Origin of the sequence: Nonomuraea salmonea, assembly GCF_042428605.1 — a bacterium.
GTDB lineage: Bacteria > Actinomycetota > Actinomycetes > Streptosporangiales > Streptosporangiaceae > Nonomuraea > Nonomuraea salmonea.
The window spans coordinates 56,988-112,626 of record NZ_JBHMCF010000003.1; the positions used below are offsets into that span (position 1 = coordinate 56,988).

At 70.0% G+C, this 55,639-nt stretch carries 57 protein-coding genes (2 of these 57 only partly in view); 22 read left to right on the top strand and 35 right to left on the bottom strand.

The features are described from left to right. The 5 genes from iolC to ACFFR3_RS01485 all read left to right on the top strand — a co-directional run. Positions 1 to 628 carry the 3' portion of a 5-dehydro-2-deoxygluconokinase gene (gene iolC, locus ACFFR3_RS01465; RefSeq protein ID WP_345409598.1) on the top strand. The gene continues 311 nt to the left of window position 1, outside the view, so 628 of the gene's 939 nt are visible here — the last part of the coding sequence; the start codon falls outside the window, past its left edge; its stop codon occupies positions 626 to 628. After that, the gene (locus tag ACFFR3_RS01470) at positions 625 to 1,530 is read left to right on the top strand and encodes a Cgl0159 family (beta/alpha)8-fold protein (RefSeq protein WP_379482476.1); all 906 of its coding nucleotides are present in this window, start codon (positions 625 to 627) and stop codon (positions 1,528 to 1,530) included. Before iolC ends, ACFFR3_RS01470 begins: the two co-directional genes overlap by 4 nt. Then, positions 1,527 to 2,366 carry a 5-deoxy-glucuronate isomerase gene (gene iolB / locus ACFFR3_RS01475; protein WP_364382957.1) on the top strand — a complete coding sequence of 280 codons (840 nt, stop codon included), beginning with the start codon at positions 1,527 to 1,529 and terminating at the stop codon, positions 2,364 to 2,366. Before ACFFR3_RS01470 ends, iolB begins: the two co-directional genes overlap by 4 nt. Further along, positions 2,363 to 4,210 carry a 3D-(3,5/4)-trihydroxycyclohexane-1,2-dione acylhydrolase (decyclizing) gene (gene iolD / locus ACFFR3_RS01480; protein WP_345398036.1) on the top strand — a complete coding sequence of 616 codons (1,848 nt, stop codon included), beginning with the start codon at positions 2,363 to 2,365 and terminating at the stop codon, positions 4,208 to 4,210. Before iolB ends, iolD begins: the two co-directional genes overlap by 4 nt. Before the next feature lie 63 nt (positions 4,211 to 4,273). After that, positions 4,274 to 5,494, top strand: a complete 1,221-nt coding sequence (locus tag ACFFR3_RS01485; RefSeq protein WP_379482477.1) for an AI-2E family transporter — start codon at positions 4,274 to 4,276, stop codon at positions 5,492 to 5,494. A 7-nt stretch (positions 5,495 to 5,501) separates the two neighbouring features. On the opposite strand, the gene ACFFR3_RS01490 is transcribed toward ACFFR3_RS01485, so the two are convergent. Then, positions 5,502 to 5,984 carry a GNAT family N-acetyltransferase gene (locus ACFFR3_RS01490; RefSeq protein ID WP_364382965.1) on the bottom strand — a complete coding sequence of 161 codons (483 nt, stop codon included), beginning with the start codon at positions 5,982 to 5,984 and terminating at the stop codon, positions 5,502 to 5,504. A 19-nt stretch (positions 5,985 to 6,003) separates the two neighbouring features. Between ACFFR3_RS01490 and ACFFR3_RS01495 the strand changes: the two genes are divergently transcribed. Beyond that, positions 6,004 to 6,669 (top strand): HAD family hydrolase, encoded by a 666-nt coding sequence (locus ACFFR3_RS01495; RefSeq protein ID WP_364382968.1) that lies wholly within the window; start codon positions 6,004 to 6,006, stop codon positions 6,667 to 6,669. Here ACFFR3_RS01495 and ACFFR3_RS01500 read toward each other — a convergent pair. Next, positions 6,666 to 7,214, bottom strand: coding sequence for a DivIVA domain-containing protein (locus tag ACFFR3_RS01500; protein ID WP_379482478.1), 549 nt, complete (start codon positions 7,212 to 7,214; stop codon positions 6,666 to 6,668). The genes ACFFR3_RS01495 and ACFFR3_RS01500 overlap by 4 nt on opposite strands. Before the next feature lie 88 nt (positions 7,215 to 7,302). Here ACFFR3_RS01500 and ACFFR3_RS01505 point away from each other — a divergent pair, with 88 nt between their 5' ends. Together ACFFR3_RS01505 and ACFFR3_RS01510 are read left to right on the top strand one after the other, a co-directional pair. Next, positions 7,303 to 8,025, top strand: coding sequence for an ABC transporter ATP-binding protein (locus tag ACFFR3_RS01505; protein WP_364382974.1), 723 nt, complete (start codon positions 7,303 to 7,305; stop codon positions 8,023 to 8,025). Then, positions 8,022 to 8,693, top strand: a complete 672-nt coding sequence (locus ACFFR3_RS01510) for a hypothetical protein (RefSeq protein ID WP_379482479.1) — start codon at positions 8,022 to 8,024, stop codon at positions 8,691 to 8,693. Before ACFFR3_RS01505 ends, ACFFR3_RS01510 begins: the two co-directional genes overlap by 4 nt. A gap of 146 nt (positions 8,694 to 8,839) precedes the next feature. On the opposite strand, the gene rlmN is transcribed toward ACFFR3_RS01510, so the two are convergent. Continuing rightward, complete coding sequence (rlmN, locus tag ACFFR3_RS01515; RefSeq protein ID WP_364382980.1) at positions 8,840 to 9,940, bottom strand: dual-specificity RNA methyltransferase RlmN; 1,101 nt, start codon at positions 9,938 to 9,940, stop codon at positions 8,840 to 8,842. Between the two features lie 119 nt (positions 9,941 to 10,059). On the opposite strand from rlmN, the gene ACFFR3_RS01520 reads away from it, so the two are divergent. Continuing rightward, complete coding sequence (locus tag ACFFR3_RS01520) at positions 10,060 to 11,088, top strand: suppressor of fused domain protein (RefSeq protein ID WP_364382983.1); 1,029 nt, start codon at positions 10,060 to 10,062, stop codon at positions 11,086 to 11,088. Here the strand turns inward: ACFFR3_RS01520 and ACFFR3_RS01525 are convergent. From ACFFR3_RS01525 to ACFFR3_RS01550, 6 genes are all read right to left on the bottom strand, one after another. Beyond that, positions 11,085 to 11,924, bottom strand: a complete 840-nt coding sequence (locus tag ACFFR3_RS01525) for a phosphatidate cytidylyltransferase (protein WP_345398012.1) — start codon at positions 11,922 to 11,924, stop codon at positions 11,085 to 11,087. The two genes, ACFFR3_RS01520 and ACFFR3_RS01525, sit on opposite strands and share 4 nt — an antisense overlap. 106 nt (positions 11,925 to 12,030) lie before the next feature. Continuing rightward, the gene (gene frr, locus ACFFR3_RS01530) at positions 12,031 to 12,588 is read right to left on the bottom strand and encodes a ribosome recycling factor (protein WP_355422681.1); all 558 of its coding nucleotides are present in this window, start codon (positions 12,586 to 12,588) and stop codon (positions 12,031 to 12,033) included. 43 nt (positions 12,589 to 12,631) lie between these two features. Then, the gene (gene pyrH, locus ACFFR3_RS01535) at positions 12,632 to 13,330 is read right to left on the bottom strand and encodes a UMP kinase (RefSeq protein ID WP_355422849.1); all 699 of its coding nucleotides are present in this window, start codon (positions 13,328 to 13,330) and stop codon (positions 12,632 to 12,634) included. A gap of 145 nt (positions 13,331 to 13,475) precedes the next feature. Beyond that, positions 13,476 to 14,309, bottom strand: coding sequence for a translation elongation factor Ts (gene tsf, locus ACFFR3_RS01540; protein ID WP_345398009.1), 834 nt, complete (start codon positions 14,307 to 14,309; stop codon positions 13,476 to 13,478). A gap of 878 nt (positions 14,310 to 15,187) precedes the next feature. Further along, positions 15,188 to 16,147 carry a 30S ribosomal protein S2 gene (gene rpsB / locus ACFFR3_RS01545; RefSeq protein WP_379482480.1) on the bottom strand — a complete coding sequence of 320 codons (960 nt, stop codon included), beginning with the start codon at positions 16,145 to 16,147 and terminating at the stop codon, positions 15,188 to 15,190. Between the two features lie 493 nt (positions 16,148 to 16,640). Continuing rightward, a complete protein-coding gene (locus ACFFR3_RS01550; protein WP_364382992.1) occupies positions 16,641 to 17,297 on the bottom strand; it encodes an ArsR/SmtB family transcription factor in 657 nt (218 codons plus the stop codon). A gap of 71 nt (positions 17,298 to 17,368) precedes the next feature. Here ACFFR3_RS01550 and ACFFR3_RS01555 point away from each other — a divergent pair, with 71 nt between their 5' ends. Together ACFFR3_RS01555 and ACFFR3_RS01560 are read left to right on the top strand one after the other, a co-directional pair. Beyond that, positions 17,369 to 18,691: an MFS transporter gene (locus ACFFR3_RS01555; RefSeq protein WP_379482481.1), complete on the top strand. Its 1,323-nt coding sequence runs from the start codon at positions 17,369 to 17,371 to the stop codon at positions 18,689 to 18,691. A 392-nt stretch (positions 18,692 to 19,083) separates the two neighbouring features. Next, a complete protein-coding gene (locus tag ACFFR3_RS01560) occupies positions 19,084 to 20,058 on the top strand; it encodes a M23 family metallopeptidase (RefSeq protein ID WP_379482714.1) in 975 nt (324 codons plus the stop codon). Positions 20,059 to 20,063: 5 nt separating this feature from the next. Here the strand turns inward: ACFFR3_RS01560 and ACFFR3_RS01565 are convergent, their stop codons facing one another. The 7 genes from ACFFR3_RS01565 to ACFFR3_RS01595 form a co-directional block, all read right to left on the bottom strand. Next, on the bottom strand, positions 20,064 to 20,927 hold the full coding sequence (locus tag ACFFR3_RS01565) for a tyrosine recombinase XerC (RefSeq protein ID WP_379482482.1): 864 nt from the start codon (positions 20,925 to 20,927) through the stop codon (positions 20,064 to 20,066). 829 nt (positions 20,928 to 21,756) lie between these two features. After that, positions 21,757 to 22,959: a DNA-processing protein DprA gene (gene dprA / locus ACFFR3_RS01570; RefSeq protein ID WP_379482483.1), complete on the bottom strand. Its 1,203-nt coding sequence runs from the start codon at positions 22,957 to 22,959 to the stop codon at positions 21,757 to 21,759. Between the two features lie 653 nt (positions 22,960 to 23,612). Further along, a complete protein-coding gene (locus tag ACFFR3_RS01575) occupies positions 23,613 to 25,163 on the bottom strand; it encodes a YifB family Mg chelatase-like AAA ATPase (RefSeq protein ID WP_379482484.1) in 1,551 nt (516 codons plus the stop codon). Then, a complete protein-coding gene (locus tag ACFFR3_RS01580) occupies positions 25,164 to 25,523 on the bottom strand; it encodes a YraN family protein (RefSeq protein ID WP_379482485.1) in 360 nt (119 codons plus the stop codon). Between the two features lie 261 nt (positions 25,524 to 25,784). Next, a complete protein-coding gene (locus ACFFR3_RS01585) occupies positions 25,785 to 26,525 on the bottom strand; it encodes an ABC transporter permease (RefSeq protein WP_379482486.1) in 741 nt (246 codons plus the stop codon). Then, positions 26,518 to 27,462, bottom strand: a complete 945-nt coding sequence (locus ACFFR3_RS01590) for an ABC transporter ATP-binding protein (RefSeq protein WP_345397995.1) — start codon at positions 27,460 to 27,462, stop codon at positions 26,518 to 26,520. The genes ACFFR3_RS01585 and ACFFR3_RS01590 overlap by 8 nt, the downstream gene beginning before the upstream one ends. An 82-nt stretch (positions 27,463 to 27,544) precedes the next feature. Further along, entirely contained in the window at positions 27,545 to 27,919 is a 375-nt protein-coding gene (locus tag ACFFR3_RS01595; protein ID WP_345397992.1) for a DUF6069 family protein, read from the bottom strand. 217 nt (positions 27,920 to 28,136) lie between these two features. Here ACFFR3_RS01595 and ACFFR3_RS01600 point away from each other — a divergent pair, with 217 nt between their 5' ends. Together ACFFR3_RS01600 and ACFFR3_RS01605 are read left to right on the top strand one after the other, a co-directional pair. Next, a complete protein-coding gene (locus ACFFR3_RS01600) occupies positions 28,137 to 29,264 on the top strand; it encodes a sensor histidine kinase (protein WP_364383017.1) in 1,128 nt (375 codons plus the stop codon). 129 nt (positions 29,265 to 29,393) lie between these two features. Next, positions 29,394 to 30,047, top strand: coding sequence for a response regulator (locus tag ACFFR3_RS01605; RefSeq protein ID WP_364383020.1), 654 nt, complete (start codon positions 29,394 to 29,396; stop codon positions 30,045 to 30,047). Positions 30,048 to 30,056: 9 nt separating this feature from the next. Here the strand turns inward: ACFFR3_RS01605 and ACFFR3_RS01610 are convergent, their stop codons facing one another. The 14 genes from ACFFR3_RS01610 to ACFFR3_RS01675 form a co-directional block, all read right to left on the bottom strand. Then, positions 30,057 to 30,380 carry a DUF2469 domain-containing protein gene (locus ACFFR3_RS01610; RefSeq protein WP_026215037.1) on the bottom strand — a complete coding sequence of 108 codons (324 nt, stop codon included), beginning with the start codon at positions 30,378 to 30,380 and terminating at the stop codon, positions 30,057 to 30,059. Between the two features lie 39 nt (positions 30,381 to 30,419). Beyond that, positions 30,420 to 31,088: a ribonuclease HII gene (locus tag ACFFR3_RS01615; RefSeq protein ID WP_364383023.1), complete on the bottom strand. Its 669-nt coding sequence runs from the start codon at positions 31,086 to 31,088 to the stop codon at positions 30,420 to 30,422. A 53-nt stretch (positions 31,089 to 31,141) separates the two neighbouring features. Beyond that, positions 31,142 to 31,735 carry a signal peptidase I gene (gene lepB / locus ACFFR3_RS01620; RefSeq protein WP_364383026.1) on the bottom strand — a complete coding sequence of 198 codons (594 nt, stop codon included), beginning with the start codon at positions 31,733 to 31,735 and terminating at the stop codon, positions 31,142 to 31,144. Continuing rightward, the gene (gene lepB / locus ACFFR3_RS01625; protein WP_364383029.1) at positions 31,732 to 32,589 is read right to left on the bottom strand and encodes a signal peptidase I; all 858 of its coding nucleotides are present in this window, start codon (positions 32,587 to 32,589) and stop codon (positions 31,732 to 31,734) included. The genes lepB (ACFFR3_RS01620) and lepB (ACFFR3_RS01625) overlap by 4 nt, the downstream gene beginning before the upstream one ends. A 140-nt stretch (positions 32,590 to 32,729) precedes the next feature. Then, on the bottom strand, positions 32,730 to 33,092 hold the full coding sequence (rplS, locus tag ACFFR3_RS01630; protein ID WP_345397976.1) for a 50S ribosomal protein L19: 363 nt from the start codon (positions 33,090 to 33,092) through the stop codon (positions 32,730 to 32,732). 157 nt (positions 33,093 to 33,249) lie between these two features. Continuing rightward, entirely contained in the window at positions 33,250 to 34,029 is a 780-nt protein-coding gene (gene trmD, locus ACFFR3_RS01635) for a tRNA (guanosine(37)-N1)-methyltransferase TrmD (protein ID WP_364383032.1), read from the bottom strand. Then, positions 34,029 to 34,529, bottom strand: a complete 501-nt coding sequence (gene rimM / locus ACFFR3_RS01640) for a ribosome maturation factor RimM (protein WP_364383035.1) — start codon at positions 34,527 to 34,529, stop codon at positions 34,029 to 34,031. The genes trmD and rimM overlap by 1 nt, the downstream gene beginning before the upstream one ends. A gap of 73 nt (positions 34,530 to 34,602) precedes the next feature. Next, a complete protein-coding gene (locus ACFFR3_RS01645; RefSeq protein ID WP_043634919.1) occupies positions 34,603 to 34,848 on the bottom strand; it encodes an RNA-binding protein in 246 nt (81 codons plus the stop codon). Between the two features lies 1 nt (position 34,849). Further along, a complete protein-coding gene (gene rpsP, locus ACFFR3_RS01650; protein WP_364383038.1) occupies positions 34,850 to 35,290 on the bottom strand; it encodes a 30S ribosomal protein S16 in 441 nt (146 codons plus the stop codon). A gap of 376 nt (positions 35,291 to 35,666) precedes the next feature. Further along, positions 35,667 to 37,223 carry a signal recognition particle protein gene (gene ffh / locus ACFFR3_RS01655; protein ID WP_364383041.1) on the bottom strand — a complete coding sequence of 519 codons (1,557 nt, stop codon included), beginning with the start codon at positions 37,221 to 37,223 and terminating at the stop codon, positions 35,667 to 35,669. Positions 37,224 to 37,280: 57 nt separating this feature from the next. Then, the gene (locus ACFFR3_RS01660) at positions 37,281 to 37,841 is read right to left on the bottom strand and encodes a GTP-binding protein (RefSeq protein WP_364383053.1); all 561 of its coding nucleotides are present in this window, start codon (positions 37,839 to 37,841) and stop codon (positions 37,281 to 37,283) included. 7 nt (positions 37,842 to 37,848) lie between these two features. Further along, positions 37,849 to 38,244 carry a DUF742 domain-containing protein gene (locus ACFFR3_RS01665; protein ID WP_355422622.1) on the bottom strand — a complete coding sequence of 132 codons (396 nt, stop codon included), beginning with the start codon at positions 38,242 to 38,244 and terminating at the stop codon, positions 37,849 to 37,851. Positions 38,245 to 38,249: 5 nt separating this feature from the next. After that, on the bottom strand, positions 38,250 to 38,672 hold the full coding sequence (locus tag ACFFR3_RS01670) for a roadblock/LC7 domain-containing protein (protein WP_080042345.1): 423 nt from the start codon (positions 38,670 to 38,672) through the stop codon (positions 38,250 to 38,252). A gap of 67 nt (positions 38,673 to 38,739) precedes the next feature. After that, positions 38,740 to 41,598, bottom strand: a complete 2,859-nt coding sequence (locus ACFFR3_RS01675) for a sensor histidine kinase (protein WP_364385926.1) — start codon at positions 41,596 to 41,598, stop codon at positions 38,740 to 38,742. A 401-nt stretch (positions 41,599 to 41,999) separates the two neighbouring features. Between ACFFR3_RS01675 and ACFFR3_RS01680 the strand changes: the two genes are divergently transcribed. Genes ACFFR3_RS01680 through ACFFR3_RS01695 form a run of 4 tightly spaced genes read left to right on the top strand, consistent with a single transcriptional unit; the run spans position 42,000 to position 45,693 of the window. Beyond that, on the top strand, positions 42,000 to 43,067 hold the full coding sequence (locus ACFFR3_RS01680; protein ID WP_379482487.1) for an ABC transporter substrate-binding protein: 1,068 nt from the start codon (positions 42,000 to 42,002) through the stop codon (positions 43,065 to 43,067). Continuing rightward, positions 43,064 to 43,840: an ABC transporter permease gene (locus tag ACFFR3_RS01685; protein WP_364385932.1), complete on the top strand. Its 777-nt coding sequence runs from the start codon at positions 43,064 to 43,066 to the stop codon at positions 43,838 to 43,840. Before ACFFR3_RS01680 ends, ACFFR3_RS01685 begins: the two co-directional genes overlap by 4 nt. Next, positions 43,837 to 44,634 carry an ABC transporter permease gene (locus tag ACFFR3_RS01690; RefSeq protein WP_364385935.1) on the top strand — a complete coding sequence of 266 codons (798 nt, stop codon included), beginning with the start codon at positions 43,837 to 43,839 and terminating at the stop codon, positions 44,632 to 44,634. Before ACFFR3_RS01685 ends, ACFFR3_RS01690 begins: the two co-directional genes overlap by 4 nt. Before the next feature lie 18 nt (positions 44,635 to 44,652). Next, positions 44,653 to 45,693 (top strand): methyltransferase, encoded by a 1,041-nt coding sequence (locus ACFFR3_RS01695; protein ID WP_364385938.1) that lies wholly within the window; start codon positions 44,653 to 44,655, stop codon positions 45,691 to 45,693. Positions 45,694 to 45,801: 108 nt separating this feature from the next. Here the strand turns inward: ACFFR3_RS01695 and ACFFR3_RS01700 are convergent, their stop codons facing one another. From ACFFR3_RS01700 to ACFFR3_RS01715, 4 genes are read right to left on the bottom strand one after another with little or no spacing between them, the layout of a single operon-like run. Further along, positions 45,802 to 46,389: a GTP-binding protein gene (locus ACFFR3_RS01700; protein ID WP_345397954.1), complete on the bottom strand. Its 588-nt coding sequence runs from the start codon at positions 46,387 to 46,389 to the stop codon at positions 45,802 to 45,804. After that, positions 46,370 to 46,789, bottom strand: a complete 420-nt coding sequence (locus tag ACFFR3_RS01705) for a DUF742 domain-containing protein (RefSeq protein WP_379482488.1) — start codon at positions 46,787 to 46,789, stop codon at positions 46,370 to 46,372. The genes ACFFR3_RS01700 and ACFFR3_RS01705 overlap by 20 nt, the downstream gene beginning before the upstream one ends. Continuing rightward, a complete protein-coding gene (locus ACFFR3_RS01710) occupies positions 46,789 to 47,211 on the bottom strand; it encodes a roadblock/LC7 domain-containing protein (RefSeq protein ID WP_364555720.1) in 423 nt (140 codons plus the stop codon). Before ACFFR3_RS01710 ends, ACFFR3_RS01705 begins: the two co-directional genes overlap by 1 nt. Continuing rightward, positions 47,208 to 50,093, bottom strand: coding sequence for a sensor histidine kinase (locus tag ACFFR3_RS01715; RefSeq protein WP_345397952.1), 2,886 nt, complete (start codon positions 50,091 to 50,093; stop codon positions 47,208 to 47,210). The genes ACFFR3_RS01710 and ACFFR3_RS01715 overlap by 4 nt, the downstream gene beginning before the upstream one ends. 664 nt (positions 50,094 to 50,757) lie before the next feature. On the opposite strand from ACFFR3_RS01715, the gene ACFFR3_RS01720 reads away from it, so the two are divergent. The 5 genes from ACFFR3_RS01720 to ACFFR3_RS01740 all read left to right on the top strand — a co-directional run bounded on the left by ACFFR3_RS01720 (position 50,758) and on the right by ACFFR3_RS01740 (position 55,540). Further along, positions 50,758 to 51,759, top strand: coding sequence for an ABC transporter substrate-binding protein (locus tag ACFFR3_RS01720; protein WP_364384613.1), 1,002 nt, complete (start codon positions 50,758 to 50,760; stop codon positions 51,757 to 51,759). Continuing rightward, positions 51,756 to 52,571: an ABC transporter permease gene (locus tag ACFFR3_RS01725; protein ID WP_364384611.1), complete on the top strand. Its 816-nt coding sequence runs from the start codon at positions 51,756 to 51,758 to the stop codon at positions 52,569 to 52,571. Before ACFFR3_RS01720 ends, ACFFR3_RS01725 begins: the two co-directional genes overlap by 4 nt. A gap of 11 nt (positions 52,572 to 52,582) precedes the next feature. After that, entirely contained in the window at positions 52,583 to 53,371 is a 789-nt protein-coding gene (locus ACFFR3_RS01730) for an ABC transporter permease (RefSeq protein ID WP_345397941.1), read from the top strand. 19 nt (positions 53,372 to 53,390) lie between these two features. Further along, entirely contained in the window at positions 53,391 to 54,614 is a 1,224-nt protein-coding gene (locus ACFFR3_RS01735; RefSeq protein ID WP_379482715.1) for a flavin-dependent oxidoreductase, read from the top strand. 182 nt (positions 54,615 to 54,796) lie between these two features. After that, complete coding sequence (locus ACFFR3_RS01740) at positions 54,797 to 55,540, top strand: ABC transporter ATP-binding protein (protein WP_345397938.1); 744 nt, start codon at positions 54,797 to 54,799, stop codon at positions 55,538 to 55,540. A gap of 56 nt (positions 55,541 to 55,596) precedes the next feature. Here the strand turns inward: ACFFR3_RS01740 and ACFFR3_RS01745 are convergent, their stop codons facing one another. Then, a protein-coding gene (locus ACFFR3_RS01745) for a GTP-binding protein (RefSeq protein ID WP_355421430.1) crosses the window boundary here: on the bottom strand, positions 55,597 to 55,639 show its 3' portion. It continues 536 nt past the right edge of the window; only the last 43 of its 579 coding nucleotides appear in the window; its start codon lies off the right edge, out of view; it ends in the stop codon at positions 55,597 to 55,599.

Below are 55,639 nucleotides of genomic sequence, written 5' to 3' on the forward strand. Positions count from 1 at the left end.
CTTCTACCGCGGCGAGCATCCACCTGACCTGCGCATCGAGCCGTCCATGCTCGACCTCGACGCGATCGCCCGCACCCCGCTGTTCTGGTTCTCGCTGACCGGGCTCAGCAAGGAGCCGAGCGCCGCCGCCCACGCCGCCGCGCTCGAGACGCGCACCTCCGGCTGGACCGTCTTCGACCTCGACTACCGGGCGAGCCTCTGGGAGTCGCGCGAGGCCGCCCACGAGGCCGCGCGGCGCGCGCTGCCGCACGCGAACGTGGCTGTGGGCAACCAGGAGGAGGTGGAGGTCGCGGTCGGCGTCCGCGACCCCGAGGCCGCCGCGCAGGCGCTGCTCGACGCGGGCGTACGCGTCGCGATCGTGAAGATGGGCCCCGAGGGCGTGTTCGCGCGCACCGCCGAGGAGAGCGCGCTGGTCGAGCCGATGAAGGTCGAGGTCGTCAACGGCATCGGCGCGGGAGACGCGTTCGGCGGCGCCGTCTGCCTCGGCCTGCTGCGCGGCTGGCCGCTCGAACGCACGCTGCGCTTCGCCAACGCCGCCGGCGCCTTCGTGGCCGCCCGCCTGGCCTGCGCCGACGCCATGCCCACCACGTCCGAGGTGGACGACCTGCTGAACGGGGCCCGCTCGTGAGCGACATCACGCTGCCCAAGGTGGCCGACTACGGGCGGCTCACCCACATCCGTGCCACCAGCCCCGGCGAGATCGCCGCCGCCGCGGCCCGCAGGGAGCGGCGCGGCCTGCCCGGCGAGGGCGAGCGGCTGCTCATCATCGCCGCCGACCACCCGGCGAGGGGCGCGCTCGCCGTGCGCGACCGGCCGCTCGCCATGGCCAGCCGGGTCGACCTGCTCGACCGGCTGCGCGTGGCGCTGGCCAGGCCCGGCGTGGACGGCATCCTGGCCTCCCCCGACGTCCTGGAAGACCTGCTGCTGCTCGGCGCCCTTGAGGGCAAGCTCGCCTTCGGCTCCATGAACAGGGGCGGCCTGGCGGGCTCGGCGTTCGAGCTCGACGACCGCTTCACCGGCTTCGACGCCGACTCCATCGACGCCATGCGGCTCGACGGCGGCAAGATGCTCTGCCGCATCGACCCGTCCGACCCCGCCACGGTCGCCACGCTGGAGTCGTGCGCGCGGGCGGTCAGCGACCTCGCCAGGCGGCGGCTGGTGGCGATGGTGGAGCCGTTCTGGTCAGGCCGTAACGAATCCGGCGTCGTACGCAACGACCTGTCGCCCGACGCGGTGATCAAGGCCATCAGCATCGCCCAGGCCCTCGGCGTGACCTCCGCCTACACCTGGCTGAAGATCCCCGCCGTGGCCGAGATGGAACGCGTCATGGCCGCCACCACGCTGCCCGCGCTGCTCCTCGGCGGCGACCCGCCCGACATCGACGCCGCCTACGCCGACTGGCACCGCGCCCTGAGCCTGCCCGGGGTGCGCGGCCTGGTCGTCGGGCGCGCCCTGCTCTACCCCCCGGACGACGACGTGGCAGCCGCGGTCGACGGTGCCGCGGCCCTGGTGCGAGAGGTTCGCGCATGACCTACCTTCCTCACGGCAAAGCCGCCCGCGACCCCTGGACGGTGGAGGTCACCCCGTCCTCGGCCGGCTGGACGTATTCCGGGCTGCGGGTGACGGACCTGGGCGACGCCCCGGTCACGTTCGAGACCGGCGATGAGGAGCTGCTCGTCCTGCCGCTGGCCGGCTCGTGCACGGTCGTGATCCCTGGCCAGAAGTTCGAGCTGGCCGGGCGGGCCTCCGTCTTCGACGGGCCGTCCGACTTCGCGTACGTGCCGATCGGCACCGAGGTGACGCTGACCGGCGCCGGCCGCGTCGCGCTGCCCTCGGCGCGCGCCACCCGCAGGTTCGACCCGCGCTACGTGCCCGCCTCCGAGGTGCCCGTCGAGATCAGGGGGGCCGGCCAGGCCAGCCGCCAGGTCAACAACTTCTGCGCGCCCGACGCGTTCGAGTGCGACAAGCTGATGGCCGTCGAGGTGCTCACGCCCGGCGGCAACTGGTCCTCCTATCCGCCGCACAAGCACGACACGCCCAACCCCGGCGAGGCGGTGCTGGAGGAGATCTACTACTTCGAGGTCGCCGGCGACGGCCTCGGTTACCAGCGCGTCTACTCCTCCGAGCGGGGCCACATCGACACGCTCGCCGAAGTGGCCTCGGGTGACGTGGTACTCATCCCGTACGGCTACCACGGCCCCTCCATGGCCGCACCCGGCTACGACCTCTACTATCTCAACGTCCTGGCGGGCCCCATGGAGCAGCGGTCGATGGCGTTCTGCGACGACCCGCGCCACGCCTGGATCCGCTCCTCCTGGGCGGGCCAGGACATCGACCCCAGACTGCCGTTCGGGAGGACGTCATGATCCGGTTGACCGTCGCGCAGGCCGTCGTCCGCTTCCTGGCGCAGCAGTGGAGCGAGCGTGACGGCGTCGAACGCCGGTTCTTCGGCGGCGTCGTCGGCATCTTCGGCCACGGCAACGTGGCCGGCGTCGGCCAGGCGCTCGCCACTTCTGGCGACGAGCTGCCCTACTACCTCAGCCGCAACGAGCAGGCGATGGTCCACACGGCCGCCGCCTACGCCCGCGCGAGCAACCGCCTGTCCACGCTGGTGTGCACCGCCTCGATCGGCCCCGGCGCCACCAACATGATCACCGGCGCGGCGGGCGCCACCATCAACCGGCTGCCCGTACTGCTGCTGCCCGGCGACATCTTCTCCACCCGGGTCGCCAGCCCGGTGCTGCAGGAGCTGGAGGACCAGCGGTCCTTCGACGTCTCGGTCAACGACTGCTTCAAGCCGGTCTCCCGCTTCTGGGACCGCATCAACCGGCCGGAGCAGCTGCCGTCCGCGCTGCTCGCCGCCATGCGGGTGCTCACCGACCCGGCCGAGACCGGCGCGGTCACGCTGGCGCTGCCGCAGGACGTCCAGGCCGAGGCGTACGACTGGCCGGAGGAGCTGTTCGCTCGCCGCGTCTGGCACATCCCGCGGCCCAGGCCGGAGCGCGCGGCGCTGGCGCGCGCCGCCGAGCTGCTCCGGTCGGCCGAGCGCCCGCTCATCGTGGCCGGCGGCGGCGCCATCTACGGCGAGGCCACCGGCGCCCTGCGCGCGTTCGCCGAGGCGCACGGCGTGCCGGTGGCCGAGACGCAGGCCGGCAAGGGCGCGCTGCCGTACGGGCATCCGCTCGCGGTCGGCGCGGTCGGCGCCACCGGCACCACGGCCGCCAACGCGCTGGCCCGCGAGGCCGACGTGATCATCGGGGTCGGCACCCGCTACAGCGACTTCACCACCGCCTCCCGCACGATCTTCGCGCCCGGCGCCCGCTTCGTGAACGTCAACGTCACCGGCTTCGACGCGGCCAAGCTGTCCGGGCTGCAGCTCGTCGCCGACGCCCGCGAGGGGCTGAACGACCTGTCCGAGGCGGTTGCCGGCTGGAGCACGCCCGACGGCCACCGCGAGCGCGCCGCCGAGCTCAACCGGGCCTGGGACGCCGCCGTGGACGCCGCGTACGCGGTGGAGCGCACCCCGATCTCGCAGGCCGCGCTGATCGGGGCGGTCAACGCGGCGGCCGGCGACGACGGCGTGGTGGTGTGCGCGGCCGGGTCGATGCCCGGCGACCTGCACAAGCTCTGGCGGCCCAGCGGCCCCGGCAGCTACCACGTCGAGTACGGCTACTCCTGCATGGGCTACGAGATCGCCGGCGGGCTCGGCATCAAGCGGGCCGTTCCGGAGCGCGAGGTGTTCGTGCTGGTGGGCGACGGCTCCTACCTGATGATGGCCCAGGAGCTCGTCACCGCCGTCGCCGACGGCGTCAAGCTCATCGTGGTGCTGGTCGACAACTCCGGCTTCGCCTCCATCGGGCGGCTGTCGGAGAGCGTCGGCGCCGAACGCCTCGGCACCGCCTACCAGGCAGGCGACGGCGGCCCGCTGCCCGTCGACCTCGCCGCCAACGCCGCCAGCCTCGGCGCGACCGTGCTGCGCCCCGAGTCGGTCGCCGACCTGCGCAAGGCGCTCGACACGGCCCGGTCGTCGAACGAGACCACGGTCATCTACGTGTCCACCGACCGCCTGGCCGACGACGTGCCCTCGTCCGAGGCGTGGTGGGACGTGCCCGTGGCGCAGGTCGCCACCACCGACGCCACGCGGACGGCCAAGGAGGAGTACGCGGCCGGCAAGCGCTCCCAGCACGCTCACCTGGCGCCGCCCGCCTAGCCATGGTTGCCCCCGATCGGCCTGGGGAACTCCTCTGACCAGGCACGATCGGGGGGCAAGAGGATGAGGCCGTGGCGGCTGCTCGGGTGGATCGCGGTCGTCGCGGTGGTCCTGTTCTGTCTCCATCACCTGCGTACGGTGGCGCTGTCCATCGTCATCGGGGTCTTCCTGACGGCGCTGCTGGTGCCGCCTGCCCGCTGGCTCAGGTCGCGCGGCGCCGGGCCCGCCCTGGCCACGGCCGTCGTCTTCACCGGCGGCCTGCTGGTGGCCGGTGCGCTGTTCGCGCTGCTGGTGCCGCCCACCGTGGCCAGCCTGTCGGAGCTGAGCGCGAGCGTCGGCAAGGTGCTCGACGACCTGCACCGGCTGGCGGTCCGGCTGGGGTTCGACGACCGGCAGCTGCTCGCGCAGGCGCGCGACTACCTGTCCTCGCGCAACCGGCAGATCACCACCGGGGCGCTGGCCGGGGTCAGGACGGCGGGCGAGATCGTGGTCGGCGCGGTGCTGGCCGTCATCCTGTCCGTCTACTTCGTGCACTCCGGTGACCGGCTCTTCCACTGGCTGACCGCCCTCGCACCCGCCACCGCCCGGCCCAAGCTGGCCGAGACAGGGGCGCTCATCTTCACCGTCATCGGCCGCTACATCAGGGGCGTCGCCATCGTGGGGCTGGTCGACGGGTTCTTCATCGGCGTCGCGCTGTGGATCCTCGGGGTGCCGGTGGCGCTGCCGCTGGCGGTGCTGACGTTCGCGGGGGCGTTCCTGCCGGTGGTGGGGGCGTTCGTCGCCGGGCTGCTGGCCGCCGTGGTCGCGCTCGTCGCCAAGGGGTGGCTGGTCGCGCTGATCGTGGTCGCCGTGACCGTGGCCGTGCAGCAGCTCGAAGGGCACGTGCTGGCGCCGCAGATCTACGGCAAGGCGCTCGACCTGCCCGGCGCGGTGATCCTGGTGGCGATCGCGGTGGGCAGCGTGGTGGCCGGGATCGCGGGCGCGTTCCTGGCCGCGCCGGTGACCTCGGTCATCGTCGCGCTGCTGCACCGTGCCCGCGCCGCCGAAGAACCCGGGCCTCCCGGCCAGGAACCTCCGGGCCACGGCCCGAGCGGCCACGGCCCGACCGGCCCGCCTCCGCAGCCCGCGGGCCCGCACGGAGGCCCGCACGGAGGCCCGCACGGAGGCCCGCACGGAGGCCCGCACGGCCCGCATGGCACACCCCCGCCCGGCCAGGAACCTCCGGGCCCTGGCCCCAGCGGTCAGGGGCCGGGCAGGCTGCGGCCGGTCACCGAGTGCTCGTGAGGGCCGTTCAGAGGAGGAGTTCGAGCTCCAGCTCGTGCCGGATCGGGATCCCGTCCGACTCGGCCGGGATGTCCGGCTTCAGGTCGCGCGCCCGGTCCACCGCGTTCCGGTGGAGGGCGACCAGGTCGAAGCCGTAGCGCTGGTAGAAGCGCAGCGCATGGGTGTTGTCGTTCGTGGTGATCAGGGTGAGCCTGGACAGCCCCTGCGCCACCGCCACCGCCCGTACGGCGTCGAGCAGCGCCGCCCCCACCCCCTTGCCCGGCACGACGGCATTGATGGTGATGACCTCCAGCGAGCCGCCGCGGTCGGCGTACGTGAGCACCCCCGCCACCTCGCCGTCCAGCTCGGCGACGAAGCCGGGCAGCGCGGCGGCGTCGATCAGCTCGCCGCTGCCCAGCGCCATCACGGTGGTGCCCGCCCAGCCGTCGGTGAGCACGCGGGCCACGACACGCTCGTCCTCAGCATCGATGGGACGCACGGATATCGCCATGGCCCCCATTATGTGACGTATGCGATGGGTGACATTCGACTGTTACGGCACTTTGATCGACTGGCGGCACGGCATCCGCACCGGCGCCGAGCTGGTGGCCCCGGGGCAGGGCGAGCGGCTGCTTGAGGCGTACACGCGACACGAGCCCGAGGTGCAGACCACGAAGCCGGTGCTGCGTTACCGGGACGTGCTGGCCGAGACGCTGCGCAGGGCGTGCGCCGAGGAGAAGGTGGACCTGGCCCCCGACGACGCCTCGATCCTGGGCGAGACGATCCCGTACTGGCCGCCGTTCCCCGACGTCGCGGCCGGCCTGGCGGAGCTGCGCGCGGCGGGCTGGCGGCTCGCGCTGCTCACCAACTGCGACCGCGACCTGGTGGCCGGTGCGCTGCGGCGGCTGCCGGTGCCGTTCGAGGCGGTGGTGACGGCGGAGGAGGCGGGGGCGTACAAGCCGGAGTTCGCGCACTTCGAGGTGTTCAGGAGCGCGTACGAGCCGGAGGCATGGGTGCACGTGGCCCAGAGCTACTTCCACGACCAGGTGCCCGCGCACCGGCTCGGCCTGCCGCGCGTGTGGATCAACCGGCTCGGCCATGAGCCGGAGGACCCGTCGGTGATCCAGCGTGTCCAGCCCGGCCTGCACGGCCTGCGCGCCGCCGTCGAGGCCGCGTACGACGAGGCGGCCCGCTAGGAACGCTGATCGAGGACGTCGGCGATGCCCGCGAGGAACGAGTCGACGTCCGCGATCAGATAACCGGCCCTGAACAGCACGGTCGAGAACTTCGCCGTCCGCACCTCCTTGGCCGTCACCGGGTAGTCGGTCGTGCCGCGCAGCGTGGCCACGATGCGGTCGAGGAAGGCGTCCACCTCGTCCTCGTTGTAGCCGGTGCCCATGCGGCCCGAGCGGAAGCCGACCCGTTCGACGCGGGCGGCCTGCGTCTCGAACCACTCCTCGCGCAGCATGTCGCCCGTCGGCTCGGCCATGGCGAGCCGGACGGGCCTCTTGGCCTGCGTCTCCAGCGCCACCACGAACGCCTCCAGCGCGAAGTCCACCGCGGTCTCCTGGTAGCCGCCGCGCACGGCGCGGAACGTCGCGCGGCGCACCTCGTCGGCGGTGACGGGCTCCAGGAGGTGGGAGCCCCGGCCCAAGGTCGACTCGATCCGCCCGATCAGAGCGTCGACCTCGACGGGGTCATAGCCTGAACGCATGCCCATGACGCGTGGAAAGCGGTTCAAGCCTCACTCCTCTTGAGATGTGCTGGGGTGTCTCCATTGTCGGACCTTTATCCCGGCCCTGCGACCCGACATATACGGTTACAGGATCATGCGGCTGTCCAGAGTCTCCTTCCGATATCGAAGACGTGACCCTCTCGTCATCGAAGAGGCCGACGCACGTCTCGCGCCGGGCGACGTGATCGAGCTGACCGGCGCCAACGGGGCAGGCAAGTCCACCCTGCTGCGCCTGCTCGCCGGGCTCGCGAAACCCACTTCGGGTGCGATCACCGAACGTCCGGCGGTCGTCGGCTTCGCCCCCGACCGGCTCCCCACCGGGCAGCCGTTCACGGTGACCGCGTACCTGCGGCACATGTCGCGCGTACGCGGCGGCGCCCGCTGGGAGCCCTGGGCCGAGCGCCTGAACATGGGCCACCTGCTCGACACCGCGCTCGGCGACCTGTCGAAGGGCAGCGCCCACAAGGTGGGCCTGGCGCAGGCGCTGATGGCCGAGCCGGGGCTGCTGATCCTGGACGAGCCGTTCGCCGGCCTCGACGCCGACACGCGCGCGGCGCTGCCCGCGATCGCCGCCGAGGTGGCCGGGCGGGGCGGCATCGTCATCGCCTCCGACCACCAGGGCGGGCTGCGCGACCTGCCCGGCCTGCGGCAGTGGGCCATGATGGACGGCCATCTCAAGGAGGGCACGGCCGCCCCCGCCGCCGTACGCGCCCATGCCACCGTGGAGGTCACCCTGCCCGCCGAAGAGGTTCCGGGCTTCCTGGCCAGGATGCGCGAGGACGGCTACGCGGCCCGCAGGATCGAGGAGAGCCCATGATCGCGCTGGCCGTCTACCGCGTGGCCGCGTACGTCCGCTCGCACCGGGTCTACCAGGCGCTGCTGCTCACCCTGGCCATGCAGGCGATCCTGCACGGCAGCAGGGCCCCTCGCGGCGAGGAGGCCTCCGTCCTGGCCGACGGGGCCGTGCTGCTGATCCCCGTCCTCGCCTGGACGGCCCGCAGCCTGCTCGACACCGAGCCCGACCGGCAGCGGGAGATGTCGGCCGTCCAGGTGGGCGGGCGCGGCAAGGAGGTGGCCGCGGGACTGCTGGCGGCGTTCGCGGCGTGTGCGGTGTTCGCGGCACTCTCCCTGCTCTGGGCCCTCCTGCTCGGCGTCACAGAGCGCCCCTCATCGGGCGTGCTGGCGGCGGCAGTGCTCCTGTACGGAGTGTCGGCCCTGACCGGCACCGCCCTGGGCGCCCTCACCAGCAGGGCCGTGCTCCCCTCACCGGCCGTCTCGGTCATGGCCCTGATACTCGGCTACCTGGCCATGCTCCTGCTCAGCGCCACCGCCCCGACCTGGCTCACCGTGCCGCTGATCGGCTGGATGAAGGCCGCGAACGCCGGCGACCTGGTGACCCGCCTGCCGGAGCTGGGCGCGATCTCCCTGGCCTGGTGCGCCCTCGCCCTGACCGCCTACACCTGGCTCCGCCGCACCCGCACGTAACCTCGACCTCGACCCTTCGCCCAGGCGCCACCCCGCACGGGCCCGCGCGTCGCTTTTCCCGCGCGGGCCGGTTTCTGTGCGGGCCGGTTTCTGTGCGGGCCAGGGTTCTGCGCGGGCCAGGGTTCTGTGCGGGGGCTGGGCGGGTTTTATTCGGCGGCGGCGAGCTGGCCGCAGGCGCCGTCGATCTCGCGGCCGCGCGTGTCGCGGACGGTCACCGGCACGCCGTGGAACTCCAGCCGCCGCACGAACGCCCGCTCGTCCTCCGGCCGGGAGGCCGTCCACTTGGAGCCCGGGGTCGGGTTGAGCGGGATCAGGTTGACGTGCACCAGCTTGTTCTTGACCAGCTTGCCGAGCAGGTCGGCCCGCCACTCCTGGTCGTTGACGTCCTTGATGAGGGCGTACTCGATGGAGACCCGCCGCTTGGTCCGCGCCGTGTACGCCCACGCGGCGTCGAGCACCTCGGCGACCTTCCACCGCGTGTTGATCGGCACCAGCGTGTCGCGCAGCTCGTCGTCGGGCGCGTGCAGCGACAGCGCCAGCGTGACCGGCAGCCCTTCGTCGGCGAGCTTGCCGATGGCCGGCACCAGCCCGACGGTGGAGACCGTGACGCCGCGCGCGGAGATGCCCAGCCCGTGCGGCGCGGGCTCGACCAGCCGCCGCACCGCCCCGATGACCTGCTTGTAGTTGGCCAGCGGCTCGCCCATGCCCATGAACACGACGTTGCTGACCCGCCCGGGCCCGCCGGGCACCTCGCCCGCGGCCAGTGCCCTGGCCCCCGCGACGACCTGCTCGACGATCTCGGCGGTCGACATGTTCCTGGTCAGGCCGGCCTGACCGGTGGCGCAGAACGGGCAGTTCATGCCGCAACCGGCCTGCGACGAGACGCACATGGTGACCCGGTCGGGATAGCGCATGAGCACCGACTCCACCAGCGCCCCGTCGAACAGCTTCCACAGCGTCTTACGCGTGGTGCCGCCGTCGGTGGTCTGCTCTCTGACCGGCGTCAGCAGGTCGGGCAGCAGCGTGGCCAGCCTGTCTCTCGCCGCCGCGGGCAGGTCGGTCATCGCCTGCACGTCGGTGGTGAGGCGCTCGAAGTAGTGGCGCGAGAGCTGGTCGGCGCGGAACGCCTTCTCGCCCAGCTCGGTGACCGCCGCCCGCCGGTCGGCCATCGACAGGTCGGCCAGGTGCCGGGCGGGCTTGGCCCGTCGCGGTGCGACGAAGGTGAGCTGACCAGGAGGCTGGGACACTGTGCTGCCTTTGCTTGAGGGGTTTGCGACCAGGGTAGTGAACGTTCGGATCGGAGGTGGAATTCCTGGTCACTGTGAGGCTCGCGTCCTGGTCTCCGGCCGATCTACAGTCATCTCGTATGGCGATTTTTCGGTCGGCATCTGGCGAGGGTGGCACCGAGGTCGTGCTCGCCGCCGGCAACCCGTACGGGAGCCGGACGCTCGTCGTCGAGCGGGACGAGGACTCCTCGGTAGCTTACCTGTGCTCGCCCGACGGCACGGTCCACGGGGCCGTGTGGCTGGCCAACCATCGTCCCGCACCGCTGGTCGTCGACCTGGCCCGCATCAACGCAGGCCGCCCGCCCCTCATGCCGCGGCCCAACACGCTGCACCCCGACGGCCGCCGCCCGCTGGGGCAGCTGAGCCCGCTGTGGTTCGAGGAGGGCGACGGCGTGGCGCTCTATGAGGACGACGAGCTGCTCGCGGTCATCCCCGGCTGGGCCGACATGAGCCGCGGCATGCCGGGGTACGCCCGCGACGCGGTGGGCGAGTCGCCGTTCGCCTGGGCGCTGTCGGAGGCGCTCGAAGGGCTGCGGCCCCGTATCTCGAACGCCAGATCCTACTGGCGCTGGCGGCACGGCGAGGGGTCGTGGCCGTCGTTCCAGCAGTTCGTGATGGGTCACCTCGACGGGGTGCTGGGCCCGGCGGGCCGCTACTGGGACGCCAGCGGCGAGCGGCTGCCGACCGTCGGCATCACCGAGCGGCCGCCGCACGGCGAGCGGGGCTTCACCGTGCTGTCGACGGTGGGGATGAGCTGCCAGCGCATGCCGACGGTCGAGCAGTGGATCGACCGGCCCGGCGCGTACGCCAGGGTCGAGCTGGCCGTCGCCACCCGCGACGACCCGCGCGACGCGGCGCTGCTGCTGGTGTGGTTGTGTCAATATCCGTGGCACTCGGTGACCTGGCTGGGCCACGGCCACACGGCCAAGTGGTATCACGAGCCGGAGACGTTCCCGCTGGGCCCGCAGTACTCGGGGGTGCTCATGCAGGCCAACCCACCCCATATGCCCGACATGTCAGGATTCGCATTCGGGGGCGAGGCCGTCCGCTGGCTCTGGCTCTCCCCCATCACCGTCCAGGCGATGCAGGCACACCAGCACCCGAGCTAGAAGAAGATCGTCATCAGCAGCCAGACCGGCACCAGCGTCGTCACCAGCGAGTCGAGCCGGTCCATCAACCCGCCGTGCCCCGGCAGGATCGTCCCCAGGTCCTTGATGCCGAGATCCCGCTTGATCATCGACTCGATCAGATCGCCCACGGTCGCGAGGAGCGCGCCCAGCGCCCCGATCAGCGCACCCTGCCACAGCTCGCCGCCCAGCAGCCAGGTCACCAGCCAGCCAGCGACCGCGATGCAGGCCACCAGCGAGCCCGCCAGCCCCTCCCAGGTCTTCTTGGGGCTGATCGCCGTGAGCTGGTGGCGTCCGAACAGCACGCCGGCGATGTAGCCGCCGATGTCGCTCGCCACCGTCACAGCGATGAAGATCAACACCCGGTGGCTGCCGTCGTCGGGCTTGAGCAGCAGCGCCACGAACGCGCTCAGCATCGCCGGGTAGAACAGCGTGAACACCGACGCCGACGCGTCGCGTACGTAACCGTCGGTGCCGGCGCTGAACATCCGCCAGATCAGCAGCACGAACGCGAACACCGCGAACGCCGCCAGCATCCACAGCGGCCCGCCCCAGTAGGCGCCGGCCTGCATCGCCACCAGCCCCACCAGCACCGGCGGAACGGGCACCGCGATGTCGCGGGTGGCGAACGCCCTGGTCAGCTCGACCACACCGACGCCCACGCAGCCCACCACGACCAGGAGGAACAGCTCCTTGACCGTGTAGATGGTCCCGAGGACCAGCGCGCCCAGCACCACCCCGACCGCGATAGCGGCAGGCAGGTTCCTTCCGGTACGGCTGCCGCCGCTCGAGCTGGTGCCAGCCGTACGTTCTTCCACAGACTTCTCCATATGCCACGGCCCCCGCCATCAGCGGCGAGGGCCGCAGTGCAGACCCGCTACGTGAGACGGCCCGCAGGACGCGGCCCGCCGTGCGGCGCGCCGCTCAGACCTCGAGCAGCTCGGCTTCCTTGTGCTTGAGCAGCTCGTCGATCTTGGCGACGTGCTTCTGGGTGAGGTCGTCGAGCTCCTTCTCGGCCCGCCTGACCTCATCCTCGCCCGCCTCGCCGTCCTTGATCATCTTGTCGAGGACCTCTTTGGCGGAGCGGCGGATGTTGCGCACCGACACCTTGGCGTGCTCGCCCTTGCTCCTGGCGACCTTGATGTACTCCTTGCGGCGCTCCTCCGACAGCTCGGGGAACGTCACGCGGATCACCTGGCCGTCGTCCGTGGGGTTGACGCCGAGGTCGGAGTCGCGGATGGCCTTCTCGATCGCGCCCATGGAGCTCTTGTCATAGGGCTGGATGAGGACCATGCGAGCCTCGGGCACGTGGAAGGACGCCAACTGCTGGATCGGCGTCGGCGTGCCGTAGTACTCGGCGTTGATCTTGTTGAACATCGAGGGGGTGACGCGGCCCGTACGGATGGAGGCGAAGTCCTCCTTCGCCACCGATACGGCCTTGTCCATTTTTTCCTCGGCTTCGAGGAGGGTTTCGTCGATCACAGCGGCTCCCTGTCTTCTAGCTGGCGGTGTCGGGCTCGCTCCGTCATTTGCCTGCGGGACTCACCAGCGTGCCGATTTTCTCACCGCGTACCGCGCGCAGGATGTTGCCCTCGCCCATCAGGTCGAAGACCACGATCGGCAGATCGTTGTCCTTGCACAGGCTGATCGCGGTGGCGTCCATGACCGCGAGGTCACGCAGCAGCACCTCGCCGTAGTCGAGGTGGTCGAACCGGACCGCGTCGGGGTTCTTGCGGGGATCGGAGTCGTAGATCCCGTCGACCTGCGTGCCCTTGAGCAGCGCCTCGGCGCCGATCTCCAGGGCCCGCTGGGACGCCGCGGTGTCGGTCGAGAAGTACGGCGAGCCCAGCCCCGCGCCGAAGATGACCACGCGCCCCTTCTCGAGGTGCCTGATCGCCCGGCGCGGCAGGAACGGCTCGGCCACCTGCTGCATGGTGATGGCGGTCTGCACGCGTGTCTCCACGCCCCGCCGTTCGAGGAAGTCCTGCAGGGCCAGGCAGTTGATCACGGTGCCGAGCATGCCCATGTAGTCGGCCCTGGCCCGGTCGATGCCGCCCTGCGACAGGGTGGCGCCGCGGAACATGTTGCCGCCGCCGACCACGACCGAGACCTGGACGCCCTCCTTGACCGCCTCGGCGATCGAGTCGGCCAGATGATCGACCACGACAGGGTCGATGCCCAGCGGCTCGCTGCCGGCGAACGCCTCTCCTGACAGCTTCAACATCACCCGCTTCCACCTCAGCGGGCTCTGCGGGTGTTGAGATGAGGAAGCCGCCGTCCGTGTGGATTCGTGGGCTGACTCCCGGTGGTCCTGCACGGCGGCGGCCTCCTTCATTCGGTGGATCGTTGAGCTCGCGGCTTGCCTAAGCCTAAGCCTGACCGACCTTGAAACGGACAAAGCCCAGGACCTCGACGCCGTTCTCCTCGGCGTACTTGCCCACGCTCTTCTTGTTGTCCTTCACGAAGGCCTGCTGGAGCAGCGTGAAGTCCTTGTACCAGCCGTTCACGCGACCCTCGACGATCTTGCCGATGGCGGCCTCCGGCTTGCCCTCCTCGCGGGTCATCTCCTCGAAGAGCTTGCGCTCCTTCTCGACGACCTCGGCGGGCACGGAGTCGGCCTTGAGGTAGGTCGGCGCCATCGCCGCGGCGTGCTGCGCGATGTCCTTGGCGACCTCGGCGTTCGGCTTGTCGAGCTGGACCAGCACGCCCACCGCAGGCGGCAGGGCCGGGTCGGTCTTGTGCATGTAGGAGCCGATGTAGCCGCCCTCGAGCACCTCGAAGCGGCGGATCTCGATCTTCTCGCCCAGCGCGGCGTTGGCCGTGTCGAGGTGCTCCTTGACGGTCTTACCGTCGAAGGACGACTCCAGCAGCGCCGTCACGTCGGCCGGCCGGCTCTCCAGCACGTGGGCCACGACCTGGCCCGCGAGCTCCTGGAAGCGCTCGCCCTTGGCCACGAAGTCGGTCTCGCAGTTGAGCTCGAGCAGCGCGGCGGCGGAGTCGCCGTCCTGCTTGAGCGCCACGAGGCCGTTGGACGCGGTGCGGGCCTCGCGCTTGCCCACATCCTTGGCACCCTTGAGGCGCAGCAGCTCGATGGCGCGGTCGAAGTCGCCCCCGGCCTCCTCGAGCGCCTTCTTGCAGTCCATCATGCCGGCAGCGGTGATCTCGCGAAGCCGCTTGACGTCGGCCATGTTCACGGAAGCCATTGCTCTTTTTCCTTGTGGGATTTCGTCGTCGTCATCATGGTCGGGGCGGGGGCCGGTCTGCGGCCTTCCACCCTGGTTCGTACGGCGGGCGCATGCCGTACGGTGAGCCTTCTGTCGTGCCTTACACCGAGCCACCGCCCGAAGCCACTGGCCTGAGCTGTTGCCCGAAACCGCTGCCCAGAGCCGCTGTCCGGAGCCGTTGCCCGTGGCCTCAGACCGATATCTCGGCCCTGGACCTCGCACCGTGGCCTCGGACCCCTGGGACCGAGGGCCTCGCACCCGGCTCCCACCGGGCCAGGGCCTTCGGTCGGCGTTGCCGCTGCCTCGCCCGGCATACTGCCCAGCCTCGCCTCGGCCTACCGCCTTACCGCCACCGGTCCCAAAGCCTGCACCACCGGCCCCCGGCCCAAAACCCGGAGCCCCGGCCCTTGAACCGGAACCTCGGGACGCCAGCCCCAAACCCGTCCCATCAGGGCCAGGCTCGGCGCGCCCAGCTCCCGGCCCGATCGGCAGGGACCCGAGCCCTGGAGTAGCCCACCCGGTGCGGGTGAACCGCTCCGGCGTGCCGTCCCAGCCCGGCCGTTTGCCGGACCGAGACGTACACCTTGCCCGGCTGCCGGAACCCCTGGCGGCCACGTGCGGTGCTCAGCCGTCACAGCGGCGCCTCTGGCACCTCTCGGCACCGCCACGAGCCTGCCGACCCTTCGCGGACCGTCCAGAGCGAAACCAGCCTCGGCCGGTACGCGGCAGTGCGAGCGGCTGCGACCGCCCCTGGCGGGACGACCACCGAGAACCCGTCACCGAACCGGTCCCTTCCATCAGAACATGGAAGGACCGGTCCGGGGCAGACCCTCGGAGGTCACCCCGGGGTCAAGGCGTCAGCCCTGCTGCTCGGTCTCGCCCTCGGCGGCCGGAGCGGCGGCCTCAGCCGGAGCCTCGGCAGCCTCAGCCGGAGCCTCGGCAGCCTCAGCCGGAGCCTCAGCCGGAGCCTCGGCAGCGGCGGCCGGAGCCTCGGTCTCGGCGGCAGCGGCCTCAGGAGCGGCGGCCTCACCGGCGGCCTTCTCCGTGCCCTGCTCGATGAGCTCGCGCTCCCACTCGGCCAGCGGCTCGGCGGCGGCCGGCTTCTCGTCACCGCGGGCGGCGCCGGAGCGAGCCATCAGACCGGCCGCGACACCGTCGGCGACGACCCTGGTCAGCAGGCCGACGGCGCGGATGGCGTCGTCGTTGCCCGGGATCGGGTAGTCGACCTCGTCGGGGTCGCAGTTGGTGTCGAGGATCGCGACGACAGGGATGCCAAGCTTCTTGGCCTCGCTGATCGCGATGTGCTCCTTCTTGGTGTCGACGACCCACACGGCGCTGGGCACACGGCCCATGTCACGGATGCCGCCGAGCGTACGCTCCAGCTTGTCCTTCTCGCGGCGGCGCATCAGGAGCTCCTTCTTGGTGAGCCCCGAGGCGGCGACGTTGTCGAAGTCGAGCTCCTCGAGCTCCTTCAGACGCTGCAGCCTCTTGTGCACGGTGGAGAAGTTGGTGAGCATGCCGCCCAGCCAGCGCTGGTTGACGTACGGCATGCCGACCCGCGCGGCCTGCTCGGAGATGGCCTCCTGAGCCTGCTTCTTGGTGCCGATGAACAGGATCGTGCCGCCGTGGGCGACGGTCTCCTTCACGAAGTCGTAGGCGCGGTCGATGTACGACAGCGACTTCTGAAGGTCGATGATGTAAATGCCGTTGCGCTCGGTGAAGATGAAGCGCTTCATCTTCGGGTTCCAGCGCCGAGTCTGGTGGCCGAAGTGAACGCCGCTCTCGAGCAGCTGTCGCATGGTGACGACGGGGGCCATGTGCTGGTCCTCCAGGTCTGGGCGCCCTGCGGATGGGCGCGGTTTTCGGTTGTGCCGCGGCAGCGCGTCGTCTGCCGCCCTGATGCCCCGAACCCGCTCCAGCCGGGCACCTGGCCCGGACCGATGAAGCGGTCCGCAATGGGGCATGCGAAGTCGGCCTGCGGTGACAGGCCACCGGAAAGTCTACCTCCCACGCCGCGCCAGCCTGACCGCCCCCGGTCAAACGCCCACCACATAACGCCCGCCTACCCACACCCCCATCCCCCGCCTGAACACCCCACCCCTGAAACCGATCGCCCCACTCCCGAACCACCAACCATCGACACACCCTGCAACGAACAGCACGCCCCCGCCGACACCGATCCCCTCGCTCCGGACTCCCGCCAACCCCAGCCCGCACCGCCCAGAGCGCCCGGCGTTACACGACCGCGCACCACGAGACCGCACACCCCGCGAACCACGGCAACACCCAACCGCCCCGGCCTCGGGACCTTCATTCCTCGGACGTATCCGAAATATCCCCCTCGCGCCGCACTCCCGGGAACCCATGGTCCTCGGTCGGCAACCCCGGCTTCGTCCTGGGCGGCGTCGGGAACAGGTTGACCTGCACCTCGGACACCCTCGCCCCTTCAGGCGCGGCCTCCGCAGTCCGGTTGCGCACCAAGTACGGCTCGATGAGTTTCTCGATCTCCCGGTTGAGCCCCGCCAGCTCCCGCGCATCGACCCTGATGCGATGCCGGCCGAACGTGATCGCGTCCCGCCAGTCGTCGGGCTCGCGCTCGATCGTCTGCAGCGCCCGTTCCGCCTCCTCGTTGGCCGCACGCCGGAACGCCTCGATCAGCATCTGCTTGGCGGCCCGCACCTCGGGCTGATCCTCGGGCTCGATGCCGACGGAGAATTTCCGCTCCGCGGACTTCCACAGGCGTTCCCTGCCGTCGCCGCGAGGGGGCGCGTCCTCGACGAAGCCGTACTTGGCGAGCATGCGCAGGTGGTAGCTGGCGGCGCTGGGGGTGATCCCCGCGCCCTCGGCCACCTCGGTGGCAGTGGCGCTGCCGTGTGAGCCGAGTCGCTGCAGGATCGCCAGTCTCGCCGGATGTGCCAGCGCCCGCATCGCCTTGGGGTCGCTGAGCGCCGATATCTCGCCCGTCATGAGCCAAAGGTACCCACTCCCCGAGATATGAAAGGTTGCCTTCACAACTATGAAGGATTATCTTCACATCTATGAAGCGTTCCTTTCAGAGTTCCGCGGGCCCTCAGCCCTTGCGCAAACAGCGCGACTACCGCCTGCTGTGGTCGGCCCGGACGATCTCGATCACCGGCTCCGAGGTCTCCAAGCTGGCCATCCCCCTGACTGCCGTGGCGCTGCTGACGGCGTCGCCGGCGCAGATGGGGATGCTGACGGCGGCGGCGTCCGTACCGGTGCTGCTGTTCGGCCTCCAGTCGGGGGCGATCGCCGACCGCCTCACCCGTCACAGGCCGCTGATGATCGCGTGCGAGCTGACGTCCTGCGCCGCAGCCGCCACGGTCCCCCTGGCGTGGCTGCTCGGCATCCTGAACGTGACGTGGCTGATCGTCGTGGCACTGGTCATCGGTACGGCCGGCGTGCTCTTCAAGGCGGCCAACTTCCCGCACATCGCGGCGGTAGCGGGCCCCGAGCAGCGAACGGAGGCGATGGCGGGCCTCCAGACGACGTACTCGGTGGCCTCGGTCGCCGGCCCCGGCCTGGCCGGTCTCCTCGTGCAGGTATTGACGGCGCCGCTGGCCGTACTGGCGGAGGCGCTGTCCTTCCTGACCTCGGCCCTGCTGTTGCGCACCATCCGTACGCCGGAGCGGAACACCCCCGCCGTCTCCAAGGGCATGTGGCGCGACATCGTGGAGGGCCTGAAGGCGAGCGTCACGCACCCGGTGCTGCGCGCGCTCCTGTTCGCCGGCGTCACGATCAACTTCTTCGCCATGGCGTATACAGCCGTCTACATGCTCTACATGGTCAACACGCTTGGCATCCCCAAGGGATTGATAGGCGTACTCATTGCCTTGGGCGGCGCCGGCGGCCTCCTGGGAGCCTGGCTGACCGCCCGCCTGTCGAAGAAGTACGGCGAGAACCGCGTACTCCTCCTGTCCGTGATCTTCTTCCCCGCCGAGATCCTCACCGTGGGCCTGCTGACCGGCCCGCTGTGGTGGAAGCTCCTCATGCTCGCTCTAGCCGGTACGGTCGCCGGCGCCATCGTGGTCGCCTTCGCCACCTGCATGGGCGCCATCGTCCTGCGCGAAACGAGCCCGGAACTGCGAGGCCGGGTGAACGCCACGATGACCTTCGCCATCCAGGGCGTACTGGCGCTGGGCGGCCTGGCGGGCGGTCTCTTGGCGGAACTGATCGGCCTACGCCCGGTGATCCTCATCTGCGCAGGCGGCATAGCCCTGAGCACGTTCTGGATCTGGCTCTCCCCCATCCACCCCAAAGGCCCCCGTCCTACCCGCCCGGCACCCCCACAGATGCCCACCACAACAGCGACCTACATGACCGCGAAACGCCACTCCACCTGACCAAGCCACCCACCGACCAGCCCAAGTCCAGTACGCCAATCCACAGCCCCGCCCCGTCAACCCCTGCTTCTCCACAGAACGACGTTCACCACTCCGCGGCCCCCACCTCACCCGCCAAACTCCCGCGCATGAACGTCGAACCCCCCACCCTCAAACCCACCGAGACCACACCCCTCAACCGCTTCACCCGCACTCAGGGAGCTCTCTCACGTAGCCATCACTCCCTGACGGCCCTCGCCAAGGCCGCCCTCCTGGTCACCCTCATCACGACATCCACCCTCCTCCCCACCTCAGCACCCCCGGCCAGAGCCTCTCCCTCGGCTCCGGCTCCCACCTGGCGCTGGCCATTGAACGGCCACCCCCGCATCATCCGCCGCTTCGCCCCACCACCCATGCCCTGGCTGGCGGGCCACCGCGGCATCGACCTGGCCGCCCCGGTCGCCACCCCGGTCCTGGCAGCCGGCCCGGGCACCATCCGCTTCTCAGGCCCGATAGCAGGCAAAGGCGTGGTCACCATCGACCACCCGAACGGCCTCCGCACCACGTACCTCCCCGTGACCCCTTCCCTGGCCCGCGGCCACCCCGTAGCCCCAGGCACCGAGATAGGCGTGATTGCAGCCCCCTCGAAACCGCACTGCCCAGAGTCCTGCCTCCATTGGGGCCTCATCCGCGACGCCCAATACCTCAACCCCCTCCACCTCCTAAGCCACGCCCCCACCCGCCTCCTCCCCTTCTGGGACAGCCCCGACCGCAGCCACAGCCGAGCCACCGGCGAAAACACGGACAACCGCTCACCTGCCACCACCAGCAACCCGACCACCAACACGCAAACCCCCGCCACAACGCCGGGAGCCAACACACCGGCCAGCAGGGCAGTCGACACCTGGCCCACCGCCACAACCAAGACGCCAACAGACCCCACCACCAAGACCCAGGCGGACCCCACGATCAATACCCCAGCGGACCCCACCACCAAGACCCAGGCGGACCCCGCGGCCAGCACTCCGGCCGACGCCACGGCCAGCACTGCAACCGCCACCACTGCCGGCACCTGGCCTGATGCCGCCGGTCAGAACGCCTTCACGACAACATCCGCGAAAGGCCTGCACAGCGACCCGCAGATCACCACGCCCGACCCGGAACCGATCCCCACCCTCATACGAGCTGCCTCGTCCCCGCACCCCGCCGCCCTCGCCATCGCAGCCCTCCTGGCGACCCTCCTCCTCATCACCCTCAGCTGCCGCAGACGCAGGGCCGGCCGATCCCGGCCACGCCGCCACACTCCGGCCAGAGGCCAGCACCGGAAGAGCCGCCATGACCGAACCCGAGGCCGAAGAGGCAGAACCCCTGGCCATCAGAGCCGTTGACCAGGTCAAGCCCTCGGATGCGCCTGCCGGTATGCCGCCCGCAACCGCTCGATCGAGACATGCGTATAGATCTGCGTGGTGTTCAAGGACGCATGCCCCAGCAACTCCTGAACGCTCCGCAGATCCGCGCCGCCTTCGAGCAGGTGAGTGGCCGCACTGTGCCGCAACCCATGCGGCCCCATGTCCGGCGCCCCGTCAACCTGGGCCACCCTCGCGTGCACCACCCGCCGTACCGTCCCCGCATCGATACGACCGCCCCGCACCCCCAGGAAGAGCGCCGGCCCGGTCCTTTCCCGCACCCAGAGCGGCCGCCCGTGGATGCACCACCGATCCAACGCCCGCAACGCCGGCGCCCCGAACGGCACCACCCGCTCCTTACGCCCCTTGCCCAGCACTCGGATGACGTTCCGTTCCCGATCCACGTCATCGACGTCGAGCGCACACAGCTCGCTCACCCGCACCCCGGTGGCGTACAGCAGCTCAAGCATCGCCTGATCGCGCAATTCCTTGGGCTCCCCGGCGGACGCCACCCCCAGCACCGCCTCGGCCTGCCGCTGGTCAAGCACCGCAGGCAGTTCCCGCCCCGCCTTGGCGCTGCCCAGCAACAGCCCGGGATCATTCGCCAGCCACCCTCGCCGATGGCAGTAGGCGGTGAACGTACGGGCACAGGCGGTGCGCCGCGCCAACGTGGCCCGCGCCTTCCCCGCCGCATGCTGCCCGGCCAGCCACTCCCTCAGCACCCCGATCTCAAGCACCTCGATCCGCCCGCCGAGGTGATCGAGCAACGAGTTGACGTCCCCCAGATAAGCCCGAACGGTATGAGGCGAAAGATCCCGCTCCAGCCGCAAATACCGCCCGAACTCCGCCACAACCTCTTCCCTATCCACACCCATCCCCCAAATCTCCCCCAAGCCCCGCCCACCACCAACCCCAACACGCAACCCCACCCGCTAGTAGCCCCAGGAAACTCCCACTGCAGAGGGCCGCCAACCATCGATCCGACGCCGGAGAGAACACGCGATGAGAGCCCACAGGCGTGGCCCGCACGGGGTCGCCCACGAGCAAGCCGGGTGACGAGAGCCCGCGAGCAGGTCCTGCGAGAGGCGGCCAAGCAAGTCGTGCCGGCACGGCCCGCGAAAGGCATGCGAGCACGCCAGGCAGGGAGGTCCACGGGCAAAACATGCGAGCACGCCAGGCAAGAAGGACCCACGAGCAAAGCGGGCCAACACCCCAGGCGAGAAGGGCCCACGAGCGAAGCGGGCGAGCACGCCGGGCGAGGAGGGCCCAGGAGTGATGTGGGTGAGCAAGATCATGACGAGGGCCGCAGTGTGTCGACGACGGCCGAATCTTGGACCCCTGACGGGTGCTCGGGTGCTAGTGCTGGTCGCAACGCACCCCAGCATGCGGGCGAAGGAGTGGTGACGGCCACCGTTTGATCCATCACGGGCGATGGTCGAGACCGCAGGAGAGGGAAACGATGGCCGCGCATTCATTGTGAGGCCCGGATCCCCGCCGCGAGGGCGTTTCACCGTGAGTGACCCCTACTTCGGCGCCACTTTCCTGCCCTCCTCACGGACATGCCTCACCTACGTCGCAAAAGGGCAGCTCCGAAGCTTCCTCCACCCGGCCCTCATCTGGGACGTGAGAGGTCGGCCGTCTTCCGTTGCATCGTGGTCTGCTCATGATGCTGGAGATTCGTCACCCTTCGTAGCCTGCGTACAGGAGATCGTCCGGAGGTGGGGGGAGTTCTGTGGGGTCGGGTTCGGGGGTTGGTGGGGGTTGGAGGGCGAGGGTGTCGGGGGCCTTACGGTAGGAGGTGGTTTGTTTGCGGAGGCGCCAGCCGCGTGGGGTTCGTTCGATGTAGCCGGCCGCTGCCAAGCCGCCCAAGGCGCTCAGTGCCGCGTCCAAAGTCACGCCGGCCGCCACTGCGATCGAGGCCGGGCCGGCGCCGCCGCGGGCGGGGACGGCGTCCAGAACCTTCTTCGTGGGTTCGTTGAGACGGTCTCTCGGGACGGCGGGGGCGCGTACGTGCGGGGCGAGGTCCTCGCCCATCACTCCGACCAGGTCGATCATGTCCTCGGGTGAGGTGATGCAGACGGCCTTGCGTTCGCGGAGGAGCTTGTGGCAGCCCGCGGACATGGACGAGGTGATCGGGCCCGGGACCGCTCCTAGGTGCCGGTTGAGTGACAGGGCGTGGGTGGCCGTGTTGAGTGCGCCACTGCGGATGGCGGCCTCGACCACCACCGTTCCTCTCGACAGGGCTGCTATCAGGCGGTTCCTGATGAGGAAGCGCGCCCTGGTCGGGTGGACGCCCGGTGGGCATTCGCTGATCACCACGCCCTGTTCCTTGATGGCGGCGAACAGCGTCTCGTGGTTGCTGGGGTAGCAGACGTCCACACCGCAGGCCAGGACCGCGACCGTCGGTGCGCCGGCCGCCAGGGCTCCTCGGTGAGCGGCTCCGTCGACGCCGAAGGCTCCGCCGGACACGACGGTCCAGCCCGACTCGCCGAGGCCCACGCCGAACTCGGCCGCCGTGTGCGAGCCGTACGGGGTGGCGGCTCTGGCTCCCACGATGGAGACGGATTTGAGGCAGGAGAAGCGCAGGTCCGCGTCGCCGTGCACCCACAGGGCCAAGGGACGGCTCGGGCCCAGCTGGTCCAGTTGGGTGGGCCATTCCGGGTCGCCGGGGATGATCAGGCGGGCGCCGGATCCGGTGCCCGCCGCCAGGTCGGCTGCCGGGTTGGCGGCTGCGAGGCGGGCGTACCAGGTGTGAAGGCGAGTGGTCAGGTCCGGTGGACGTTCCTGCTGGGCTTCCTGGGCCACGAACTCCGGCGGCAGGGTGCGGGAACGGATCGCCTTGACGGCTTGTGGGGCTCCGTATGCGGCGACGAGGCGACCCATGATCACGTCGCCTACGTCGCAGGCTCGCATCAGTGCCGCTCTGGCCTCCGCCTCGCTCGGTCCCCCGCCAGCCCTCGGTCCGGACCCGGCGCCCGTCCTAGTTCCGCTCTCCGGCCCGGCTCCGGTGCCTGTCCTGGCCCCTGTCCCCGTCCCGCCCGCCCCGGCGACAGTGTCTGTCCTGGCCACTGCCCTCGTCCCGGCTGCGGTTCCCGCCCCGGCGACAGTGTCCGTCCTGGATGCGGTGTCGGGTCCCATCCGGGCTGCGCTCTCGGTGACGGTCTGCGGCTCAGCAGCGGGTGATGGTGCCTTTCCCGGACGTTCGGTGATGGGGGTCGGTGTCCGACTGGCGAGGGGTGGCGGTGAGGACGGGTCGGCGTCCCAGGGGCCGAGGGTGAAGAACGCCCCTCGGACGTTCCGGTTCGACGGATACGAAGGTGTGAAGGACGCCTCGCTGGAAGCGGGTGCGGGGGAATCCGAGACGGGTGGAGCGACGTACATGGTTGCCGCTGAGAAAGGAGTGCCCAGGCGTTCGATGCTGGGGGTCTCTGTCACCTGTGGGAAGGGGGCCGTCGGTGGGGTGGTGCCGCGCAGGGGGCGTCGGTACGCGGGAGTAAGGGGCATGGGGTCGCTCCTTCAGGCAGGGATCGGACGGATCAGGAGTGGGTGCCGAGCCAGAAGCCCAGCGCGGTGTTGGTCTCGTCCTGGCCGGGGGCGTCTTTCGCGGCCAGATCGGCGAGCGTCCAGGCGACCCGGACCACGCGGTCCAAGCCGCGGGCGGTCAGGGTGCCGCTGTCGAGGCAGGCCGTCATGGGGCGCATGGCCTCGGCCGATGGGCGGAAGTCGGCGTGCAGGACGGCGGACGGGATCTCGGCGTTGGAGCGCCACTGAGTGCCCGCCAGGCGGGCTGCGGCGCGTTCGCGGGCAGCGAGTACGCGCTCCGCCACCGTCTTGCTGTCCTCCACGAACTGCCGATCGGCCAGAAGCTCCCGTCGCGACGACCGGACGACCGTGACCTTCATGTCGATCCGGTCGAGCAGCGGGCCCGAGAGCCTGCCGATGTAGCGGCGTTTGACCGTCGGTGAACATCGGCAGGTGTCGTTCTGGTCCTCGGCCTGCGCGCACGGGCACGGGTTGGCGGCCAGGATGAGCATGAACCTGGCGGGGAACGTCACCGAGCCCACCGACCGCGACACCGTCACCCGCCCCGACTCCAGAGGCTGCCGCAGGGCGTCGAGCACGCTGCGCTGGAACTCGGGCGCCTCATCGAGGAACAGCACGCCTCGGTGCGCGAGCGAGACCGCCCCGGGACGTACGGTCGTGCTGCCGCCGCCGATGATCGCGGCCGCTGTGGCCGTGTGATGCGGGCTGACGAAGGGCGGGCGGCACATCATGGGCGCGTTGGGCGGCAGGGTGCCTGCCACCGAGTGGATGGCGGTGACCTCCAGAGCATGGTCGAGCACCAGGTCGGGCAGGAGGGTCGGGAGGCGTTCGGCGAGCATGGTCTTGCCCGTGCCGGGCGGGCCGAGCATCCACAGGTTGTGGCCGCCCGCCGCGCACACCTCAAGGGCCCGGCGCGCGACCGGCTGGCCCACGACGTCGGCCAGGTCCACGTCGGGGGCGCCGGTGGTCTGGGGCGGCTCGGCGGATTCCGGCTCCTGCTGCTCCTCGACCGCCGGGCTGGGCGGCTCGTCCCCCTTACGCAGCCACTCCACGAGCTGGCGCAGGTCGCCGACCGGGATGACCTTCACGTCAGGTACGAGGACGGCCTCCGCCGCGTTCGCCGCCGGGACCACGACCGTGACATCGCCATGCCTGGCCGCCCCGAGGACGGAGGGGAGCACGCCGCGTACGCCTCTGATGCGGCCGTCGAGCCCCAGCTCCCCCAGGAAGAACGGCTCCGCGATGCGCTCGGCTGGGACCACGCCCGCCGCTCCGAGTATGGCCACGGCGATGGCCAGGTCGAACTGCGAACCGCGCTTGGGCAGGCTGGCCGGGAAGAGGCTGACGATGATGCGCGCGTCGGGCCAGGGGTAATGGCTGTTGACCATGGCCGATCTGACCCTGTCGCGGGCCTCGCTCAGAGCGGTGTCGGGCAGGCCGATGAGGTGGATGCCGGCCAGGCCGTTGCCCACGTCGGCCTCCACCTCGACCGTGCGGCCCGCGACCCCCACCAGGGCCACACTCCGCGTACGGGCCACGGCCACCTAGATCGCCCCCCGTACGTGCCGCAGGGAGAAGTCACCCGCGAACCGTTCGAGGGCGACCACGTCCACGCGCACCGACTCGTACGTACGGGGCTGACCGGACAGCCACTGGGCCGCCAGCATCCGCAGCCTGGCCAGCTTGACCCGGCTCACCGACTCGAGCGCCGAGCCGTGTGACCTGCTCGATCTGGTCTTGACCTCGGCGACGACCAGGGTGCGGCCGTCTTCGGCGATGATGTCGATCTCGCCGTGTCGGCAGCGCCAGTTGCGTTCGAGCACGCGCATGCCCTCGGACTCGAGGTAGGCCGCCGCCAGTTGCTCGCCGCGTTTGCCCAGCTCCTGCTTGCTCTCGGTGGCCATCTGCCGAACTCCGTCCTGTCGGGTGGATGCGGGGTGCGGCATGACTTTCGCGGATGCAGGCGGACTGGAATCGGCCGAACGGGATTCTGTGGATGAGCGACGAGCCGTGGTGACGGCTGTGGATGAGCGACAAGGCCCTGGTGACGGCTGCGGGTGAGCGACAAGGCCCTGGTGACGGCTGTGGATGAGCGACAAGGCCGCGGTGACGGCTGTGGTTGAGCCTTCAGACAGTGGCTGCGGGTGTGCGTTCCATGGGTGCTGTCAGGAGAAGCGCCGACCCTCGTCCCGCCGGTACGCCCACACGGCCGCGACCCCCATCCCCACCGTCCACACACCCAGCATGACCAGCGGCACCACCCCCGGCCGGACACCGGCCACCGCCCACCAGATCAGCTCGGCCGCACCTCTGGTGGGCACGTACGGCGAGATGACCTGCACGAACCCTGGCAGGATCTGCGGCGGCAGCAACAACCCACCGAGAATCGCCATCGGGAAGAACAGCAGCTGCGACACCGCCATCGCCGCCTTGAACACCAGCACGAACCCGACGAACAACCCCATCATCATGAACGGCACGACACTCACCACCAGCGCGCCCAGCCCCAGCAGCAGCCTGCCCGGCGTGATCGTCGCCGCCGTGAACAGCGCCCCCATCACCAGTACGGGCACCACCGAGATCAGCATCACCGCCAGCGTCGACAGGATGCGCCCCGCGAACCGCGGCAGCGGCCCGGCGGGCAAGGTGCGCAGGTAGGGGTTCCACGGCTGCTCCCGATCCTGCGAGACCGCGGTGCCGAGCCCGGTCAGCGCGGACGACATGGCGCCGAACAACATCAGCGAACTCGTCGCGGTGGTCGCCGCCGCCGGGTCCTGACCCGTGTACGGCACCACGAACGCCACCATCGCGACGGCCGGGAAGAACGCGGCGGCGAGCAGGCCCACCGGGGTCCTGATCTGCTCGATGAGCAGGAAACGGGTGTGCGCGAGCACCAGGCTAGACATCGGCGGTCTCCTTGGAGGTGAGGGCGAGAAAGGCCTCTTCGAGCGTGGCCGGTCTGATCTCCAGCCCGGAGAACGCCACCCCACTCCGCACCAGCTCCACCACCAGCCGATCGGCATCACTGACGACCAGCTCGAAACGGCCATCCACGCGCCCGGAGGCGGGGACGCCGGGCAACCTTTCCGCGGCGAGCACGCCTTGCGACGCGGGCAGGTGGTCGGTGGTGAGCACGCCGGGCAACGCGGGCAGGTGGTCGGTGGTGAGCGAGACGCGCCACGTACCGACCATGCCGCGCACAGCCCGCATCGTGTCGTCGGCCAGCACGCGTCCCTCGCCGACGACCACGACCCGCTCGGCCAGCGCCTCGATCTCCTCCAGGTAGTGGCTGGTGAGCAGGACGGTGCCGCCGTCCTCGTGGAACGCCCTGATGCCGTCCCAGAGCGCCCGACGGCCCTCGACGTCCAGCCCGGTCGTGGGCTCGTCCAGGAACACCAGCCGCGGCCTCCCCACGAACGCCAGCGCCACTCCCAGCCGCCGCCGCTGCCCGCCGGACAGCCCGCCGACCTGCCGTTTGGCCAGGTCGTCCAGCCCGAAGCGGCCGAGCAGCTCGGTCGTGGCGACGCTGTCGGGGAAGTGCGCGGCGACGAAGGAGACGATCTCCCCGACGCGCAACGATTCGGGCAGTCCGGTCTCCTGGGGCGTCACGCCGATGCCGCGCCGTACATGAGGATCGCCCGGCGAGCCGCCGAACAACGTGACGGTGCCCGACGTCGGCCTGCGCAGGCCGGTGAAGAGGTTGATAAGAGTGGATTTGCCGGCGCCGTTCGGGCCGAGCAGCCCGACCAGCTCGCCTGCCCGGATGTCCAGGGAGACGCGGTCGAGCGCGCACACCTCGCCGTAACGGCGGGTGACGTCGATCGCCTGGGCGAGGACTGTCATGAGGACCTCCTGGTACGTACGGGAAGGCGACGCTTCAGGGGACGGACGAGCGACCACGGCGCTCTGCCCGGCGTAGGCCGGCTCATCGCCGCGCCAGCCCGCCCACGAGGACGCCGCCGACGACCAGGTGCATCACGATCAGCACCGACATCGCGCCACCACCGACCGCACCGCCGAGCGGCCCGAGCAGGGACAGGACGAGGACGGCCAGCGCGACGACCGTCCATACGCGGCCCGGCCTGGACGCGACCCGCTCCAGCACGGCCAGCAGCGCCCACCCCGCCAGCCCGATCACCAGGCTCGCCACGACCACGGACACGGGCCCGACCTCCTGCGGGCCGCCGCCCATGTGCACGGTCAGCGCGACCCCTGCCACGGGCACCGCCACCGCCCACACGACCAGCGCGGCCACAGCGGCGCCGCCGACGATGAGCGGCCTTCGAAGGGACTTGTTCATGACGCCACCTGTCCTCTTGGGGGGTGTTGATGGGGATTGAGCTCCACCGGCCCGCGACCGAGCCGACCGGACGTCCCGGAGAAGCTGCAGCCAACGATGACCCACGCCCCCAGCCCGCCACATCGGGCGCGAGGCCGCGGCGCCTCCTCCCCCAGTGGCCCGGGCCTCCGACTTTGGTAGGTGATGGCCGGGAAGGGCCGCGGGCTAGCCTGGCCCGATGAGCGCGTTCCGACTCCGGTTCTCCCTCGCCGTCGCCGTCGTCCTCCTGGCGATGGGCGCGCTGACCGGCGTGACGTTGTGGAGTCTGGAGGGTGGGCCCACCTGGGGCATGGACGTGGCGATCGCGGTGGCGAGCCTGGCGGCGGCGGTGGCCCAGCTGTGGTGGCCGGTGCACGGCGCGCTCGCCGCCACCGTGCTGGCGACGCTGTCCCCGGTGGCGACGCCGGCGGCGACGATGGGCGCGTTGCAGGTGGCGCAGCGCAGGCGGTTCCCGGTGGCGGCGGGGGTGGCGGCAGCGGGCATGGCGGCTCACCTGATCCAGGGCTGGTGGCGGCCCAATTCGGGCATCTCGCTGTCCTGGTGGTTGCTGCTGATCTGTGCCTCGTACGGCGCGCTGCTCGGCTGGGGCGCGTGGGCCCGTTCGCGCCGCGCCCTGCTCATCTCCCTGCACGAACGCGCCCAGCGCGCCGAGGCGGAGCAGGGCAGGCGGGTGGCCGAGGCGCGGGCGGCCGAGCGCCGCCTGCTGGCCAGGGAGATGCACGACGTGCTGGCGCACCGCCTGTCCCTGGTGGCCACGCACGCGGGCGCGCTGGAGTACCGTCCCGACTCCTCCCCCGAGCAGCTCGCGAGGGCGGCGGGGGTGGTGCGGGCGGGCGTGCACCAGGCGCTGGAGGAGCTGCGCAGCGTGATCAGTCTGCTGCATGAGCAGGACGACGAACGTGACGAGCTGGAGCCGCCTCCCGGCCTGGCCGACGTGCCCACCCTGATCGAGGAGGCGCAAGGAGCGGGCCAGCCGGTACGGCTACGCGACAAGCTGACGGGCGCGCTGCCGCCCCCGATGGACAAGACCGCCTACCGGGTGGTCCAGGAGGCCCTCACCAACGCTCGCAAACACGCCCCCGGCCTGCCGGTCGAGATCCACCTGCGGGGCGAACCCGGCGACGACCTGCGCATCGAGATCAGCAACCCGCTGCCTCCGGCGGGCACGACCCCCACAGCGACGGGCAGCGGCCTCGGCCTGGTGGGGCTGACCGAGCGAGTACGCCTGGACGGCGGGCAACTGGACCACGGCAAGAAGGACGGCGAGTTCCACCTCACGGCCCGGCTACCTTGGCCGACGCCATAGCGGGGACCACGTGCGTCCGATCCACGTCGCGAGAGGCGTTGCGTTCGCGACGTGTGCCGCATTCGGGACTGACACCCGGGCGGTGCCGCCCCACGATGCCCCTGGGCCCGAGCGGCGGCCCCCGCTAGCATGGCCCGGATGATCCGCGTGCTCCTGGTCGATGACGACGCCCTGGTCCGGGCGGGCCTGTCCATGATGCTCGACGGCGCCGCCGGCATCACGGTCGTGGCCGAGGCGGCCGACGGCCAGGAGGCGATCACCGCCACCGACGCCCACGCCCCCGACGTCGTCCTGATGGACCTGCGCATGCCCCGCGTCGACGGCATCACCGCCACCCGCCGCCTGCGAGCGCGGACGCGGCCGCCGGAGGTGATCGTGCTGACCACGTTCGACACCGACGAGAACGTCCTGCACGCCCTGCGCGCGGGCGCCGCGGGCTTCCTGCTCAAGGACACCTCGCCGCCGCGGATCGTGGAGGCGATCACCCGGGTGGCGGCGGGCGATCCGATCCTGTCACCGCGCATCACCCGGCGTCTGATGGAACGTACGGTCGCCCAGGCGGGCGCCTACGAGCGGGCCAGGGCCGCGCTGGCCGTGCTGACGCCCCGCGAGCACGAGGTGGCGCTGGCGATCGCCCAGGGCCGTACGAACGCCGACATCGCCACCGACCTGGCGATGGGCGTCACGACGGTGAAGGCCCACGTGTCCAGCATCCTGACCAAGCTCGACCTGGACAACCGCACCCAGATCGCCCTCCTCGCCCACGACGCCGGCCTCACGTGAGGCGGCGGGCTACCCCGAGAACCCCTCCTTGGGCATCTCCAGGTCCGCCTTGGCGAGCTCTTCGACGTTGACGTCCTTGAACGTCACCACGCGCACGTTCTTCACGAACCGCGCCGGCCGATACATGTCCCACACCCAGGCGTCCTGCATCTTCACGTCGAAGAAGACGTCGCCGTTCTCCGCGGTACGGACGTCGAGATCGACCGAGTTGGTCAGATAGAACCGCCGCTCAGTCTCCACCACGTATGTGAACAAACCGACGACATCGCGGTATTCGCGGTAAAGCTGCAGCTCCATCTCGGTTTCGTACTTTTCGAGATCCTCTGCGCTCATCGCGGTCCTCCTGTCGTACCGGTCCCCCGGTGTGCCTGCTCAGGCAACCCCGGCCCCCATTTCATTCTCACCCATCCCCCTCGCCACCGTGACGAAGGAGTAACGGTGATCGGGACACGGGCCGTGCGTTTCCAGCGCCAGCCGATGTCCCGGTGTGACGTACCCCTTGTGCTCGGCGAAGCCGTAATGCGGGTAGCGCTCGTCGAGCGCGACCATCAGGCGGTCTCGGGTCACCTTGGCCACGATCGACGCGGCCGCCACGCACGCGGCCACCTGGTCCCCCTTCCACACGGCCAGTGACGGCGCCGGCAGCCCGGGAACCGGGAAACCGTCCGTCAGGATGTACTCCGGGTCACAGGGCAACTGTGCGACAGCTCGCCGCATTCCTGAAACGTTGCACTTGTGCAGACCTTTGGCGTCGATCTCCCCAGGCGGGATGATCACTACGCCTATGTGGGCGACGCGCATGATCTGGTCGTAGAGGCGTTCGCGCACCGGCGGGCTCAGCAGTTTCGAGTCGCCGAGCCCCGCGACCGGCTTGCGCAGGATGACGGCGGCGACCACCAGCGGGCCCGCGCACGCGCCACGGCCGGCCTCGTCGACGCCCGCGATGGGGGTGAGGCCGCGGCGGGCAAGCGCACGCTCATAGGCGTAGAGTCCGGAATCGCGCCGGACGACGCTCGGTCGAGGGCGGAACGCAACTGTCATGACACAGGCAGCGTACGCCCCATTCGCCGCAAACCGCGACCTGAAGCGAGAGGCTACTTGACCTTGTCGAAGGTCTCGGGACGGGAGAACAGATAGCCCCGCGACAGCGGCCAGTAACGCACCACGGCCTTGCCGATGACGTCGTCCTCCGAGATGAAGCCGCGCCCCGGCTCCTTGGCGTGGCCCCTTGAGTCGAACGAGGCGCTGCGGTGGTCGCCCATCAGCCACAGCTTGCCCGCGGGCACGGTGACGTCGAACTTGTCGCCGGACGGGTAGTCGTCGGGGTAGAGGTAGGACTCCTCGTCGAGCGGAGTGCCGTTGACCGTGATGCGCCGCTGCTTGTCGCAGCACACCACCTTGTCGCCGCCGACGCCGATGACCCGCTTGATCGTGTCCTCGCCGTCCCATCCCTTGAACACCACGATGTCGCCGCGCTCGGGCTTGCCGGAGAGTTTGTTGACGAACACCCGGTCGTTGATCTGCAGGGTGTTCTCCATCGACTCCGACGGGATGTAGAACGAACCGATCACGAACGCCTGGAGCAGCAGCGCGATGCCGACCCCCAAGACGAGCAGCAGGACGGTCTCGCGAAACCCGCCCTTTTTCTTCTCTTTCGCCACGCCCTCCGCCTTCTTGGTGAAGGTCATCGACGCCTCCTCAGGCGCCGACGAACCAGGACCAAGGGTACGGCGAGCCCGAAGCCGGCGACCACCGGCACCGAGCCGCCGAGCGCCTGCAGCGAGGGCTGTGCGAACGTCTCAGGGATGTCGATGGAGGAGAACCGGTCGAACGGCCAGACGATCACGAAGGCCCGCCCGATGACCTGGCTGACGGGGATGGACCCGCCCCCTGGATCGCCGGTGTGGGAGCGCGAGTCGAGCGAGACGGACCGGTGGTCGCCCATCACCCACAGCCGCCCCTGCGGCACGGTGATGTCGAAGAACGTGTCGGACGGCACGTTGCCCGGATAGAGGTAGCTCTCCTCGTCGATCGGGGTGCCGTTGACCGTGATGCGGCCCTTGGAGTCACAGCACTTCACGTGGTCGCCGCCGACGCCGATGACGCGCTTGATGTAGTCCTTCTCGCCGGGCACGAACCCGAAGGCGGTGCCCACCCACCGGAAGAAGCCCGCGACCGCGTTGGACGGCTCCTCCATCTGGAACTCGCCGTCCCAGGAGTCGACGCCGGAGAAGACCACCACGTCACCGCGCTCGATGTCACGAGTGTGGTAGACGAGCTTGTTGACCAGGACCCTGTCGTTCTTGAGCAGGGTGTTCTCCATCGACTCCGACGGAATGTAGAAGGCCTGGACCACAAACGTCTTGATGATCAGGGCCAGCACAAGGGCGACGACGATGAGAACAGGGAGCTCTTTCCAGAACGACCCCTTCTTCTCCTTTTTTTCACCCTTGGCCGGCTTGTGAGTCTCTTCGGCGACCACGTCCACCTCGTCCTCGACAGGGCGGCGCGCAGCGCCGTGCTCCTGGCTTTCGCTAGTCATCGCTGACGAGCCTAGATGATGACCAGGCCCGACAACCCTCGACCGACGTTACACCCACGCACGAGTCGCTCCACATAAAGGAAACGCCGCTGTAAAGCCGAAAGGCCCGCGCGTTAGCGCGGGCCATCGGAAAACGACGCTTACTTGGCGGCCGTCGTCTCACGCTTCTCGCGGATGCGGGCGGCCTTACCGCGAAGGTCACGCATGTAGTAGAGCTTGGCGCGGCGGACGTCACCACGGGTCACGAGGACGATCTTCTCGATGACCGGGCTGTGCACCGGGAAGGTGCGCTCGACGCCGACGCCGTAGCTGACCTTGCGGACCGTGAAGGTCTCGCGGGCGCCGCTGCCCTGCCTGCGCAGGACGAAGCCCTTGAAGACCTGGATTCGGGAACGGTTGCCTTCGACGACTCGGACGTGAACCTCGAGCGTGTCACCGGGACGGAAGTCCGGCACGTCGCCGCGCAGGGTCGCCTTCTCGAGCTCCTGGATCTTCGTGTGCATGAGAGTCTATTCCTCAAAGTTTCGCGAGCACGCGGAGGTCCACCCGTCCGTACTCGGCACGAGCACGGCGGCGAAGTGGACGCGCTTGCTGTCTCCTGGGGTCCGGGGTCGCTCTTCCCGGGCACGCAACACCGACCGCTGATTGGTCGGCAGCGATTCAGTTTGCCATATCTTCCGGCTGGAGGCGAAACGACAGCTCTTCGAGCAGTTTGCGATCATGCTTGTCGAGCGTCGCGGGGTCGAGCGCCGCCGCCAGTTCCGGCCTGTTCCGTACAGTACGCCGGATCGCCTCGTCGCGCCGCCATCTGGCGACGTTTCCGTGGTGCCCGGACAGCAGCACGGCGGGCACCTCGTGCCCCCGCCACAGCGGCGGCTTGGTGTAGACGGGCCCTTCGACGAGGTTCCGCATCGCCCCCGGCGCGAACGAGTCGTCCACCGCCGACTGAGCGTTGCCCAGCACACCGGGCAGCAGCCTGCCGACGGCCTCCACCATGACCAGCACCGCCACCTCGCCGCCGGCCAGCACGTAGTCGCCGATGCTGACCTCGTCGACGCGCAGGCGGCCGGAGTACTCCTCCATGACCCGCGAGTCGATGCCCTCGTAGCGCCCGCAGGCGAACAGCAGCCACGGCTCCTGCGCCAGCTCCTGGGCCAGCTCCTGGGTGAACGGCCGGCCGCTCGGCGTCGGCACGACCATGCGCGGCGAGCCGCCCTCGATCACGTCGTCGATGGCCTCGCCCCACACCTCGGGCTTCATCACCATGCCGGGACCGCCGCCGTACGGCGTGTCGTCCACGGTCTTGTGCACGTCGTGGGCCCAGTCGCGCAGCTGGTGGACGCGTACGTCGAGGGTGCCGCGCTCGCGCGCCTTGCCGATCAGCGAGACGTCGAGCGGCGCGAAGTACTCGGGAAAGATGGAGATGATGTCGAGCCGCATCACAGCAGCCCCTCCGGCGGATCGACGACCAGCCGTCCCGCCTCCAGGTCGACCTCGGGCACCAGCGCCTTGACGAACGGGATCAGCGCGTCGTCCTGGCCCTTCCTGCGGACGACGAGGAGGTCCTGGCCGTGGTGCAGCACGTCCTCCACCTCGCCCACGGGCTCACCCGCGACGGTCTGCACGGCCAGCCCGATGAGCTGGTGGTCGTGGAACTCGTCGGGGTCGTCGGGCGGCGTCACGTCGGCCGAGTCGATGACCAGCATGGTGCCCCGCAGCTCTTCCGCGGCGTCGCGGTCGTGCACCCCTTCGAACGCCACCAGCAGCATGCCTTTGTGCCACCGGCGTCCTTCGATCACCAGGGGGCCCCGGCCCGCGGGGTCGGTGGCGATGGCGGTGCCGGGGGCGAAGCGCAGCTCGGGATCGTCGGTGCGCACCTCCACGGTCACGTCACCGCGTACCCCGTGCGGGCGGCCTATCCGGCCGACGACCAGCTGCACGTGAACCTGCCTTCTCTTCTCAACGCAAGCGCCCCCATCGGCACGAAGCCGATGAGGGCGCGCAAACCTGACGCTAACGGACTGCTTCGTGCAGATCGAGCAGATCGACCCGTACGTACTTCCCGTCGGCCAGGGCGTTCACGACCGTGCGCAGCGCCTTGGCGGTGCGCCCGCCGCGTCCGATGACCTTGCCCAGGTCCTCGGGGTGCACCCGGACCTCCAGGACGCGCCCGCTGCGAATGCGGCGTGCGCGGACCCGGACATCGTCAGGATGTTCGACGATGCCCTTCACGAGGTGCTCGAGAGCCTCCTCGAGCACGTCAGGCCTCGCCCTCGGCCTGGGTCTCGGCGGGGGCCTCGGCCTCGTCCTTCTTCTTGGCCTTCTTCGGCGTGGTGGCGGCCGTGCCGGTGTCGCCACCGGACAGCGCCTCCTTGGCCGCGGCCTCGTAGAGGGCGTGACGGTCAGGCTTGGGCTCGGCGACCTTCATCGGCTCAGGGGCGGGCTCGCCCTTGAACTTCTGCCAGTCGCCGGTGAGCTTGAGCAGCTTGAGAACCGGCTCGGTCGGCTGCGCGCCGACACCCAGCCAGTAGGCCGCACGCTCGGCGTTGACCTCGATGCGCGAAGGGTTTTCCTTCGGGTGGTACAGGCCGATCTCTTCGATCGCCCGGCCGTCACGCTTGGTGCGGCTGTCGGCGACGACGATGCGGTATTGAGCGTTGCGGATCATGCCGAGCCGCTTGAGCTTGATCTTGACTGCCACGGGTGTGGTCTCTCCTGCATTCGCACGTGGGTGAACGGCGCCTCGCCGAGTGGGGCACGACGCGACGACGCTCCAGGGACAAACGTGTCCGGCGGGAGATGAGAGGGCACCCACCTGGTCACGGTGTTCCAACATGTCATTGTGCCAGATCTACGGCACTGCTCACGACCCGTCACCAAACCCCACCGCAAAGATCCCCCAACCCCTCCCTAAAGCCCCGCGGAGCGAGGCCCCAAAGGCGAGGAAGGGGGGTCACGGCGTCAACGACCCCGCCCAGTGAGTTCAGAGCGACGAGCTCGTTCAGTGGGGCAGGAAGCCGACCCCGTCCGGGAGGACGGACGGGGGTCGGTGGGTCAGATGTCCCGGCCCGAGGCCGTTACTTCTGGCCGGGGAGGCGGAGCTTGGAGGGGTCGAAGCCCGGGGGGAGCTCGACGCCCGGCGGGAGCTTGCCGCCGAGGTTGCCGAGGACGCCGCCGCCCTTCGGGGCCGGCTCGGCCGGCGCGCCGTCGGCGGAGCCGCCCTTGCCCAGCGCGGCCTTGCGCGGGTCGCCGCTGACGCGCCGCCCCTTCTTGGCCTTCTTCTGCTGCTTGGACGCCTTGCCCTTGCCGCCCGGCATGCCGGGGATGCCCATGCCGCCCGCCATCCGCTTCATCATCTTCTGGGCCTCGAAGAAGCGGGTGACGAGGTTGCTCACGGCGCTCACGCTCACGCCGGAACCGTTGGCGATGCGGGCGCGGCGCGAACCGTTGATGATCTTCGGGTCCTGCCGCTCGGCGGGCGTCATCGAGCGGATGATGGCCGCGATGCGGTCGAGGTCGCGATCGTCGATGGAGTTGATCTGGTCGCGCATCTGCCCCATGCCGGGCATCATCCCGAGCAGGTTCTTGATGGGCCCCATCTTCTGGACCATCTGCATCTGCTCGAGGAAGTCCTCGAGGGTGAAGTTCTCGCCCGAGGTGAGCTTGCCCGCCATCTTGGCGGCCTGCTCCTCGTCGAACGTCTTCTGGGCCTGCTCGATCAGGGTGAGGATGTCACCCATGTCGAGGATGCGCGAGGCCATGCGGTCGGGGTGGAAGGCGTCGAAGTCTTCGAGCTTCTCACCCGTGGAGGCGAACATGATCGGCCGGCCGGTGATGTGCCGCACCGACAGGGCCGCGCCACCGCGCGCGTCGCCGTCGAGCTTGGTCAGCACCACGCCGTCGAAGCCGACGCCCTCCATGAACGCCTGCGCCGTGACCACGGCGTCCTGGCCGATCATGGCGTCGACCACGAACAGGACCTCGTCGGGCGAGACCGCGTCGCGGATGTCGGCGGCCTGCTTCATCATCTCCTGGTCGATGCCCAGGCGACCGGCGGTGTCGATGACGACGATGTCGTGGTTGAGCCGCCTGGCCTCGTCGATGGATCTGCGGGCCACCTCGATGGGGTCGCCCACGCCGTTGCCCGGCTCGGGCGCGTAGACGGCGACCTGCGCGCGCTCGCCCATGACCTGGAGCTGCTGGACGGCGTTGGGCCGCTGCAGGTCGGCGGCGACGAGCATGGGCGCGTGGCCCTGCTCGCGCAGCCACGTGGCCAGCTTGCCCGCCAGCGTCGTCTTACCGGCGCCCTGGAGGCCCGCCAGCATGATGACGGTCGGGGGCGTCTTGGCGAAGCGCAGCCTGCGGGTCTCGCCACCGAGGATCCCGATCAGCTCGTCATTGACGATCTTGACGACCTGCTGCGCCGGGTTCAGCGCCTGGGAGACCTCGGAACCGCGGGCACGCTCCTTGACCTGGGCGACGAACGCCTTGACCACCGGCAGCGCGACATCGGCCTCAAGCAGGGCGATGCGGATCTCGCGGGTGGTGGCGTCGATGTCGGCATCGGACAGCCGCCCTTTGGATCGGAGGGAGGAGAAGACCGATGTCAGCCGGTCGGAAAGCGTCTCGAACACGTGGTTGGCCAGTCCTCGAAGCGAATGTACGTCTAAGACTCCAGCCTAGCCGCTCCGCTAGCCGCCAAAGCCTGGCACGGCCATCCGAACCGTCAGCGCGTGCTCCACGAGCTGGATCAGCGTGTTCTTGACCGAGTCCTTCGACCGGGCGTCGAGCCGCAGCATGGGGATGTGCGGGGCCAGCGTCAGGGCGTCGCGGACCTCGGCGTCGCTGTGCGGGTACTGGCCGTCCCACCCGTTCACGCCGACCACGAACGGAAGCTGGGCCTCCTCGAAGTAGTCGATGGCGGGGAAGCTGTCGGCGAGCCTGCGGGTGTCCACGAGGACGACCGCGCCGATGGCGCCGCGGACGAGGTCGTCCCACATGAACCAGAACCGGTGCTGCCCGGGCGTGCCGAACAAGTACAGGATCAGGTCGCGGTCGAGAGACACGCGGCCGAAGTCCATGGCGACGGTCGTGGTCGTCTTCAGCGGCGTCATGCCGAGGTCGTCGATACCGGCGGAGGCGTCGGTCATGACGGCCTCCGTGGTCAGCGGCATGATCTCCGACACCGCGCCGACGAACGTCGTCTTGCCCACCCCGAAGCCCCCGGCGACCACGATCTTCGTCGAGGTCAGACCGGGGCTAGAGCCTGCGAAGTCCACTGAGCACCCTTTCCAGCAGGTTGACGTCCGGTCGACCCGCCTCGAGCTGCGGCTGATGCACCCGAACCAGGCCCTCCGCCGCCATGTCCGCGATCAGAACACGCACCACGCCGAGCGGGATCCGCAACAGCGCCGACACCTCGGCCACCGATCTGACCTGCAGGCAGAGCTGGCTGATCGCCTTGTACTCGGGCGTGATGTGGGAGAACTCCCGGTGCTCGGCGGTCGCCGATGACACCAGGGCCTCCATCGCCAGCTTGACCCGCGGCGCCGTCCGTCCACCGGTCACGGCGTAGGGGCGGACGGGCGAGGCGGGGTCGGATCTTGGGGGCGGAGGTGGGGGCTCCCAGCCGCCGCTGTTCCACGAATTGCTCACCTACATCACCTGGTCTGGCTGGCGCGCAGCTCCGCACGCACAGCCGGAGTCAGCACCTGACCGGCGCGATCGACCATCAGCGTCATCTGATACGCCACCAGACCCATGTCACAGTCCGGCGCCGCCAGCACAGCCAGACACGAACCATCACTGATCGACATGATCAGCATCAGCCCGCGCTGCATCTCCACAATCGTCTGATTGACCGCACCCCCCTCGAACACCCGCGCCGCACCCTGCGTCAAAGACACCAAACCCGACGCGATCGCAGCCAGCTGATCAGCACGATCAGCAGGAAAACCCGCCGACGCCGCCAACGGCAGACCATCGGACGAGACCACCACCGCGTGCGCGACCCCCGGAACGGTGCTGACGAAGTCGGTGATTAACCAGTCCACCCCGCGTGCCGCGTGGCTCAGGTCGTTCATACCTTCTCCTCCGCCGGTCGCATGAACGACAGTCGGCTGCGTTCCCCTGGCCGCTTGTTGCGCTCGCTCATGCGCCCTCATCCCTACTGTTATCCCTGGGGCCGGACCCGTACGTCCTGCCCTCGCTGATGTCGTCGCGCGCGGCCCTGAAGCCCTGCTGGAAGCTGGACAACCGGCTGCGCACCCGGTCCGGTGAGACGGCCGGCATCGGGGCGACGCCCTTCGGCGCCGAGACGGTGTCGGCCGAGCCGGGCACCAGGTTCGCCTTGGGCACCCGCTTGGGCAGGCCCGCGGCGGTCGCGCCGTCGCGCACCGGCTCGCGTACGGCCTCGGCCGCGCTCCAGCCCGCGTCCGCCTTGGGCGAGCTCCACGTCGCGTCGGCCGCGGCGGCTGCCTGGTCGAACCACGCCGACTCCACCGAGGCGAAGATCGGCAGGTATTCGCCGTTGCCGCCGTTGCCGGCGGCGCCGCCGCTCGGCGGGCCGGACGGGCCGGACGGGATCGCCGGCATCGGGCCGGTGGCCGCGGACTCGGTCTCGGGGAAGTCGAAGGAGTTCGGCGCGGGCGGCGCGGCCTCGACGCCGCGCATCCACGGGCGGGTGTCGTCGGACAGTCCGCCGCGCTGGGGCAGGCCGCCCTCGCGCTGGGGCAGCCCGTTCTCCCGCAGCCCGTTCTCGCGCAGTCCGTTGTCCCGCAGCCCGTTCTCCCGCTGGGGCAGCCTGCTCTCGCCGGCGGCGGGGCCGCGCGATGCCACCCAGACGTCGTTGGAGGAGTCGCTGGACATCCAGCCGCCGGCCTCGGCGGGCAGGGCGGGGCTCGACGGCCACGACCCGGGCGGCGGGACGGCGTCCGTCGAGGGGTAGGACGGGTAGGACGGGTGTCCGGGGCCGAGCTGGAACGACGAGGCCGGCCACGAACCGCCCTGGGGGGCGTGCTGCGCCATGGGGAAGGACTCTTCCCTGGAGGCGGCGGGGGCGGCGCCCGCGTACGACGGGGCCTGCGGGCCGAGCAGCGACTCGGGGATCAGCACCATCGCGGTCAGGCCGCCGGAGCCGTGCGGGCGGAGCTGGACGCGGATGCCGTGGCGGTGCGCCAGCCTGGCGACCACGAACAGGCCCATGCGGCGGGAGACGGAGACGTCCACGGTCGGCGCGTCGGTCAGGCGCTCGTTGGCCTGGGCCAGCTCCTCGCCGGTCATGCCGATGCCGGAGTCGGTGATGGAGAGCATGATGCCGCCGCCGTCGATCCTGCTGCCCGAGACCGGGACGCGGGTCTCGCGGGGCGAGAACGACAGCGCGTTCTCGATCAGCTCGGCGAGCAGGTGGATGACGTCGTTGACGGCCTGGCCCGCGATGGCGACGCCTTCCGGCACCTCAAGCACGACGCGCTCGTAGTTCTCGACCTCCGACAGGGAGGCGCGGGCGACGTCGACGAGCTGGACCGGCTGGCTCCAGCGGCGCGGGGGCTCCTGGCCGGCGAGGACGAGCAGGTTCTCGCTGTTGCGCCGCATGCGGGTGGCGAGGTGGTCGAGCTTGAACAGGTTGCCGAGCCGCTGCTCGTCCTGCTCGCCCTGCTCCAGGCCGTCGATGAGGGTGATCTGCCGTTCGACGAGGGTCTGGCTGCGGCGGGACAGGTTGACGAACATCGCGTTGACGTTGCTGCGGAGCTTGGACTCCTCGCCCGCCAGCCGGACCGCCTCGCGGTGCACCTCGTCGAAGGCCCGCGCGACTTCGCCGATCTCGTCCTTCGAGTTGATCTCGATGGGCGGGACTCTGAGTTTGTCGGGGTCGATGTCGGTGTTGCGGAGCTGGCGGACCAGGTCGGGCAGCGTGTGACCGGCGATCTTGAGTGCGTCGCTGCGCAGCCGCCTGAGTGGCCGTACGAGCGAGCCGGCCATGAGGGCGGTGATCGCGAGGACCAGCACCAGCAGCACGACCACGATGCCGATGTTGATCGCGGCGAGTTGCCTGTCGCCGCTCGCCACGTCGGCGCTTCGGGTGGCGACCTCCTCCGCCAGCGACTTCTGCACCTGGTGCAGCCGGTCGACGGTCTCGGAGATGGAGTCGAACCAGAGGTCGACGTCCTTGGAGGTGGAGTTGTCGAGCCTGCGCAGCGGGGTGGCGGTGTTGTGCAGCAGCACCGCGCGGCTGATGTAGAACTCGGCGCGGCCGATCTTCTGGCTGGCGACGGTGTTGTCGAAGTTCTGCCGCTGTGCGGGGGTGGAGACCGCGTTGAACGAGGCGCGCTCGCTCTCGCGGCGGGAGCCCGCGTCGAGGAAGCCCTTGAACTCCGGCTCCTCGAACCTGCCGCGCACCAGCGCGATCATCAGCAGCGCCCGCTGCTTGGACGCCTCCTCCTCGGCGCGGGCGATGGTGCGCAGCGCGGCGGCGGTGGAGGTGAGCTGCTCGTCCGTGGAGCCCTGGCCGAGCTCGTCGTAGACCTGCAGCAGGTCGGCGATGATCTCGGAGTACGTCTCGACCGTCGGCAGCGGCGGCAGCTGGTCCTTGGTGTACGTCGTGCGCAGCGAGCCGAGCTGGGCGAGCCGGACCTCGATGCGGTCGAGGGTCCTGCGGCCGATGTCGGACAGCGAGTCGCGGGTCTCGGCGGCGACCGCCTTGGTCCTGTTGACGCTGGCGTCGACGATCTCCTGCTGGCTCTTGAGCCGCTGGCCCTCGGTCGCCCGCTTGTTGGCGGCGACGAAGCGGCCGGCCAGGTCGCGTTCGAGACCGAGGTCGCGGGAGAGCTCGCCGAGCTGGCTCACCAGCCGTCCCACGTCGCTGATGAGCTGGTACTGCTGTGCGCTGCTGATCGAGTCGGTGACCCGCAGCCCGCCGAAGATGACGCCCACGATCGTGGGAATGGCGATGAGGGCGATGAGGCGGGTTCGCACGCGCCAGTTACGCAGCGCGAACGGGCTGCCCGACACGGGCTGCTGTACCTGCGGGGCTTCTAAGCCCGCAGAGTGATCCGGTCCGTCCGGAGCCCTGCCACGACCGGACTCGGTCGTTGTTGTCCTCACTGGTGGCAACCTCTCGCCATGGCCTGCTTAAGGGGGGTTCAGCGGCTTCGTCACAAGGACGAGTGATCGCAGGCAAGTTCGAGGCCCAATTTGAGCACAAACCTCATACTTAGGCCAACGTCTCGAATGTTTTCAACCGTTCCAAATGACACCTTGTTCACGTGGCGAGCCCTTGACCACGGAGCGCAACCAGCACCTCAATCCGGACATACAACCCATAAACCTACTTTATGCCTATATTTACATCTATATCCCTGGACAGTCATCTTTAGCAGATAAAGTGCATAAACGCGGCATAGTGCTGCCGTTTGGATCTAGCCTCCGGTACGCTTCACGCCCGGCATACAGTGCCGATCTCCAGAAGCTTCCCCCTGGTAGGAGAACCCCCCATGACACGCAAACTGCGCTGTAACGCCATTGCTGTCGGCGTCGCAGTCGCTCTGACTCTTGCCGGCTGCGGCGGATCCGACGACCCTGGCACCACGTCGGCCGACAGCGGCGGCCTCGAGAAGACCACCATCAAGGTCGGCGCCCTGCCCGTACCTGACCCGGTGGCTCTCTATGTCGCGAACGAGAAGGGCTACTTCAAGGAAGAGGGCCTGACCGTTCAGCCGACCGTCATCACCGGTGGTGCCGCGGCACTTCCGCAGATTCTGAGCGGCGCTCTGGACATCTCGATGACCAACTACGTCTCGACGTTCGCGGCGGTCAGCGAGGGCAAGAAGATCAAGCTCGTCGCCGACATGTACCAGGCGGGCCCGAACACCTTCAACCTGATGGTGCCGAAGGATTCGAAGATTCAGACCGTGGCGGATCTGAAGGGTAAGACCATTCTGGTCAACAACCTCAACAATGTCGCCACGCTCACCACGCTGACGCAGCTCAAGGTCGCCGGATTGACGGCCGACGACGTCAAGTTCGTCGAGAAGCCGTTCCCCGACATGGGCAACGCGCTGCTCAGCGGCCAGGCCGACGCCTGCTGGATCACCGAGCCGTTCATCACCGCCAACCAGAGCCAGCACGGCTTCCGCAAGCTGGCGGACGTGATGACCGGTCAGACCGCCGACCTGCCCATCGCCGGCTGGATGGCCACCGAGGACTGGGCGCAGAAGTACCCGAAGACGCTGGCCGCCTTCCAGCGCGCGATCGGCAAGGCTCAGCAACTCGTCTCCAGCGACCGCAAGGAGATCGAGGCCATGCTGCCGAAGTACACGAAGATCGACGCCAAGACCGCTTCGGTGATCACGCTCGGCTCCTTCCCCAGTGAGCTGAACGCCAACCGTCTGCAGAAGGTCGCCGACCTCATGCTCGAGTACGGCTACCTGAAGAGCCCCATCGACGTGAAGTCGGTCATCGCGGCTCCCGCGTCGAAGTGACGATCGCACGTCTGCTCCGCGGCGCCGCCGGCGCCGCGGGGTTCCTCGTTGCCGGGGAGCTGGTCATCCGCTTCGGCATCAGTGAGGACCTGCAGTTCCCCGCACCGTCGACCATCCTGCTCGAAGCCGTGCGCCTGCCCGCCGACCCCGACTTCCTGGCCGGGCTCGGCGCCACCCTGACCAACTGGGTGCTCGGCCTGCTCATCGCCACCGCCATCGCCGTGCCGGTGGGCGTGCTGCTCGGCGCGCTCGCGCCGGTGGAGCGGGCGATCAGGCCCGTGCTGGAGTTCCTGCGGCCGATCCCGAGCGTGGCGATCATCCCCCTGGCGATCCTGCTGATCCCGGTGGACGAGCTCATGAAGATCTCGGTCATCGTCTACGCCTCCGTCTGGCCGATCCTCATCAACACCCTGTACGGCATGCACGACGTCGACCCCCTGGCCAAGGAGTCGCTGCGCAGCTTCGGCTTCGGCCCCCTCGCGGTTCTGACCAGGGTGAGCCTGCCGAGCGCCGCGCCGTTCGTCGCGACCGGCGTCAGGATCGCCGCGGGCATCGCGCTCGTCCTCGCGGTCAGCGCCGAACTGCTGGCCGGCGGCGTCGCCGGGATCGGCGTCTTCGTCAACCTGGCCGGCAGCGGCAACAGGACGGACCTGATGATGGCGGCCACGGTCTGGGCCGGCGTCCTCGGCGTGCTCGCCAACGTGCTGCTCCTGGCCGGCGAGCGCCGGTTGTTCCACTGGCACCGGATGCGGACGGGGGCGTCGGAGTCGTGAAGCTCCTCACCAAGATCTGGGTCATCCCGGCCCTGCTCGTCGTCTGGGAGTTCGCCGCCCGCGCGGTCGGCAACACCGACTTCCCGCCGCCCACGACGATCGTGGCCGCCATGTACGAGCTGTGGTTCTCGGGCCCGGCCAGCCGGATCTTCCTCACCGACGACGCGATCGACAACATCCTGCCCAGCCTGGGCCGCATGTTCGGCGGCTGGATCCTGGCGGCGCTGATCGGGATCATCGCCGGCATGCTGCTCGGCCGCTCCCGCACGGCGACCGACTACGTGGACCCGCTGATCGAGTTCGGCCGCTCGCTGCCGCCGCCGCTGCTGATCCCCGTGTTCCTGGTGCTCCAGGCCGGGCTGCACTCGCCGTACGGTGTGCTGATCACCCAGCTCGCGACCATCGTGTTCGGGGTGGTGTGGCCGGTGCTGCTCAACTCGATCGACGGCGCCAGGGCGATCGACAGGACGTACACCGAGACCGCCACCGTCTTCAACCTGACCAGGTTCCAGCGGCTGCGGGTGGTCGTGCTGCCGGCCGCCTCGCCGAAGATCTTCGCCGGGCTGCGGCTGAGCCTGTCGCTCGCGCTGATCCTCATGGTTCTCACCGAGCTGATCGGCGGCAGCGACGGCATCGGCTACCAGCTCCTGCAGGCGCAGCGCAGCTTCGACGGCGCCGCGGTGTGGGCCACGATCACGCTGCTCGGCATCCTCGGTTACGTCGTCAACTCCTTGTTCGTGCTGGCCGAGCGCCGTGTGCTGGTGTGGCACCGGCAGGCCACGCGCAATCCTTGACCTCCCCTGGAAGGACTCATGCCGCATTCCGACGACCTCCTGTGGGGTGCCCTGGGTGACATCTCGCGTTTCGCCGCCCTGCTCACCATGGCGGAGCTGGGCGTGGCCGACCATCTCGCGCAGGGCCCGCTGAGCACGCCCGAGCTGGCGCGGCGGGCCGGGGCGCACGCGCCCTCGCTGCGCAGGGTGCTGCGCGAACTGGCCGCCATGGACCTGGTCAGGGCCGTGCAGGCAGACGCTGAGACAGACGCTGAGACAGACGCTGAGGCGGACGCGTACGAGCTGACCGAGCGGGGCGGCGCGCTGCGCTCGGACGCGCCCGGCTTCGTCCGCTCCTCGATCCGCATGCTGGGCGAGGAGGGCTTCTGGTACGCCATGCGCACGCTGCCCGACACCGTGCGCACCGGCCGCTCGGCCTTCATCGAGCAGTACGGCCCCCTGTACGACTACCTGGCCCGCAAGCCGGAGTCGAGCACGCTGTTCGACGACTACATGGCGGCCAGGGCGGTGCCGTTCACCGAGGGCCTGTCCGAGCGCTACGCCTTCCCCGCCACCGGGACGATGGTGGACGTGGCCGGCGGCAAGGGCCACATCCTGGCCACCGTGCTGCGCGCCAACCCCGGGCTGCGCGGCGTCCTGATGGACCTGGAGCACGTGGTGGACCACGCCAGGCAGGCGCTCGCCGAGGAGGGTCTGGCGGAGCGCACCGAGGTGGTGGCGGGCGACTTCTTCGCCGCGGTGCCGTCCGGCGGTGACGTCTACCTGCTGGCCAGCATCCTGCACAACTGGGACGACGAGGACTGCGTCAAGATCCTCACCAACGTCCGCACGGCCATGAACCCCGGCGGCCGCGTCCTCATCCTGGAGGTGGTGCTCCCCGACGACGAGCGGCCGCACCTGGGCAAGGACATCGACCTGCGGATGCTGGCGATCTTCAACGGCGGTGCGGAGCGCAGCCGCGACGAGTACGCGGCGTTGCTCGGCCGGGCGGGTCTGGCGATGAGCGACGTGGTCGAGCTGGGCTCCGGCGCGAGCCTCATCGAGGCCCGGCAACGATGACAGAGCAGCGATGAGAGGGCAGCGCTAGCAGGGCCGGAGCGCGGGTGCCGCGTCCGGCGAGCCGGGAAGGGGCACGGCTCGTCGCCGGCGCGGCACCGGAGCCGGGGGTCAGCCGCCCCAGCCCGGCACTGCCATGCGGACCGACAGCGCGTGCTCGACGAGCTGGATGAGCGCGTTCTTGACGGAGTCCTTGGAGCGGGCGTCGAGCCGCACCATCGGGATGTGCGGGGCCAGGGTGAGCGCGTCGCGCACCTCGGCGTCACTGTGCGGATATTGGCCGTCCCACCCGTTCACACCCACCACGAACGGGAGCTGGGCCTCCTCGAAGTAGTCGATGGCCGGGAAACTGTCGGCGAGCCGGCGGGTGTCGACCAGCACGACCGCGCCGATGGCGCCCCGCACCAGGTCATCCCACATGAACCAGAACCGGTGCTGCCCGGGCGTGCCGAACAGGTACAGGATCAAGTCGCGGTCGAGGGAGACCCGGCCGAAGTCCATGGCGACGGTCGTGGTCGACTTCAGCGGCGTCATGCCGAGGTCGTCGATCCCCGCGGAGGCGTCGGTCATGACGGCCTCCGTGGTCAGCGGCATGATCTCCGACACCGCGCCGACGAACGTCGTCTTGCCCACCCCGAAACCTCCCGCCACCACGATCTTCGTCGAGGTGAGCCCGGGGCTAGAGCCTGCGAAGTCCACTTAGAACCCTTTCCAGCAGATTTACGTCCGGCCGACCGGCGTCCAGCTGTGGCTGGTGCACGCGGACCAGACCTTCGGCGGCCATGTCAGCGATCAGCACCCGGACCACGCCGAGCGGGATCCGCAGCAGGGCCGACACCTCCGCGACGGACCTGACCTGCCGGCACAGTTGGCTGATCGCCTGGTACTCCGGCGTGATATGCGAGAACTCCCGCTGCTCGGCGGTCGCCGATGACACCAGGGCCTCCATCGCCAGCTTGACCCGCGGCGCCGTCCGTCCACCGGTCACGGCGTAGGGGCGGACGGGCGAGGCGGGGTCGGGATTCAGCTGCGACTGGGATTGAGGCTGAGGTGGAGGAGCCCAACCGCCGCTGTTCCATCTGGGGTCCGACACGTACATCACCTGGTCTGGCTGGCGCGCAGCTCCGCACGCACAGCCGGAGTCAGCACCTGACCGGCGCGATCGACCATCAGCGTCATCTGATACGCCACCAGACCCATGTCACAGTCCGGCGCCGCCAGCACAGCCAGACACGAACCATCACTGATCGACATGATCAGCATCAGCCCGCGCTGCATCTCCACGATCGTCTGATTGACCGCACCCCCCTCGAACACCCGCGCCGCACCCTGCGTCAAAGACACCAAACCCGACGCGATCGCAGCCAGCTGATCAGCACGATCAGCAGGAAAACCCGCCGACGCCGCCAACGGCAGACCATCGGACGAGACCACCACCGCGTGCGCGACGCCGGGGACCGTGTTGACGAAGTCGGTGATCAGCCAGTCGACTCCACGCGCCGCGTGGCTGAGATCGTTCATGCGTCCTCCTCCCTTTCGTTCTCCTTAGGGCCTGAGGGACCAGAGGGGAACGCCCTGCCCTCGGTGATGTCGTCACGTGCTGCTCTGAAGCCCTGCTGGAAGCTCGACAGCCGGTTGCGCACCCGGTCGGGCGAGACGGTCGGCATCGGCGAGACGCCCTTGGGCGAGGCGGCGGTGTCGGCGGAGCCGGGCACCAGGTTCGCCTTGGGGACCCGCTTGGGCAGGCCGTTCACCGTGGCGCCGTCGCGGGTGGGCTCGCGGGCGGCCGCCTCCGCCGCGCTCCATGCGGCGTCCGCCTTGGAGGAGCCCCAGCTCGCGCCGTTGGCGCCGAACCAGGCCGACTCCACCGCCGAGTAGATCGGCAGGTGGTCGTCGGTGCGCGGCGGCGGTTCGCCGCCGAGTCCAGGCTCCGACTGGTACTCGAAGCCGGGCCGCTGCGGCGGCATGGTGTCCTTGCCCCAGCCGCCGGGCGGCGCCTCGGGCGTGGGCCGCCTGGGCAGGCCGTTCTCGCCGTTCCACGCGTTGCGCGGCGGCGTCCACACGTCGCCCGCGTGCGGCTCGGCGGGCCAGGCGGTGGGGTCGGGCTGCCACGAGGGCGAGCCCCACGCGCCGCCTGAGTCCTGGCCGGACGCCGGGGGCGTGCCCCACGAGCCTGCGCCGTCCTTGACCGGCGGGCCGGCGCCCCAGGCGGGGTCCTGGCCCGGCGCTCCCGACGGGGGCGAGCCCCATCCCGCGCCGGCGTCCTGGCCGGGCGGAGCGCTCCATCCGGCGTCCTGGCCCTGCGGGGGCGGGCTCCAGCTGGCCGAGCCCTCCGGGTTGGGCGACGGCCAGCCGGAGCCGAACTCCGGGCTCGACGGGAAGGACGGATGCCCGGGGCCGTACTGCACCGCGGGTGGCTGCGGCCAGTCCGTGGCGGGCGGCGCGGGGTGCGGCCCCGAGTACGGCTCGTCCCCTCGCGGCCCGCCGCTCGCCGCGCCCGCCAGGGCCGGCGGCTGGTTGCCGGAGAAGGACGGCATGCCGCTGAAGTTCGGCGCCTGGGAGCCGAGCATGTTCTCGGGGATGAGCACCATCGCGGTCAGGCCGCCCGAGCTGTGCGGGCGGAGCTGGACGCGGATGCCGTGGCGGTGCGCCAGCCTCGCGACCACGAACAGGCCCATCCGGCGGGAGACGGAGACGTCCACGCTGGGCGCCTCCATCAGCCGCTCGTTGGCGGCGACCAACTCCTCCTGGGTCATGCCGATGCCGGAGTCGGTGATGGAGAGCATCACGCCGCCGCCGTCGATCCTGCTGCCGGACACCGTCACCCTGGTCTCGCGCGGCGAGAACGACAGCGCGTTCTCGACCAGCTCGGCGAGCAGGTGGATGACGTCGTTGACGGCCTGGCCGGCCACCGACACGCCGTCGGGCACCTGGAGCACGACCCGCTCGTAGCTCTCGACCTCCGACAGGGAGGCGCGGGCCACGTCCACGATCTTGACCGGCTGGCTCCAGCGGCGCGGCGGGTCCTGGCCCGCCAGGACGAGCAGGTTCTCGCTGTTGCGCCGCATGCGGGTGGCCAGGTGGTCCAGCTTGAACAGGTTGCCGAGCCGCTGCTCGTCCTGCTCGCCCTGCTCCAGGCCGTCGATGAGGGTGATCTGCCGCTCCACCAGCGTCTGGCTGCGGCGCGACAGGTTGACGAACATCGCGTTGACGTTGCTGCGCAGCCGCGCCTCCTCCCCCGCCAGCCGGACCGCCTCCCGGTGCACCTCGTCGAAGGCCCGCGCGACCTCGCCGATCTCGTCGTGGGTGTCCACCCCGATGGGCGCGACGGGGCCGATCGTGCCGTCGCTGCTCTCGCGCAGCTGCCGTACGGTCTCCGGCAGGCGCTGCCCGGCGATGTCGAGCGCCTCGCGGCGCAGCCGGCGCAGCGGCCTGATGAGCGAGCGGGCGATGAGCGAGATGATCGCGATGACCACGATCAGCAGCAGCAGGATGAGCCCGCCGGAGATCATCGCCGAGCGGTTGGCGCCCTCCTCCAGGCCCCTGGCCCGCAGGATGACCGAGGACGACAGCTCCCGCTCCACGGTACGCAGCGCGTCGATCTTGCCGGTGCTGACGTCCACCCAGGTCGCCACGTCGCGATCGGCGCGGCCGCTGATGCTCAGCTCATCGCTGCCCTCCGCCGCCTGCGCCATCGCGCGCAGCCGGAACAGGTCGGTCTGGTCGACGTCCCTGCCGACGACGGTGTTGCGGTAGAGCTCGAGCTGGTCGAGGGTGGCCAGCGTGGCGAAGAGCGTCTCCTCGCTCTCCTCGCGCGACTTGGCGTCGGTGAGCGCGTCCAGCTCGCCGCTGTCGAAGCCCTTCTTGTCCAGCGCGCCGGCGAGGATGCCACGCTGCTTGGACGCCTGCTCCTTGGCCCTGGAGATGGCCGCCATCGCGCTGGCGGAGTCGGCCACTTCGTCGTCCACCGCCACCTGGCCCACCTGGTCGTGGAACTGCAGGAGCGCCGAGATGATCTCCGAGTACTTCCTGATCATGGGCAGCGGCTGGATCTTGCCGTTGACCGCGGTCTCGCGCAGCGTCGGGATCTCCTCCAGCCGGCGCAGCACCGGGCGCACGGCCTCGCCGTGGCTGTCGCCGAGTGCGTTGGCCTGCTGCTTGGCCTCGTCGATGAGGCCGTTCACCTGGCTGTAGGTGGTGCGCAGCTGTGCCTCGCGGTTCTCGGGCCGGCCCTGGGCGATGTAGAGGGCGGTCTCGTCGCGTTCGAAGCCGAGCTCGTGGGTGACGGCCCCGAGCTGCTGGCTGAGCTCGGCGACCTCTCTGAGGGTCTGGTAGGTGCGGGCATCGCTGAGCGAGGTGATGACGTTCAGCCCGCCCAGGCCGACGGCGACGGCGGTGGGCACGACGATCAGCGCGATGAGGCGCGACCGGACATGCCAGTTCCCCAGTCCGAACCTGCCGGAGGAAGGTTTGGACAGCCGTCGCTTCTGATGGCCGTGCGGCTCGCGGTCAGCGGAAGCTTCAGCGTTCTGCGTTCTCACTTGCCTTCGCAACCTCTCGCCCTTTGAGGGAAATTCTCGGGTGGACCAGCGGTATTGCAGGTGGGGCACATTTCGTACGGCGACATATCGAGATAAGCGTCATTTGAGCACACGGGTGGGGAAGGGCCAACCACTACTAGTGCCCCGATGAGGTGTTTGTCCCTAGATGTCCAGAAAATATGACAGAATCGGTAGACCACCTACGACCAGCGGAAACAGGCAAGAGGAGATCGTTCCACGAGCCACCTCCCGACTCGCGGACAGAGATCGAACGACCGGCATCATGAGTAACGGAAGTCCCGGCTGACACCCCTTTCCCAAAACAGACAAACGTCAAGATCTCGTACGGCCGCCAAAATTTCACGATAGAGCGGCAAACAGACATTGCAACCTCAAGTGTCTGCTTTCCGATAAATGACCGGCAATTGGTGCTACCGTCGATCTCTGTTGTGCGTCAGGCACACAGTCCCCGGGAGCAGAAAGCCGCCCGGTTCCCCCCTGGCTCCATCCGAAGGGAGTCCCTGACATGAGGTTTGGCCGTTCCGCCAGGGCCGCCATCATCGGCTTCGCTTTGACGCTCGGCGCCGTGGCGTGCAGCTCGGGCGGCGACCCGAACACCAGCGCCCCTCCGTCCGCGGACGCGGCGGGTGGGCTCGAGAAGACCCAGCTCAAGATCGCCACGCTGCCGGCGATCGACAGCGCCGCCATCTACGTGGCCATCGACCAGGGCCTGTTCGAGAAGGAGGGCCTGGAGGTGACGCCACAGGTCGTCCAGGCCGCTCCCGAGGCCATTCCCATGCTGGTCAAGGGTGAGATCGACGCGATGTTCGGCAACTACGTGTCGATGTTCGCCGCCCATGACAAGCAGGCGCTGAAGCTGCGCATCCTGGCCGAGGGCTCTCGCGCGGCCCCCGACTCGCTCAGCATCATGGCGTTGCCCGACTCGCCCATCAAGACGCCTAAAGACCTGGAGGGCAAGACGATCAACGTCAACGTCCTGCACAACTTCCAGGAGCTGGCCCTGACCCAGGTGCTCAAGGCCAACAACGTCGACCCCGCCACCATCAAGTACGTCCAGGTGACGTTCCAGAACATCATGCCCTCGTGGAAGGGCGGCCAGATCGACGCCGCCTACCTCGGCGAGCCGATGGTCACCGCCGCCACGGCCACCATGGGCGCCCGCAAGATCCTCGACCCGGCCTCTGGTCCCGCGGCCGAGTTCCCCATCTCCGGCTACGTCGGCACCCAGGAGTGGTACGACGAGAACCCGAAGACCGCCGCGGCCTTCCAGCGGGCCATCCACAACGCGGGCAAACTCATGGCCAACAACCGCGAGGTCGTGGCCAAGGTGCTGCCCAACTTCACGCAGATCGACGCGGCCACGGCCGCCACGGTGACCTTCCCCTACTTCTCCAGCAACGACAACCCGGTCCGCCTCCAGCGGGTGGCCGACTGGATGCTGGAGGCCAAGTGGCTGACGAAGGCCATCGACGTCAAGACGCTCATGTCGCCCACCACGTCCGGGTGAGCGCCCAGACCCTGTCCCCCGTCCGCCCGGCGTCGCCGGCCACCCGGTGGTCGCGCCGGGCGGCCGGGGCGCTCGCCTTCGCCGCGCTGATCGAACTGCTCAGCAGGACAGGGCTCGCCGACCCCGAGTTTCTGCCGCCCGCCAGCGAGATCGTCGTCCGCGCGGTCACGCTGCTGGCCGACTCCGCCTTCCAGGCCCACGCCCTGACCAGCGCGCTCGCCTGGGCGATCGGGCTGTGCCTGGCGGCCGTGCTCGCGGTGCCGCTCGGCCTGCTGCTGGGCAGCGTGCCGATCATCGACGCGGCCACCCGCTCGGTGGTGGAGTTCCTGCGGCCGATCCCGTCGGTCGCGCTGATCCCGCTGGTGGCGCTGGTGATCGGCACGGGGCTGCAGCACCGTGTCGCGCTCGTCGTCTACGCCTCGCTCTGGCCGATCCTCTACAACACCATGTACGGCCTGCGCGGCGTCGACCCCCTGGCCAAGGAGTCGCTGCGCTCGTACGGCTTCGGCCCCCTGTCGGTGCTGCTGCGCGTCAGCCTGCCCAGCTCGGCGCCCTTCATCCTGACGGGCGTCAGGCTGGCCGCGGGGGTGGCGCTCATCCTCACCGTGAGCACCGAGATCGTGGCGGGCCGCGGCGAGGGCATCGGCGTGTTCATCTTCTTCGCCGGCATCGCGGTGCCCGCCCGCATGACCGACATCCTGGCCGGGGTGTTCTGGGTGGGCCTGTTCGGGGTCGCCGTCAACGCCCTGCTGGTCTGGGTGGAGCGGCGCGCCTTCCGCTGGCACCACGAGCAGCTCGGGGAGCGCGCATGAGGAGGAGAGGCATGCGTACGGCCGTCTTCCGCGTCCTCGTGCTGGCCGGGCTGATCGCGGTGTGGGAGGTGGCCACGCTGCTGGCCGCCAGCCCGTTCTTCCCGACGCCGAGCACGATCGTGACCCGGATGCACGCCATGTGGTTCTCCGGCTCGCCCGCCACGCTCTTCCTGACCGACGCCGCCATCGGCAACATCCTGCCCAGCCTGGGCAGGATGGCGCTGGGCTTCGCCGGCGGCGCGCTCGCCGGGGTGCTGCTCGGCCTCGCGATCGGCCTGTCGGCCCGGGTGTACGACTACCTCGACGGCGTGCTGCAGTTCCTGCGCGCGATCCCGCCGCCCGCGCTGGTGACGGTGTTCCTCGTGGTGTTCGGCTTCGGGATGCGGATGCAGCTGGCGTTCATCGTCTTCAGCATCGTCTGGCCGGTGCTGCTCAACACCGCCGACGGGGCCCGCTCGGTGGAGCCGCTGCACCTGCAGACCTGCCAGGCGTTCCGGCTGTCGCGGGCCGAGCGGCTGCTGCGGGTGGTGGTGCCCTCCGCGCTGCCCAAGATGTTCGCCGGGCTGCGGCTGGCCCTGTCGCTTTCGCTGATCGTCATGGTCTTCTCCGAGCTGCTGCCCGGCACCACCAACGGCATCGGCTTCCAGCTCACCGACGCGTACTCGACGTTCGACCTGCCCGCCATGTGGGCCGGGATCGTGCTGCTCGGCATCCTCGGCTACCTGCTCAACGAGCTGTTCCTGGTCGTCGAGCGGCGCGTGCTCGCCTGGCACCACGCCGCCAGGGACCTCGTCGGTTAGAGTCCCTGAGGTGCGGACGATGATCGTGGGCGGCGGCATCGGGGGGCTCAGCACGGCGCTGAGCCTGCACGCCGCCGGGCTCGACTGTGTGGTGGTGGAGGCGGCCCGCTCGCTGCGGCCGCTCGGCGTGGGCATCAATCTGCAGCCCCACGCCGTACGCGAGCTGACCGAGCTGGGTCTCGGCGGCGCGCTGGCGGAGCTGGGCGTGGAGACGGCCTTCATGACCTTCGCCGACCGGCATGGCAACGTCATCCTGGCCCTGCCGCGCGGCAGGGCGGCGGGTTACCGGTGGCCCCAATACAGCGTGCACCGCGGCGAGCTGCAGCTCGCGCTGCTCGCGGCGGTCGAGGAGCGGGGCGTGCCGGTGCGCACGGGCGTCAGGTTCGAGGACCTCGCGCAGGACGGCGACGGCGTGCGCGTCACGCTGCGCGAGGGCGGCCGGGTGGTCGAGGAGCGGGCCGACGTGCTGGTCGGCGCCGACGGCGTGCAGTCGGCGGTGCGGGCGCGGCTCTGGCCGCAGGGCGGTCCGCTGCTGTGGTCGGGGATCCGGATGTGGCGCGGGGTGGCCGAGGGCGAGCCCATCATGGACGGCGCCACCGTCCTGGTGGGCGGCTCCAACCGGGCCGGGAAATTCGTCACTTATCACATCTCGGCGCGTAATCCGCGGCTGATCAACTGGGTGGCCGAGGTGAAGGTGGGCGACCCAGGAGCCGTTCCCGGGGCCGACTGGTACCGCGAGGGAAGATTGGCGGAGGTGCTGGCGCATTTCTCGTCATGGAAGTACCGCCCCGCCGACATCCATGCTTTGCTCTCCGCCACCGACCGGATACTCGAATATCCGATGGTCGATCGTGATCCGCTGCCGCAATGGGGGCGCGGACGGGTGACGCTGCTCGGCGACGCCGCCCATCCGATGTACCCGATCGGCTCCAACGGCGGGTCCCAGGCGGTGCTCGACGCGCGGGTGCTGGCCCGGTGCCTGGCGACGTACGACGACCAGGAAAGCGCGCTCGCGGCGTACGAGGAGGAGCGCCGCCCGGCCACGTCGGAGCTGGTGCTGGCGCACCGGGCGCTGCCCGTCGACGAGACGGTCACGCTGGTGACCGAGCGCGCGCCCGGCGGGTTCACCGAGATCGGCGACGTGCTGGCCGAGGAGGAGCTGGCCGCCATGGCGGGCGCGCAGCGGCGCATCTCCGACGCGGACGTGCGCGCCCTCAACGAAAGGGAGAGCTGGAGTGTGTGAACGGCTGATAGCAGTGACGTTCCGGCAAGAGTAAGATCACGCCCTGATTAGGTTCACCTGACTGACATGTCCCCCATTTACCGCTCCGCTAGAGTCATTTCCGACTCTGAAAGAGTTGCCGCACTGCCCGCGGTCTCGCCCCCCTAGGAATTCCATTGCTCGAGATAGAGAACCTTTCCCATGTGTACGGCGGCGGTACTCCCAACGCGCACCACGCCATCGAAGGACTCAACCTGAGCGTCGCCGAGGGCGAACTGCTCTGCATCGTCGGCCCGTCGGGCTGCGGGAAGTCCACGCTGCTGCGCTCCATCGCCGGCCTGATCACCCCGACGGGCGGGCAGGTCAAGGTCGAGGGCAACCTGGTCCGCCAGACGCCCGACAACCTCGCCGTGGTCTTCCAGGACTACAGCCGCTCGTTGTTCCCCTGGATGTCGGTCGCCGACAACGTGGCGCTGCCGCTGCGCCGCAAGAACATGGACAAGCGCCAGCGGCGCGAAGCCGCCCAGGAGGCGCTGGAGTCGGTGGGCCTGGAGGGTGCGGGGCGCAAATACCCGTTCCAGCTCTCCGGCGGCATGCAGCAACGCGTCGCCATCGCGCGGGCGCTGGCCTACCGGCCCACGCTGATGCTCATGGACGAGCCGTTCGGCTCGGTGGACGCCCAGACCAGGGAGGACCTCGAAGACCTGGTGCTGAAGGTGCGCGGCCACCACCAGATGACGATCGTGCTCATCACCCACGACATCGACGAGAGCGTCTACGTGGGCGACCGGGTGGTCGTGCTGTCGAAGGCGCCGGCGCACGTCGTGGGCGACCTCAAGGTGGACCTGCCCGCCCCGCGCGACCAGATCAGCACCCGCGAGCACCCCGACTTCGTGCACCTGCGCGCCGAGGTCGGCCGGCTCGTCCGCGGCCACGCCACGGTCTAGCCGCTCACGACGCGACAGGGTGCCGCCCGGCGATCGGGCGGCACCCTGTCGTGTCGTCAGACCGGCGAGTGCATGTGGCGGGTCAGAGCGTGCTCCACC

Bases quoted from the DNA above. Each gene is read 5' to 3' on its own strand.
- iolB (WP_364382957.1), top strand. From the start codon at position 1,527: ATGACCTACCTTCCTCACGGCAAAGCCGCCCGCGACCCCTGGACGGTG.
- iolD (WP_345398036.1), top strand. From the start codon at position 2,363: ATGATCCGGTTGACCGTCGCGCAGGCCGTCGTCCGCTTCCTGGCGCAG.
- ACFFR3_RS01485 (WP_379482477.1), top strand. From the start codon at position 4,274: ATGAGGCCGTGGCGGCTGCTCGGGTGGATCGCGGTCGTCGCGGTGGTC.
- ACFFR3_RS01490 (WP_364382965.1), bottom strand. From the start codon at position 5,984: ATGGCGATATCCGTGCGTCCCATCGATGCTGAGGACGAGCGTGTCGTG.
- ACFFR3_RS01495 (WP_364382968.1), top strand. From the start codon at position 6,004: ATGCGATGGGTGACATTCGACTGTTACGGCACTTTGATCGACTGGCGG.
- ACFFR3_RS01505 (WP_364382974.1), top strand. From the start codon at position 7,303: ATGCGGCTGTCCAGAGTCTCCTTCCGATATCGAAGACGTGACCCTCTC.
- ACFFR3_RS01510 (WP_379482479.1), top strand. From the start codon at position 8,022: ATGATCGCGCTGGCCGTCTACCGCGTGGCCGCGTACGTCCGCTCGCAC.
- ACFFR3_RS01520 (WP_364382983.1), top strand. From the start codon at position 10,060: ATGGCGATTTTTCGGTCGGCATCTGGCGAGGGTGGCACCGAGGTCGTG.
- pyrH (WP_355422849.1), bottom strand. From the start codon at position 13,330: ATGTTGAAGCTGTCAGGAGAGGCGTTCGCCGGCAGCGAGCCGCTGGGC.
- tsf (WP_345398009.1), bottom strand. From the start codon at position 14,309: ATGGCTTCCGTGAACATGGCCGACGTCAAGCGGCTTCGCGAGATCACC.
- rpsB (WP_379482480.1), bottom strand. From the start codon at position 16,147: ATGGCCCCCGTCGTCACCATGCGACAGCTGCTCGAGAGCGGCGTTCAC.
- ACFFR3_RS01550 (WP_364382992.1), bottom strand. From the start codon at position 17,297: ATGACGGGCGAGATATCGGCGCTCAGCGACCCCAAGGCGATGCGGGCG.
- ACFFR3_RS01555 (WP_379482481.1), top strand. From the start codon at position 17,369: ATGAAGCGTTCCTTTCAGAGTTCCGCGGGCCCTCAGCCCTTGCGCAAA.
- ACFFR3_RS01560 (WP_379482714.1), top strand. From the start codon at position 19,084: ATGCCCTGGCTGGCGGGCCACCGCGGCATCGACCTGGCCGCCCCGGTC.
- dprA (WP_379482483.1), bottom strand. From the start codon at position 22,959: ATGGGTCGCCTCGTCGCCGCATACGGAGCCCCACAAGCCGTCAAGGCG.
- ACFFR3_RS01580 (WP_379482485.1), bottom strand. From the start codon at position 25,523: ATGGCCACCGAGAGCAAGCAGGAGCTGGGCAAACGCGGCGAGCAACTG.
- ACFFR3_RS01585 (WP_379482486.1), bottom strand. From the start codon at position 26,525: ATGTCTAGCCTGGTGCTCGCGCACACCCGTTTCCTGCTCATCGAGCAG.
- ACFFR3_RS01590 (WP_345397995.1), bottom strand. From the start codon at position 27,462: ATGACAGTCCTCGCCCAGGCGATCGACGTCACCCGCCGTTACGGCGAG.
- ACFFR3_RS01595 (WP_345397992.1), bottom strand. From the start codon at position 27,919: ATGAACAAGTCCCTTCGAAGGCCGCTCATCGTCGGCGGCGCCGCTGTG.
- ACFFR3_RS01600 (WP_364383017.1), top strand. From the start codon at position 28,137: ATGAGCGCGTTCCGACTCCGGTTCTCCCTCGCCGTCGCCGTCGTCCTC.
- ACFFR3_RS01605 (WP_364383020.1), top strand. From the start codon at position 29,394: ATGGCCCGGATGATCCGCGTGCTCCTGGTCGATGACGACGCCCTGGTC.
- ACFFR3_RS01610 (WP_026215037.1), bottom strand. From the start codon at position 30,380: ATGAGCGCAGAGGATCTCGAAAAGTACGAAACCGAGATGGAGCTGCAG.
- ACFFR3_RS01615 (WP_364383023.1), bottom strand. From the start codon at position 31,088: ATGACAGTTGCGTTCCGCCCTCGACCGAGCGTCGTCCGGCGCGATTCC.
- lepB (WP_364383026.1), bottom strand. From the start codon at position 31,735: ATGACCTTCACCAAGAAGGCGGAGGGCGTGGCGAAAGAGAAGAAAAAG.
- lepB (WP_364383029.1), bottom strand. From the start codon at position 32,589: ATGACTAGCGAAAGCCAGGAGCACGGCGCTGCGCGCCGCCCTGTCGAG.
- rplS (WP_345397976.1), bottom strand. From the start codon at position 33,092: ATGCACACGAAGATCCAGGAGCTCGAGAAGGCGACCCTGCGCGGCGAC.
- trmD (WP_364383032.1), bottom strand. From the start codon at position 34,029: ATGCGGCTCGACATCATCTCCATCTTTCCCGAGTACTTCGCGCCGCTC.
- ACFFR3_RS01670 (WP_080042345.1), bottom strand. From the start codon at position 38,672: ATGAACGACCTGAGCCACGCGGCACGCGGGGTGGACTGGTTAATCACC.
- ACFFR3_RS01695 (WP_364385938.1), top strand. From the start codon at position 44,653: ATGCCGCATTCCGACGACCTCCTGTGGGGTGCCCTGGGTGACATCTCG.
- ACFFR3_RS01705 (WP_379482488.1), bottom strand. From the start codon at position 46,789: ATGTACGTGTCGGACCCCAGATGGAACAGCGGCGGTTGGGCTCCTCCA.
- ACFFR3_RS01710 (WP_364555720.1), bottom strand. From the start codon at position 47,211: ATGAACGATCTCAGCCACGCGGCGCGTGGAGTCGACTGGCTGATCACC.
- ACFFR3_RS01720 (WP_364384613.1), top strand. From the start codon at position 50,758: ATGAGGTTTGGCCGTTCCGCCAGGGCCGCCATCATCGGCTTCGCTTTG.
- ACFFR3_RS01730 (WP_345397941.1), top strand. From the start codon at position 52,583: ATGCGTACGGCCGTCTTCCGCGTCCTCGTGCTGGCCGGGCTGATCGCG.
- ACFFR3_RS01735 (WP_379482715.1), top strand. From the start codon at position 53,391: ATGATCGTGGGCGGCGGCATCGGGGGGCTCAGCACGGCGCTGAGCCTG.